This is a genomic window from Lyngbya aestuarii BL J (assembly GCF_000478195.2).
GTDB lineage: Bacteria > Cyanobacteriota > Cyanobacteriia > Cyanobacteriales > Microcoleaceae > Capilliphycus > Capilliphycus aestuarii.
In genome coordinates this window covers 115,344-173,014 of sequence record NZ_AUZM01000001.1, presented here as the reverse complement: position 1 = coordinate 173,014, position 57,671 = coordinate 115,344, and the positions used below count along the sequence as shown (strand labels likewise).

53 protein-coding genes and 2 pseudogenes (1 of these 55 only partly in view) are annotated in these 57,671 nt (G+C 39.9%); 29 read left to right on the top strand and 26 right to left on the bottom strand.

Annotated elements, in window-relative coordinates; translation table 11 throughout:
- Positions 1–187: 187 nt before the first annotated feature.
- On the bottom strand, positions 188–1,231 hold the full coding sequence (locus tag M595_RS00705) for a fatty acid desaturase (RefSeq protein ID WP_023063843.1): 1,044 nt from the start codon (positions 1,229–1,231) through the stop codon (positions 188–190).
- 297 nt (positions 1,232–1,528) lie between these two features.
- Positions 1,529–1,798 (bottom strand): hypothetical protein, encoded by a 270-nt coding sequence (locus M595_RS31495; RefSeq protein WP_023063961.1) that lies wholly within the window; start codon positions 1,796–1,798, stop codon positions 1,529–1,531.
- A 273-nt stretch (positions 1,799–2,071) separates the two neighbouring features.
- On the opposite strand from M595_RS31495, the gene thrC reads away from it, so the two are divergent.
- Positions 2,072–3,163 carry a threonine synthase gene (gene thrC, locus M595_RS00695; protein WP_023064010.1) on the top strand — a complete coding sequence of 364 codons (1,092 nt, stop codon included), beginning with the start codon at positions 2,072–2,074 and terminating at the stop codon, positions 3,161–3,163.
- A gap of 30 nt (positions 3,164–3,193) precedes the next feature.
- On the opposite strand, the gene M595_RS00690 is transcribed toward thrC, so the two are convergent.
- Positions 3,194–3,829, bottom strand: a complete 636-nt coding sequence (locus M595_RS00690) for a hypothetical protein (RefSeq protein ID WP_023064045.1) — start codon at positions 3,827–3,829, stop codon at positions 3,194–3,196.
- A gap of 66 nt (positions 3,830–3,895) precedes the next feature.
- Between M595_RS00690 and M595_RS00685 the strand changes: the two genes are divergently transcribed.
- Positions 3,896–5,155 (top strand): YihY/virulence factor BrkB family protein, encoded by a 1,260-nt coding sequence (locus M595_RS00685; protein WP_023064037.1) that lies wholly within the window; start codon positions 3,896–3,898, stop codon positions 5,153–5,155.
- Between the two features lie 4 nt (positions 5,156–5,159).
- Here M595_RS00685 and M595_RS00680 read toward each other — a convergent pair whose 3' ends face one another.
- A complete protein-coding gene (locus M595_RS00680) occupies positions 5,160–10,712 on the bottom strand; it encodes a trifunctional serine/threonine-protein kinase/ATP-binding protein/sensor histidine kinase (protein WP_023063846.1) in 5,553 nt (1,850 codons plus the stop codon).
- Positions 10,713–10,873: 161 nt separating this feature from the next.
- A pseudogene (locus M595_RS28905) lies at positions 10,874–11,102 on the bottom strand (ABC transporter ATP-binding protein); the annotation flags it as partial.
- A gap of 312 nt (positions 11,103–11,414) precedes the next feature.
- On the opposite strand from M595_RS28905, the gene M595_RS00675 reads away from it, so the two are divergent.
- Entirely contained in the window at positions 11,415–11,852 is a 438-nt protein-coding gene (locus M595_RS00675) for a GNAT family N-acetyltransferase (RefSeq protein WP_023064031.1), read from the top strand.
- Between the two features lie 173 nt (positions 11,853–12,025).
- On the opposite strand, the gene M595_RS00670 is transcribed toward M595_RS00675, so the two are convergent.
- On the bottom strand, positions 12,026–12,229 hold the full coding sequence (locus tag M595_RS00670) for a hypothetical protein (RefSeq protein ID WP_023063863.1): 204 nt from the start codon (positions 12,227–12,229) through the stop codon (positions 12,026–12,028).
- Between the two features lie 140 nt (positions 12,230–12,369).
- Here M595_RS00670 and M595_RS00665 point away from each other — a divergent pair, with 140 nt between their 5' ends.
- The 5 genes from M595_RS00665 (at position 12,370) to M595_RS00645 (ending at position 15,009) form a co-directional block, all read left to right on the top strand.
- Entirely contained in the window at positions 12,370–12,642 is a 273-nt protein-coding gene (locus M595_RS00665; RefSeq protein WP_238986998.1) for a helix-turn-helix domain-containing protein, read from the top strand.
- Positions 12,643–12,675: 33 nt separating this feature from the next.
- Positions 12,676–12,930 carry a helix-turn-helix transcriptional regulator gene (locus tag M595_RS00660; RefSeq protein ID WP_040483362.1) on the top strand — a complete coding sequence of 85 codons (255 nt, stop codon included), beginning with the start codon at positions 12,676–12,678 and terminating at the stop codon, positions 12,928–12,930.
- Positions 12,931–12,996: 66 nt separating this feature from the next.
- A complete protein-coding gene (locus M595_RS00655; protein ID WP_023063877.1) occupies positions 12,997–13,743 on the top strand; it encodes a hypothetical protein in 747 nt (248 codons plus the stop codon).
- Between the two features lie 3 nt (positions 13,744–13,746).
- On the top strand, positions 13,747–14,223 hold the full coding sequence (locus M595_RS00650) for a PIN domain-containing protein (protein ID WP_023063902.1): 477 nt from the start codon (positions 13,747–13,749) through the stop codon (positions 14,221–14,223).
- 441 nt (positions 14,224–14,664) lie between these two features.
- Positions 14,665–15,009 (top strand): hypothetical protein, encoded by a 345-nt coding sequence (locus tag M595_RS00645; RefSeq protein ID WP_152983519.1) that lies wholly within the window; start codon positions 14,665–14,667, stop codon positions 15,007–15,009.
- 109 nt (positions 15,010–15,118) lie between these two features.
- On the opposite strand, the gene M595_RS00640 is transcribed toward M595_RS00645, so the two are convergent.
- The 4 genes from M595_RS00640 to M595_RS00625 all read right to left on the bottom strand — a co-directional run bounded on the left by M595_RS00640 (position 15,119) and on the right by M595_RS00625 (position 19,031).
- Entirely contained in the window at positions 15,119–15,469 is a 351-nt protein-coding gene (locus M595_RS00640) for a type II toxin-antitoxin system PemK/MazF family toxin (protein ID WP_023064056.1), read from the bottom strand.
- A complete protein-coding gene (locus M595_RS00635; RefSeq protein ID WP_023063982.1) occupies positions 15,456–15,641 on the bottom strand; it encodes a hypothetical protein in 186 nt (61 codons plus the stop codon). The genes M595_RS00640 and M595_RS00635 overlap by 14 nt, the downstream gene beginning before the upstream one ends.
- Positions 15,642–15,696: 55 nt before the next feature.
- Complete coding sequence (gene alaS / locus M595_RS00630; protein WP_023063934.1) at positions 15,697–18,330, bottom strand: alanine--tRNA ligase; 2,634 nt, start codon at positions 18,328–18,330, stop codon at positions 15,697–15,699.
- A 140-nt stretch (positions 18,331–18,470) separates the two neighbouring features.
- Positions 18,471–19,031 (bottom strand): Uma2 family endonuclease, encoded by a 561-nt coding sequence (locus tag M595_RS00625; RefSeq protein ID WP_023064035.1) that lies wholly within the window; start codon positions 19,029–19,031, stop codon positions 18,471–18,473.
- A 219-nt stretch (positions 19,032–19,250) separates the two neighbouring features.
- Between M595_RS00625 and M595_RS00620 the strand changes: the two genes are divergently transcribed.
- From M595_RS00620 to pgsA, 4 genes are all read left to right on the top strand, one after another.
- Positions 19,251–20,684: a DUF3370 domain-containing protein gene (locus M595_RS00620; protein ID WP_023063988.1), complete on the top strand. Its 1,434-nt coding sequence runs from the start codon at positions 19,251–19,253 to the stop codon at positions 20,682–20,684.
- A 205-nt stretch (positions 20,685–20,889) separates the two neighbouring features.
- Positions 20,890–22,260 (top strand): alanine/glycine:cation symporter family protein, encoded by a 1,371-nt coding sequence (locus tag M595_RS00615; RefSeq protein ID WP_040483387.1) that lies wholly within the window; start codon positions 20,890–20,892, stop codon positions 22,258–22,260.
- 404 nt (positions 22,261–22,664) lie between these two features.
- A complete protein-coding gene (locus M595_RS00610) occupies positions 22,665–23,363 on the top strand; it encodes a sugar transferase (RefSeq protein ID WP_040483360.1) in 699 nt (232 codons plus the stop codon).
- A 171-nt stretch (positions 23,364–23,534) separates the two neighbouring features.
- Positions 23,535–24,053 carry a CDP-diacylglycerol--glycerol-3-phosphate 3-phosphatidyltransferase gene (gene pgsA / locus M595_RS00605; RefSeq protein ID WP_023063955.1) on the top strand — a complete coding sequence of 173 codons (519 nt, stop codon included), beginning with the start codon at positions 23,535–23,537 and terminating at the stop codon, positions 24,051–24,053.
- 12 nt (positions 24,054–24,065) lie between these two features.
- On the opposite strand, the gene M595_RS00600 is transcribed toward pgsA, so the two are convergent.
- From M595_RS00600 to M595_RS00590, 3 genes are all read right to left on the bottom strand, one after another.
- Positions 24,066–24,995 (bottom strand): ribonuclease D, encoded by a 930-nt coding sequence (locus M595_RS00600; protein WP_023063840.1) that lies wholly within the window; start codon positions 24,993–24,995, stop codon positions 24,066–24,068.
- Between the two features lie 21 nt (positions 24,996–25,016).
- Positions 25,017–26,039, bottom strand: a complete 1,023-nt coding sequence (locus tag M595_RS00595; RefSeq protein WP_023064012.1) for a pentapeptide repeat-containing protein — start codon at positions 26,037–26,039, stop codon at positions 25,017–25,019.
- Between the two features lie 85 nt (positions 26,040–26,124).
- Positions 26,125–26,958: a pentapeptide repeat-containing protein gene (locus tag M595_RS00590; RefSeq protein ID WP_023063892.1), complete on the bottom strand. Its 834-nt coding sequence runs from the start codon at positions 26,956–26,958 to the stop codon at positions 26,125–26,127.
- A 337-nt stretch (positions 26,959–27,295) separates the two neighbouring features.
- On the opposite strand from M595_RS00590, the gene ilvD reads away from it, so the two are divergent.
- Together ilvD and M595_RS00580 are read left to right on the top strand one after the other, a co-directional pair.
- Complete coding sequence (gene ilvD, locus M595_RS00585; RefSeq protein WP_023064030.1) at positions 27,296–28,978, top strand: dihydroxy-acid dehydratase; 1,683 nt, start codon at positions 27,296–27,298, stop codon at positions 28,976–28,978.
- 86 nt (positions 28,979–29,064) lie between these two features.
- Positions 29,065–29,934, top strand: coding sequence for a DNA-methyltransferase (locus tag M595_RS00580; RefSeq protein ID WP_023064009.1), 870 nt, complete (start codon positions 29,065–29,067; stop codon positions 29,932–29,934).
- Here M595_RS00580 and M595_RS00575 read toward each other — a convergent pair.
- Positions 29,918–30,511 (bottom strand): ScaI family restriction endonuclease, encoded by a 594-nt coding sequence (locus M595_RS00575; protein WP_023063887.1) that lies wholly within the window; start codon positions 30,509–30,511, stop codon positions 29,918–29,920. The genes M595_RS00580 and M595_RS00575 overlap by 17 nt on opposite strands.
- Positions 30,512–30,730, bottom strand: a complete 219-nt coding sequence (locus tag M595_RS00570) for a helix-turn-helix domain-containing protein (protein ID WP_071809841.1) — start codon at positions 30,728–30,730, stop codon at positions 30,512–30,514. It lies immediately after the preceding gene.
- A 180-nt stretch (positions 30,731–30,910) separates the two neighbouring features.
- Here M595_RS00570 and M595_RS00565 point away from each other — a divergent pair, with 180 nt between their 5' ends.
- The 4 genes from M595_RS00565 to M595_RS00550 all read left to right on the top strand — a co-directional run bounded on the left by M595_RS00565 (position 30,911) and on the right by M595_RS00550 (position 34,606).
- Positions 30,911–32,410 (top strand): type II CAAX endopeptidase family protein, encoded by a 1,500-nt coding sequence (locus tag M595_RS00565; protein WP_023064005.1) that lies wholly within the window; start codon positions 30,911–30,913, stop codon positions 32,408–32,410.
- A gap of 235 nt (positions 32,411–32,645) precedes the next feature.
- Positions 32,646–32,834, top strand: coding sequence for a hypothetical protein (locus tag M595_RS00560; RefSeq protein WP_040483359.1), 189 nt, complete (start codon positions 32,646–32,648; stop codon positions 32,832–32,834).
- 38 nt (positions 32,835–32,872) lie between these two features.
- Positions 32,873–33,670, top strand: a complete 798-nt coding sequence (menH, locus tag M595_RS00555) for a 2-succinyl-6-hydroxy-2,4-cyclohexadiene-1-carboxylate synthase (protein WP_083492751.1) — start codon at positions 32,873–32,875, stop codon at positions 33,668–33,670.
- Complete coding sequence (locus tag M595_RS00550; protein ID WP_023063941.1) at positions 33,671–34,606, top strand: o-succinylbenzoate synthase; 936 nt, start codon at positions 33,671–33,673, stop codon at positions 34,604–34,606.
- Between the two features lie 100 nt (positions 34,607–34,706).
- On the opposite strand, the gene M595_RS32825 is transcribed toward M595_RS00550, so the two are convergent.
- From M595_RS32825 to M595_RS00535, 5 genes and pseudogenes are all read right to left on the bottom strand, one after another.
- Complete coding sequence (locus tag M595_RS32825; RefSeq protein ID WP_161809798.1) at positions 34,707–35,567, bottom strand: tetratricopeptide repeat protein; 861 nt, start codon at positions 35,565–35,567, stop codon at positions 34,707–34,709.
- A gap of 324 nt (positions 35,568–35,891) precedes the next feature.
- Positions 35,892–37,340 (bottom strand): annotated as a pseudogene (locus M595_RS32820) (nSTAND1 domain-containing NTPase); the annotation flags it as partial.
- Positions 37,341–37,508: 168 nt separating this feature from the next.
- The gene (locus M595_RS30925) at positions 37,509–37,658 is read right to left on the bottom strand and encodes a hypothetical protein (RefSeq protein WP_023063862.1); all 150 of its coding nucleotides are present in this window, start codon (positions 37,656–37,658) and stop codon (positions 37,509–37,511) included.
- A gap of 96 nt (positions 37,659–37,754) precedes the next feature.
- Positions 37,755–37,904 (bottom strand): hypothetical protein, encoded by a 150-nt coding sequence (locus tag M595_RS30920; RefSeq protein ID WP_023064002.1) that lies wholly within the window; start codon positions 37,902–37,904, stop codon positions 37,755–37,757.
- Positions 37,905–37,916: 12 nt separating this feature from the next.
- Entirely contained in the window at positions 37,917–38,537 is a 621-nt protein-coding gene (locus M595_RS00535) for a CHAT domain-containing protein (RefSeq protein ID WP_023063998.1), read from the bottom strand.
- 359 nt (positions 38,538–38,896) lie between these two features.
- Here M595_RS00535 and M595_RS00530 point away from each other — a divergent pair, with 359 nt between their 5' ends.
- On the top strand, positions 38,897–40,309 hold the full coding sequence (locus M595_RS00530) for a 2-succinylbenzoate--CoA ligase (protein WP_040483384.1): 1,413 nt from the start codon (positions 38,897–38,899) through the stop codon (positions 40,307–40,309).
- Between the two features lie 10 nt (positions 40,310–40,319).
- Here M595_RS00530 and M595_RS00525 read toward each other — a convergent pair whose 3' ends face one another.
- From M595_RS00525 to M595_RS00510, 4 genes are all read right to left on the bottom strand, one after another.
- The gene (locus tag M595_RS00525) at positions 40,320–41,267 is read right to left on the bottom strand and encodes a putative 2-dehydropantoate 2-reductase (RefSeq protein ID WP_023063990.1); all 948 of its coding nucleotides are present in this window, start codon (positions 41,265–41,267) and stop codon (positions 40,320–40,322) included.
- Between the two features lie 37 nt (positions 41,268–41,304).
- Positions 41,305–42,354, bottom strand: coding sequence for a hemopexin repeat-containing protein (locus tag M595_RS32815; RefSeq protein WP_023063838.1), 1,050 nt, complete (start codon positions 42,352–42,354; stop codon positions 41,305–41,307).
- Between the two features lie 214 nt (positions 42,355–42,568).
- Positions 42,569–42,994, bottom strand: coding sequence for a tellurite resistance TerB family protein (locus M595_RS00515; RefSeq protein WP_023064043.1), 426 nt, complete (start codon positions 42,992–42,994; stop codon positions 42,569–42,571).
- Positions 42,995–43,148: 154 nt separating this feature from the next.
- Positions 43,149–44,492, bottom strand: a complete 1,344-nt coding sequence (locus M595_RS00510) for an ATP-binding protein (RefSeq protein ID WP_023063995.1) — start codon at positions 44,490–44,492, stop codon at positions 43,149–43,151.
- 247 nt (positions 44,493–44,739) lie between these two features.
- Between M595_RS00510 and M595_RS00505 the strand changes: the two genes are divergently transcribed.
- The 3 genes from M595_RS00505 to M595_RS00495 all read left to right on the top strand — a co-directional run bounded on the left by M595_RS00505 (position 44,740) and on the right by M595_RS00495 (position 46,701).
- Positions 44,740–45,066: a TMEM14 family protein gene (locus tag M595_RS00505; protein ID WP_023063856.1), complete on the top strand. Its 327-nt coding sequence runs from the start codon at positions 44,740–44,742 to the stop codon at positions 45,064–45,066.
- Positions 45,067–45,181: 115 nt separating this feature from the next.
- Positions 45,182–45,664: an ankyrin repeat domain-containing protein gene (locus tag M595_RS00500; protein WP_040483358.1), complete on the top strand. Its 483-nt coding sequence runs from the start codon at positions 45,182–45,184 to the stop codon at positions 45,662–45,664.
- 197 nt (positions 45,665–45,861) lie between these two features.
- Positions 45,862–46,701: a signal transduction histidine kinase gene (locus M595_RS00495; protein WP_023063978.1), complete on the top strand. Its 840-nt coding sequence runs from the start codon at positions 45,862–45,864 to the stop codon at positions 46,699–46,701.
- A gap of 76 nt (positions 46,702–46,777) precedes the next feature.
- Here the strand turns inward: M595_RS00495 and M595_RS00490 are convergent, their stop codons facing one another.
- The gene (locus M595_RS00490; RefSeq protein ID WP_009784569.1) at positions 46,778–46,963 is read right to left on the bottom strand and encodes a YqaE/Pmp3 family membrane protein; all 186 of its coding nucleotides are present in this window, start codon (positions 46,961–46,963) and stop codon (positions 46,778–46,780) included.
- Positions 46,964–47,202: 239 nt separating this feature from the next.
- On the opposite strand from M595_RS00490, the gene M595_RS00485 reads away from it, so the two are divergent.
- The 7 genes from M595_RS00485 to M595_RS00455 all read left to right on the top strand — a co-directional run bounded on the left by M595_RS00485 (position 47,203) and on the right by M595_RS00455 (position 56,910).
- Positions 47,203–47,574, top strand: a complete 372-nt coding sequence (locus M595_RS00485) for a phage holin family protein (RefSeq protein ID WP_023063997.1) — start codon at positions 47,203–47,205, stop codon at positions 47,572–47,574.
- Between the two features lie 225 nt (positions 47,575–47,799).
- Complete coding sequence (locus M595_RS00480) at positions 47,800–49,302, top strand: TrkH family potassium uptake protein (RefSeq protein WP_023063977.1); 1,503 nt, start codon at positions 47,800–47,802, stop codon at positions 49,300–49,302.
- 558 nt (positions 49,303–49,860) lie between these two features.
- Positions 49,861–52,953, top strand: coding sequence for an MFS transporter (locus M595_RS00475; protein ID WP_238986996.1), 3,093 nt, complete (start codon positions 49,861–49,863; stop codon positions 52,951–52,953).
- A gap of 162 nt (positions 52,954–53,115) precedes the next feature.
- Entirely contained in the window at positions 53,116–53,883 is a 768-nt protein-coding gene (locus M595_RS00470; protein ID WP_023063879.1) for an SH3 domain-containing protein, read from the top strand.
- Positions 53,884–53,942: 59 nt separating this feature from the next.
- The gene (locus tag M595_RS00465; protein ID WP_023063999.1) at positions 53,943–54,569 is read left to right on the top strand and encodes an HPF/RaiA family ribosome-associated protein; all 627 of its coding nucleotides are present in this window, start codon (positions 53,943–53,945) and stop codon (positions 54,567–54,569) included.
- 50 nt (positions 54,570–54,619) lie between these two features.
- On the top strand, positions 54,620–55,774 hold the full coding sequence (locus tag M595_RS00460; RefSeq protein ID WP_023063904.1) for a baeRF7 domain-containing protein: 1,155 nt from the start codon (positions 54,620–54,622) through the stop codon (positions 55,772–55,774).
- Between the two features lie 308 nt (positions 55,775–56,082).
- Entirely contained in the window at positions 56,083–56,910 is an 828-nt protein-coding gene (locus M595_RS00455) for a transglutaminase-like domain-containing protein (RefSeq protein ID WP_023063976.1), read from the top strand.
- A gap of 150 nt (positions 56,911–57,060) precedes the next feature.
- On the opposite strand, the gene M595_RS00450 is transcribed toward M595_RS00455, so the two are convergent.
- Positions 57,061–57,671 carry the 3' portion of an SHOCT domain-containing protein gene (locus M595_RS00450; RefSeq protein ID WP_023063910.1) on the bottom strand. It continues 259 nt past the right edge of the window, so 611 of the gene's 870 nt are visible here — the last part of the coding sequence; its start codon lies beyond the right edge, outside the window; the stop codon is at positions 57,061–57,063.

Sequence of the window (57,671 nt, the reverse complement as noted above, 5' to 3'; positions counted from 1 at the left end):
AAAGCCTCTCTAGAGGTTGAAGAAGGACGCTATGAACCGCAAGAATTAGAACAACTTGTTAATCAAGAAAAACTTTGAAATCAAGCGATGAAGTTTATTTACAGCGAGGAGGTCTAAGTCATAATTCCTCTAAATAAAAAAAGACGCTCTCGGAGAACGCCTCTACAATCAACTTGAAATCAAGGTTTTATCGATTATATTCCTTGAAAGATTTATAACAGTTTTCTTCGTCGTAGAAGTGACATTGATCGGTAATCTCCGTCATCAATTCCCAAGAAAAATTCTGTTCAGGATAGAGATATTCTCCCCAATTTTCCTTGATGCTGCTGTAGGCTTTTCGCAGGTTATAAGACGGAATTGCAGTGGAGACGTGGTGAGGAACATGAACGTTAATATCGTGACAGAGAAACTCTACCCAACCCGGATAATTGCAGTGAACACTTCCAGATAATTGGGCGGTTGCTTCGTGCCACTTTTCGGGAGTGCTAAACGGAATATCAGGAAAAGTGTGGTGAACTAAAGTAAAGGTACTCATCCAGAAATGGTAGACCAACCAAGGCACCAACCAAAACTTAACAAATCCCCAAATTCCGGTAGTTGCAATTATTGTGGGAAAGGCAATGGCAGCAAATCCAATCACCACTAACGCCGAAAACTTCACCTGTTCTCGTTGTTTGCCTTCAAATTCTGGCCAGTAAAAATGGACATTTCCCCAGTGTAAAATAGAAGCAATCCACCAGGCCCGTCCTCGACCTAAGTGATAGGCTACCTGAGTCACTCGGTCAAAGTTTTCATAAACTTCAGTCGTCCAGGGATGCCACGCATTATCCTCACTCATTTTATTGGTGTGTTTGTGGTGGTGATTGTGACCAATTCTCCACCCATGAAACGGATAAATTAGGGGTAACATGACCAGATGACCCACTAAGTCATTCACCCAGCGACGATTGGCAAAAGAACGATGACCGCAGTCGTGGCCAATCACAAAAAAACCGGTTAATGCAGTTCCGGTAAAAATCCAAGCTATAGGAAGTAGGTACCACGGAGAAAAGGCAATGGCAATGTAGCCTAAAATCACGAGACTGACATTGATAATGACTACACTCCAAGCTTTACGTTTGTTTTTGACGAAAACTTCACGAGGCAAAGTTTTTATAATATCTCTCAAACGCAAATCAGACTTGTTTTGAGTCGATTTTAGACTCTCTGGACTTTCGATAGATAGGGTCATGGATGATTTTTCTCAGTAGAATCACCACACCAAACAGTGGAGTTGGCGTGTTCTTAATACAGTTTTCAATGACCAGGAAAATTAACCCTGGAAAAGACTCTAACTCCCAGATAGGAATTAAAGGGTTGAGGTGAAAGCTCAAAATAATTGTAGAGCAATTTTCCTACTTTTGTCACCCGAGAAAGCAGGGATAAACCCAATTTAACCGACGATTAAGAATGAGGTTAAATCGATGATGCAATGTTACCCTCTCCCAGTTTACAAGAGCAATGACATTTGCTCAATCAAATTGTACTCTTACTGTTGGTGTTGGCCTGATACGGTGTCGAGATCTTCTGACATCGGAGTAATCAAGCGTTGCTGCTTGAGAGTTTGCAGTTGCAATAGCAGCGTGTCCACCTCAGCTTGCAGGTGAAGCAATTTTACTTGCTGATCAACATTGTATGGACACTTAATCAAGCCGAGTTGTAGGGGTCTAGAAGCAGATGAGTCTGCCGGACGGCTAGCCTGTTTAACCGTTTCATTCAAGTTCTCAGGCCGGGATAAAGTAGATGAATGTGTTGACATCAGCAGTTGACTAGGCATCTAAATATATTTACTTACGAGTGTTAACTATACCGTAACCTAAACGTAAACTCTGATTAAGAGCAGTGCAAAATCGTTTTGTTTTTCTAATCAGTTGTGATAAACACGGTAAACTGGGATTAAGAATCGCATTTTACCCTCTCCTCTGTCAACTGATTGAGCATCCTAACGGTGAAAACTTCAATGATTCGCCACACTGCACTTAATCTTTGATTTGTCAACCCCCTTAAAAAGTACATCAAACCCCAAACTGAGATGACGCTGACTCTATCGCCAAATCAAGTTCAACTCAAGAACTGGCCTGGTTTAATTGAAACATATCGCCCCTACCTGCCTGTCACCGAAGCAACACCCGTGATCACGTTGCAAGAAGGCAACACCCCCTTGCTTCCAGTCCCGACCATTGCCCAAATCATCGGAAAACAAGTCCAAGTCTACGTCAAATACGACGGACTCAACCCCACAGGCAGCTTCAAAGACCGAGGCATGACGATGGCCATTTCCAAAGCCAAGGAAGAAGGATGCTCTGCCGTCATCTGTGCCAGTACCGGAAACACCTCCGCCTCAGCGGCCGCCTATGCACGTCGAGCCGGATTAAAAGCCTTTGTGATCATTCCCGATGGCTATGTGGCGATGGGAAAACTCGCCCAAGCCTTGCTCTACGGCGCCGAAGTTTTAGCCATTGAAGGCAACTTTGACCAAGCCCTTAATATCGTCCGAGAAGTCGCGGATCATTATCCTGTCACCTTAGTCAATTCCGTCAATCCTTACCGCTTAGAAGGTCAAAAAACCGGAGCCTTTGAAATCGTCGATGCTTTAGGCAATGCTCCCGACTGGCTGTGTATCCCTGTGGGCAACGCCGGAAATATTTCCGCCTACTGGATGGGATTTTGTCAATATCACGCCGATAACCGTTGCGATCGCCTCCCGCAGATGATGGGATTTCAAGCCGCCGGAGCCGCCCCCATTGTCGAAGGTCATCCCATTGCCCAACCCGAAACCTTAGCTACCGCCATCCGCATCGGCAACCCCGCCAGTTGGAACCTAGCGATCGCCGCCCAACAAGCCAGTCAGGGAAGTTTCTCCGCTGTCACCGATGAGGAAATATTAGCCGCTTATCGACTACTGGCCTCAGAAGAAGGCATATTTTGTGAACCTGCCAGTGCTGCATCGGTAGCAGGTTTACTCAAAGTCAAAGATCAAGTCCCCACAGGAGCCACAATTGTCTGTGTCCTGACTGGAAATGGCTTAAAAGATCCTAGCACCGCTATCGAACACTGCAATAACCCCTTTAAACAAGGGATCGCCCCCAATATTGAAGAAGTGGCTAAAGTTATGGGCTTTTAAGTTGCCTCAACCCGCGCCGCACCCCACTGTCTAGTCTTCATCTTCAGACTCAGAGGTAGACTCATCCGTTGGCGGAAGCTGAGGTAAAGGCAGTTGAGTCCCTTCGGGAAGTTGAGCAAATTGAGAAGAACTTTCTTCCTCAAAAGCCTGCGGAGATAACAGTTCAATTTGGGGTTTCTTTTGATCCCGATGAGCCGATGAAGATTGACCTTGGGCTTTGGTTAACAAATCCACAGTATCTCCCAAAGCCGTCGTTAAACTATTGCGGGTTTGGAGATGATTCGCCTTTTCTTGTTCGAGGGACTCGCTTAAGTCACGAATTTGATCCCGAGCGCGATCGCGATCGAGCATCACTTCCACTAACTTCGCCTTCAACTCATCTATAGAGGCCAGTTGCTCAATCTCCCGGTTAATCGATACCTTCGATAAAATTTCAGACGTCGGAACCGAGAACTTTTGTTGCAACTGTTCAAGCTGCGATCGCAAAGTTGCGATCATCTCTTGGTTACGTTTGACTTCTTCACGTCGTTGTTGAGCTTCGGTACTATAAAGCTGACGCCACTGGTTAGCACTCTCTATCGCCGCATCGAGATCCCGTTGCACCTGCGTCAACTGCTGCTTTAACCGTTTAATCTCATCTAACCACTGCCGGACATCCTGAGACATATCAAAATTTTCTGGGGACTGTTTAATACTGACATTTTAAAATGAGGATAGTTTAGACTTCGGCAAGTGTTCAACCTGATCTCGATTCATCGGCTCGTCGAACGGTTGGCAGAGCTAGTCGCCAATCTCTTAGTCACTCTATTTTCCTGGGTTTGGGCTATTCTCAAAACCTTATTTGAACGAGTGGCTCGACTGTTTGGGATCTCACCTGAGTTTAACCGAACAAAATGGCAGACCCTCTCTCATTCCAAACTCAAGACTTCACTCGAAGATGCAGCGGAGACAACGGCCGATCTTTTGATTCGTCTGTACCGCTATCTCAAACGCATTTTCGGAAAAATCCCCCAGGTGATCTTTCGCTTTTTTGGCTTTTTTCTTTATATCAACTGGACAACGATCAAGCAAGTCGCGATTTGCACTGCTGAACAACGCCTGAATGGTCTTTCGGCAGAAATGGCTTATAACTCTATTTTAGGTCTGTTTCCGGCTTTATTGGCGATTATTGCGGCGATTAGTTTATCGGAGTCCTTGCAGAATACCCTTCAGGAATTGGCAACTCTCGTCGCCGTTATTGTTCCCCAAGAAGTACAAGTTCAGATCGCGACGGTTTGGGAACGAATGTTGCTCAACAGCAGCGGGGAGGTGTTTTCCTTTAGTTTGGTTGTTTCCATTTGGCTGTTTTCTGCGGTGATCGGTTCGGCGATGGTGGCCCTCAACCACATTCATCGAGTCCCTAGAGATCGGCTTCGACCGTTTTGGGAAGCCAAATTAATTGCGATCGCCCTGGCGTTGGGTAGTATTCTATTGCTGATTGTTGCTTGTGGGTTAGTCTTTATCAGCGATCTGGTCGTTGATATTATCGCCCGTCAAAGTTGTATTCTCGAAACCGTGGGAACTTGTCCCCTCGATCAAATTAAAGACTGTCTGGAACAACCCCCCGTACAGCAATGTTTGTTAGTCAAAACCTTACCCAATACCTGGAAACAGTTACGATGGCCGATTGCTTTGGGAATTGTGGCGACTAATTTTGCTTTAATTTATCGCTTTGGGCCGAGTAAACGACAACCCGAAACGCCTCTTGTTCCGGGGGCAATTTTAGCCGCGATTTCATGGGCTGTGATTTCTAATTTGTTTCGCCTATACGTTACCCATTTTGGCAATTATAACCTCACTTATGGCGCGATTGGTGCGTTTATTATTTTGCTTTTGTGGCTTTACATTAGTTCATTAGTGATGTTGATTGGCGCTCAAGTTAACGTGACTGTCGGCGAAGCCATGCGACTCCGAAAATCTATCCCCAGACTTCCTCCGGCAAATCTTCCATAAAAGATTAGGTTCTGCTCGTAGCAGACTGTCGGAGTGGGATTTCAATGATAAATTCTGTCCCTTCACCCACAGTTGAAACACAATGTAATTGACCTCGGTGACGTTCAACGATAATTTGATAGCTAATCGCCAAGCCTAGCCCGGTTCCTTTCCCCACAGGTTTAGTCGTGAAAAACGGATCAAAAATCTGTTTCTGCACCTGTTCACTCATACCGATGCCATTATCCGCGATGCGAATTCGTACCGTTTGATTGATTGTTTCTTCTGTGGTAATCGTAATAGTTGCCGGAGTGTCAGCTTTGGGTTGACCGGATTTTAGAGCATCAATTCCATTGACAATAATATTCATGAATACCTGATTTAGCTGGCCTGGATAACAGTCAATCTGTGATAAATTTCGATAGTTTTTGACAATTTTAATCTCAGGTGAATCCGCTTTTGCCTTGAGGTTATTATGCAAAATCATTAAAGTGGAGTCAATCCCCTGATGAACATTGACTAATTTGACTTCGGCTTCATCTAAACGAGAAAAGTTTCGCAAAGATTCAACAATTTCTTTGATCCGAGTTGCCCCAATTTTCATAGAATTTAACAGTTTAGGCAGATCTTCAATCAGAAACTCTAAATCAACTTGTTCAATTAAGTTTTGAATAAATGTATTGGGTTCAGGATAATATTGCTGATAAGCTGTAATCACTTTTAATAGATCTTCAGTATATTCTTGAGCCGGAACAAGATTACCATAGATAAAGTTAACTGGATTATTGATTTCGTGAGCAACTCCCGCTACTAACTGTCCTAAACTCGACATTTTTTCCGTTTGAATCAGTTGAGTTTGAGTCTGTTTTAATGCTTTGAGTGTCTCGACTAAATCTTGATTTTTGTCATGAAGTTCTTGGGTGCGTTGCTGCACTTTTTGTTCGAGAGTTTGGTTGACTGTTTCTAATTCGGCTTTAGCTGTTGTTAAATTGTTATAGAGTCGAGCATTTTCTAGAGAAATTGCAGCTTGAGTTGTAATTAACTCTAAAAGTTGTAACCGTTCGGGAGTAAAGGCGGCTGTAATTAAATTATTTTCTAAATACAAGATACCAATAATTTGATTTTGCTTGGCAATTGGACAACATAAAACCGACTTCGGTTGTTGCTGCTGTAAGTAGGGATCATTCATCCAAGTCGCCTGAGTTGCCGCATCTTCAAAGACTAAAGCATCTGAAGTTCGCCAAACATAATTAATCACAGCTTGAGGAATATTAATACAGGTTTCTACCGCCAGAGAAGGACGATCAAAAGATAGTCGTGAAAGGGGTTGATCTTTTGAAGTCTGATCAGGAGCATAAGCGATTGCTTCTAAGATTAACTGCTCATTTTTATATTCTATTAAAGCACATTTTTGCGCTCCTGCATTTTCGATAGCCAATTGCATTAAGGTAGAAAGCAAGTTATCGAGTTGAATCTCACTAGAAAGAGCTTGACACGCTTTAATGACGGTGCTGGAATCGAGTAAATTCTGCGTTTTATTGCTAGAACTATTTGAATATCCAGTTGATGAAATAGAGCTATAACTGAGTAAAGGATCATCTTCGCTCTCTCGAACTAAAATAGGAGTCAGTAAATCTGGATAATATTGTTCTAGGTGTTGAACTTTTGCAGTGGCACCCCAAGCTAGATAACTATAATATGCTTCGATTAGATAGGTTTGAGCAATTTTAGTTTTTCCCCAGTCTAAATAAAATTTAGCCGCTAGTTCATTCGCCAGTGCTTCTTCTTGACAATATTCGTTTTCTTTGGCTAAGGTAATCGCACGATCATATGCTTCAATTGCTTCTATTTTTTCTCCCTTCACTCGATGATATTCAGCCTCAACTAAATGATATTTATGTAAGTAATTCATCGGAGCATGATCTGCAAAAAATTTTATTTTTTCTTGCTTTTTAGTCACTTGCGTTAAGATTTTATCTTGATCATTTTGCTCGGTTTGAGAAGAAGTTGCAAGTTGTGAAAGGCTACTGTAGAAGTAGAAAACAGGAATATAAATCATTCCCGTGACTCCATCAAGATATTCTTCTGCTAAAACAGCATAGTGTTGAGATTGACTGAAGTTATAAAATAAAAAAGAAAGAACAAGTTGATGCAAATAAGTTTGAAATAATCCATAGCGATCATTATTCTTTTTATAAATTGGAATAAATTTTTGAGCGTCGTAGATAGAACCCGATAACAAAAGAGTGTCTACATCTTTAAATGGTTCAATCAAATTTATTGCAGATTGATGACAGATTTCATTATAGTAATAGTTGTTGTACTGTTTTAACTTGAGTAAAGAATTACTGTACTGAGAGATTTCTGTTTCTAGGCTCTTCAAATTGATTCCAGCCCAGAAAGAGTAATTACAATAATGGAGAATGCAGTAGCTTCCATATTCCAAATCTCCAGTGTCTAAACCCACTTTATAACCTTCTATAAAAGGATCTAATGTATTTCTAACCTTGTTCTTATAATGCTCAATTGTACAATAAACAACATTTATTACTTTTGCTTTGTTGTCTTTATTTTTAAACTTTTCTAACAGTTTACAAGCCAATCTTCCAAATTCATATCCGGCTTCTATATTTTGTTCTAAGCTACATAAAATTAAGCCATAAGTAGCAAAAGAAAAACTTGAATTTTCAGAAATACCTGCTTCTAAGTATAAACGAACTGGCTCACAAACGACTATAGGTAATAAATTCGGTTGACTGACAAATGTAATCGAAAACAAAGTTGATAATATTTTAATCCGGGCTAATTGTAATTCATCTTGAAGTAATGGTAAGTTATATAAATCTAGTATTTCTCTACCTGTGAGAGCCATTTGTGTTGCTTTTATGTATTCATAAATCTCTGATTTACAGGGATATTCTGGCAATGAAATTCCTAATATTTCTAGAACAGATAAAGCCGTTCGCAAAGCACTTCGAGTTTTGCCTTTAGCAATCTCAGCCTGAATTTTAATTTCATAAACTTTGATTTTATCTAAAATGTTATGGCTGTTTTCTAGAACGGTATCGATCAATAAACTCATGGGTTCAAACTCACCACTTAAATAGTTAGCTTCTGCTGCTTCTTCGTATAATGAAAGAGCAAGATTATACTGAGTTTTCCAACATAGAGAATCTAATAAATTAATACCTAAATCTAAATAATAACTTGATGTTTGATAGGCTATTGATGCTTTTGCTTTTTTTCCAGCTTGTAGATTTAGACGTGCTAATTCTTCTCGTTGTTCAGGCTGAGTTATAAGTTCAATACCGTAATTAAGGTGATTAACAATATCAAAAATTTTTTCTTCTTGTTTTTCCAAGGAAAGATTCTGTAACAAAATTCTACCAATCGTTAAGTGAGTTGAGGCTTTTTGATCTTCAGGAATCAATGAATAAGCCGCCTGTTGAACTCGATCATGTAAGAAATGATAACTGGGATTATTGAGTTCTTGAATGGTTAAAGGGAATCTTTCGTCACAGCCTTGTTGATAAAATTTGTAACTTTTATCCTCGGGTAAAATAAACCCTTCTTGTAATGAAAACCACAACCCTGAAGCTGTTTCTGGCCAAGTTTTTTCCCAAATCAGTGACAAGGTTGCTAAATCAAACTGATGACCAATACAAGCCGCTAGTTGTAATATTTCCTGAGTTTCTTGGGGTAACTTTTTGAGTTGACTCGCGATTAACTCGATAATATCTTGATTTTGAGCTAAAACTTTTATAGGGTTAAGTTTATATTGCCATTGATTGTATTTTAAATCGTAAAAAATCAATCCTTCTGCTTGGAGAGATTTGAGAAACTGAGCCGTAAAAAAGGGATTTCCTTGGGTTTTACATTCAACCTGTTGAGTCAGAGGTAATGCTTTCTCTAGAGGACAGTTTAAGCTATCAGCAACTAACTGATTTAATGCAGATTGAGAAAAAGGCTGTAATGTAATTTGATTCACCGCAACTCCCAATTTTTTAATATTGTCAATCACCCCCATTAAAGGATGGGAAGAACTTACCTCATTATCTCGATAGGAACCAATCAATAATAAATGACAGGATTCACTCACTTCTGTTAGCAACTGTATTAACTGCAATGAACCTAAATCAGACCATTGTAAATCATCTAAAAAGATGACTAAAGGATGTTCGACTTGAGCAAATACACTAATAAACTTTTGAAATAATAAATTAAAACGGTTTTGACTTGCCGAAAAAGAAAGTTCAGTCACAGGTGATTGTTGACCGATTAACAGTTCTAACTCGGGAATAACATCAACTAAAACCTGTCCTTCTTCTCCTAAAGCACGCTGTAATTTTGCAGTAATTACTTGAACTTTATTTTCAGGTTCGCTCAAAATCTGCTTAATCAAATCTCGTAACGCATTAATCCAAGCAGAGAAGGGAATATCTCGTTGATATTGGTCAAATTTACCGGAGATAAAATATCCTTTTTTTTCAACAATCGGTTTATGTATTTCGTTAACCAGTGCAGATTTACCAATCCCTGAAAATCCAGCAATGAGCATTAATTCTAGTTTGGACTGACCACTGTTTTGTTCACGATGACATCGGCAAGAAATTCGCTCAAAAGCAGCCAATAATATTTTAACTTCTTGCTCTCTACCATACAGTTTTTCAGAAATAAAAAATTGATTTTTTGTTTTGTTTTTAGCTAACTCAAACTTTTCAATTTTCCCTGTTTTTTGCAATAAAGACAAACATTTTTTTAAGTCTTTTTTAACTCCTAATGCACTTTGATATCGTGCTTCTGGCATTTTTTCCATCAACTTAAGTACAAAGTCATTGATGACTTTGGGAAGATTAGAATTGAGTTTAATAATGGGTTGAGGTTGACGAGCAATATGACCATGAATGATCTCCATAGGGTCATCAGAATAAAAGGGAAGTTCACCCGTTAACAATTGATAAAACGTCACCCCCAGGGAATAAAAATCACTGCGATAATCAATGCCTCGATTCATCCGTCCGGTTTGTTCTGGCGATAGATAAGCCAGCGTTCCTTCTAAACGATTAGGGCTGCAAATTTCGGCGGTTTCCTTGGGAAGTTGAGACGCACAACTAAAGTCTATCAGTTGAATTTTTTGAGTTTGAGGATTTATAATAATATTATGAGGTTTAATATCTTTGTGAATAATTTGATGGTGGTGTAACTGTTCTAAAATTTCGGCGAGTTGTAGCGCGATTTGCAGAAATTCTGTTAAACTATTCCTATCATTTCCCCAATGAATACCCCGTTGATTCAGGTATTGGCTCAAAGAAACTCCACCCATATCTTCCATCACCAACATTAAACGTTGCTCAACGGGTTCAAGAGCCAGCATTCTGACCACTCCGGGTACATCTAAATTGGCGACTAAGGCGTAGGCGTTGCGATATTGAGCAAGCTCACGAAAACTGGGATAGAGATGGCGACAGAGTTTGACAACAACAGGTTTTTGATCAGATTCTCGGAGGGCGCGATAAACTAATGTACGAGAGCTGACATAAACTTGGTCGTGGAACTGGTAGCCAATGACGGGTTTCATAAAGTGTTACTCACAAGAGTTAATATCATTATATTTTAATGAACCCTGGAAAGAACAGTCTCCGTCTTCTGTTGAACAATAAAAATCCAGGTAGAAAAGGTTAACTTCTCTCCTACCTGTAACTGATCTTCGGCTGACGAGTCAAAAAACTTTAACTTGATTTAAGCCGCATCATCATCGTGAGCAAACCGATTATAGAGGAAATCAAGCGCATAGTTGCGAAGATTATAATACTCTGGGTCCTCCATGATTTGTGTGCGATCGCTTCGTTCGTTCAAAGGGAATTTCTAACACTTCACCGATGGTTGCATGGGAGCCATTTGTCATCATTACCAATCGATTTGCAAGGAATAATGCTTCATCAATATCATGAGTAATCATCAACAATGAATTTTCAATCAGACTGATAAGCTATTACTTATAGGTGGGAAAAATGGATAACAAATTACTGATAAATCAAGTTAGAATGATTACAAATATTAGCTAAACTTATCGCTAGCTCTCATCTAGACCCGAATAATGGCGATCGCTGACTCTATACCTTATATATAGAGTTGGGTGCTGTAGGATGGGATGAGTGAGGATAGCATCACCCCGGCTACTAGGCTATTGTAGCGTTCTAGGTTGTGACTTCGATAGTTTCGGGAGTTGACGCTTTTCCCTGTTGAGGAGACAATCGATTCTGAGAGACTCCATTAATTTATGAATATAGAATTCATCAGTCAACTTAATCAATCCCAAGTTCAGGATTTAGTTCGACTCTATCAGTCTACTTGGTGGGGTCAAGGACGAACAACTGAAGATGTTAACAAGATGTTGCAGCATTCTGATTTGATTATAGGAATTAATCACCCAGATCATCAAAAGTTAATTGGGTTTGCGCGAGTCTTAACCGATTATGTGTATCGGGCTGTGATTTGGGATGTGATTGTTGATTCGACTTATCAAAAGCAAGGATTGGGACAGACTCTGATTCAGTCTCTTTTAGATCATCCTCAGCTACAATCGATAGAAGCTTTTCTTTTGGTTTGTTTACCCGAGACAATTCCTTTTTATGAAAAGTTAGGGTTTACCAGCGATGTCGGTGAATTGAAGTTAATGAAGCGGGTTAAACCAACATCATCTTATTATTCTCTGTGATTGCTTGAAATAAGTTTTTAACAAAAAATGGGATACTGGAAATATCCTATTCTCACCAGGTTGATTTAATGGATAATTAAAGATTTTTTGTTGTAAGCGATCGCTAAGTTTTGTGTTAGCAATATCCTACAGTTAAAATCGCATTTTTGCTAATATTAAACTTGTGAATGCACTCAATTTATTGAATCAACGGAAGAATTTTCATCGGAACAAACTTCAAATGTAATGGCAAATTTGACTTGAGGAAGCAACCGTTTTAGGATTTTGAGGTGTTCTTCGGCATGATTGCGACGGCGAAACCGAGCAACTATCAGGCGTTTCAGGTTGGGTAACAGGCGATAGATGACCCAAGGATAGAGTTGTTGTTGGTAATTCATGGTTTTGTTGCGATCAGTGACAAACAAAATGAGACACTAGAAAGTAGGGGCAGTTTTGCCCCGTCTTGACTCTTAGAAGTCGGAAAATTTATATGTGAGCTAACAGTGTCATTATGACGTGCTAATTTGGTTATGTCAATATGACGCATAAATTTGGCATGAAAAAAGATCGAAGACCCCAGGACAGTCCCTCACCAATAGAAACACTCAGACTTGAACGAACTCAACTGTCTCAAGCGGAATTTGCCGTGTTGTGTGGGATTCCCCTGCGAACCTATCAGCGTTGGATTTCTGGGGAAACCGAAGCCAAACCGACTCCCCGCCAGTGGAAAGCGATGATACGGATATTGAAAATTGAATCTTTAGAGGAAATTCCCGATGATTTTGGGCCTGTTGACTTGACGGACGATTAGGATTAACGTGTTTGGATTTTGTCATGTTGCGCTATGCCTCAACGAAGACCATCAAGAGAAGGAGTGGGGGAATCACCCCTGAAAAAGCTAAGAGATGAACTGGGAATGTCTCAAGAGGAGTTAGCCAGACAGTTGGGTATTTCTTCGCGAACCGTCAGCCGTTGGGAAGCGGGGGATAATGTACCGACGTTCACGGTTCCGCAAATTAAGGCTTTAGCACGTTTGCTGGAGTCGAAAGGAAAAACGATAGAAGATTTACCGGATCATTTTGGGCCATCGGATGATTAGATGTTGTACAGATATAATATGAACTAAAGTGAATAATAGCTAAGTAAAAATGGGAGAAATATAAAAATGGTTAATGGAACTTTGCTAGAAAAAGAACCAGATCGGTTATGTGAAAGTACAGCCGATGTTAATAGTATACAGTTGATTTTAAATAGCTATCTAAATCCACATTCATTCTCCGATGAAATTGATGAGTTTTTCCGAGAAATTGCTGCACTCAGAGGCGAAAGTGTTGAAAATACAATAGAGCAAATGAAGGAGGGAACTCGCAAATATCTAGAAGCTGTTGATACAAAGATAGATTTTGAAGATGACCTTCCCAGCGATATCAATCTGTATGTCGAGAAGCTTGAAAAGCTTGCGGTCGGGATAGAGTTATGTTGGGATCTTTTCTCAGATGAGAGCCGCCAATTTTTTATTAATTGGGCATATCAATTTACCCGTCAAGCAAATTCTAAGTTTCTCGGTTTTCAAGGATTTATGATTCAGCTTAAACTCCTTATTCCTTCTCTTAAGACACAAGAAAATTTATACAAAAAATACAAAGATTCTTTTTTGCTGATACCAAAAGCCGTAGATAGAGCCATTGAACTGAGAAAATCAAAATCGACTTCTCAACTCTGGATAACTGCTCAAACTTTGCTCAAGCAAGTCAAAACAATGAATGTCAAACAGCCCAGTAGTTTGTTACCTTATTTAAAACATTTAGGACGAACTCCAGAAGAACAACTTGAAAAAAATCAGGCGGCTATGGCTTGGGCAAAATCGAGACTTCAAGAAATAGAAGATAAGCGAAACGGGAACAAAATTTAACACATGATTGTTATATTAGATTCAGGAGTGCTTGGCTTACTTGCAACTCCTATTCGAGATACATCTGAAGCTGAAGACAGCGAAATATATCAATGTAGAGAATGGTTTTATTCACTCTTGGCAAAATCGGTTTATGTAGTCACCTCAGATATTTCTGACTATGAAGTGAGGCGGGAATTAATTCGGATTAAAAGTCAAGGTTTAGAAATTTTAGATAATCTGAGAAATACGATTGATTTTCTCCCTCTCACAACAGAAGTAATGATGAAAGCGGCTGAACTGTGGGCTGATGCTCGTCAGAATCATATCTCAACAGCAGATGACAAAAATATTGATGCAGATATGATTATTTCTGCTCAGTGGATGATTCTCAAAGAAACCTTTCCCGGTCGAGCGGTATTGATTGCTACTAAAAATTTAAGACACATGAAAATATTTGCTCAAGATAATGCTCTGGAATGGATGAATATTAGAGTATAAGATAGCGATCGCCAACTCCCCGTCAGTAGAAAGCGATGATACGGATATTGAAAATTGAATCTTTAGAGGAAATTCCCGATGATTTCGGGCTTGTTGACTTGACGGACAATTAAAGATTTTTTGTTAAATGCGATCGCAAAGTTTAGTGTTAACTGTGTCAAATTTATGAGGTTTTGAGTATTTAGGTATGCTGATGTACCTCTGACTAAAGAAATCAAGCCAAGATCATATCCTAGAGAGTTTATCCGTAAATACACGTAACTAATTAAATCTTTTAAAATCCGTGAACCTACGGAAGACGGAGAATAAAAAACTTGCAATACTAAAGTTAGTTAACCTGCAAATCAATTAACTTATAACAGGAGCAAACATCCAATGCTACGCAAGTTTACTGCAATAGTTGTCGCTTGTACAATTACTTTTATAAGTTTTATAGGAAATGTGCAACCAGTTCATGCTGCTCCGAGTATGAACTTTCTAGATACCTCAGCACTGTTTGATACATCTGCTCAGACTGTTTCTGACATTGGTGGCTTCGTTACACGCTGTCTATTTAGCACTCCAGAAAATGGATTAGAGGAGATAAGTTGTAATGTTGCTAAACAAGTAGCAGAAGCAGGTATAATTGTTGGAACTTGCTATATAGTTAATGCAGGTGGATCTACTGTCTTTCCTCCTCTAGCTGCAATGGCACCGATGTGCAACTTAGGAGCAACAGGCCCCGTACTAGATACAGATTGGATAACTTGGATCAAGAAATTACCACTCCAGAAATTAGCATGGTAAATTTCGCTTCAACGATCAATTTAATTGTCTAAACAAGATTCTTAAAAGTGGGCAAATAGCCCATTTTTTTATTAACTTAAATTCCTCCAAAAAACCGAATTTAAAAAGATTAATTGGAAATATTGAGAGCTTTTTTTAATGCTTCTTGTACCGAAACGAAAAGATCATCAGGTAAAGTTCCAATTTTTTTCTGAAAAACCGAGGTGCTAACAGTTGCAATTTTTTCTGCTCTAATCAGCGATCTCTTTTTTAACCCTGTATCGGAAAAACTTGGGTAATCTTCTTCCACAACTACCCAAGTTTCGCGTAAAATTTCGAGAGAAACTTTTGAGAATATTCCTAGAATAATTAACTCCTCTCGATGAACAGCAATAATTAGTGCTGGTCTAACTTTAGTAGAAGTTAAATCGCTAAATGGAAACCGAACCAACCAAATTTCTTGTGCTTTAGGATTCGACATTGTAAATATCTTCCTCTGGTTCATTCCATTCTTGAAAACCCGTTTCTGCTAGATTCATCATAACTACGGTTTCCAGTCTTTCTTCTAAGTCTTCAAACAAAATAATTTGCTCGGTAATGGGTAACTTGAGAATTAACTCTTGAACTTGTTTTAAAGTTGGGTTGGATGTCATAACCTATACTCCCTTAATTTTAATTTTAAGGTGGGCAATGCCCACCAAACACGAACTACTTCAACCCCTCAACTAACTGAGTTTTTGCACTCTCTAACGCCTCTGATAACTTGCTGGCATCCCGTCCCCCGGCTTGGGCAAAATTCGGACGTCCGCCGCCGCCGCCGCCGCAAATTTTGGCGATATTTCCGATGAACTTTCCGGCTTGTAATTTCTTCTCTTTGTGAACTTTTGAACTAAACGCCGCAACCAAACTCACCTTTCCTTCTTCCGGCGAAGAACCCAACACAACCGCACTTTCTCCTAACTTTTGTTGCAACCGTTCCGCAGCCGTTTTTAACGAGTCCGCATCGACGCCGGGAAGTTCCGCCACCAGTATTTTAACCTCACCAACTGTTTCTGCTGTTGCTAACAATTGATCGGATTTTGCGATCGCCAATTCCCCTTTTGCGGCTTCCAATTGTTTCTGAGTCGCCTTCAACTCATTTTGCAAATTTGTAATCCGTTCCGGCAATTCTTCCGGCTTGGCTTTAAAGCGATCGCCCAACTCTTTCACCACATTATCCCGCACTTTTAGATAATCCAAAACCGACTGTCCCGCCACCGCTTCAATGCGACGAATACCCGAAGAAATACCCGTCTCACTGACAATTTTAAACAGCCCAATTTCGGCGGTATTATTAACGTGAGTTCCGCCGCACAATTCCATCGAAACACCCGTATAGTCAACTACCCGCACGACATCAGCATATTTCTCGCCAAACATTGCGGTTGCACCCTTCTTTTTCGCTTCTTCTAATGGCATTTCTGCAACCACAGCCGGATGCGCCTCCGCTATCCAAGTATTCACCTGATCTTCGACTTGTTGAACCTCTTCCGGTGTTAACTGACGGGGACAGTTAAAATCAAACCGCAGGCGATCAAACGATACCAAAGAACCCGCCTGAGAAATAGTCGGATCGACGATTAATTTTAACGCCGCTTGTAATAGGTGAGTTGCGGTATGATTGGCTTGGGCGCGACGTCGGCAAGCCCGATCAATTTGGGCGTTTACGGTCATCCCAACGGTTAATATTCCCCGTTCAACTTTGCCCAAATGAATGAAGATATTCGACTCTTTTTGTACATCTTCGACTCGCACCACAGTCTCCCCAAAACTGAGAAAACCGCGATCGCCAATTTGTCCGCCCGACTCTGCATAAAAAGGCGTTTGATCGAGAACAATTTGCACCTTTGTTCCCGCCTCTGCGGACTCTACAGATTTTCCTTCGACTAATATTGCTTTAACCAACGCTTCCGAAATCGGTTCCGAGTAGCCTAAAAATGCCGTTGGATGAATGTTTTCTGCCAATTTATCCAAACTGCCCTGAACCGTTAAATCAATCGTTTCGTGGGCATTTTGAGAGCGTCGGCGCTGTTCTTCCATCTCCGCTTCAAACCCTTCAACATCCACCGTTAACCCATTTTCTTCGGCAATTTCTTGGGTTAATTCTAAGGGGAAACCGTAAGTATCATATAAAACAAACGCATCTTTACCGGAGATTTTTTTCGGTTTCTTATCCAGAACTTCTGCCAACAGTTTTTCGCCCCGTTCTAAGGTTTCCAAAAACCGTTCTTCTTCCCGCTGCAATTCTGTTTTAATTAACGTTTCTCGTTCCCGAGTTTGAGGATAAGCTTCTTCGGACAAACGAATCGCCGTTTCCGCAACTTTGGTGGTAAATTCCCCCTCAATTCCAATTAACCGCCCGTGACGAACCACCCGACGAATTAACCGTCTAAGAATATAACCCCGACCAATATTAGATGCTGTTACCCCATCAGTAATTAAATGAACCACAGCCCGAACATGATCGCCAATTACTTTCAGCGAAACTTTGGTTTTATCATCGCTTTTTTTGTAGTCTATTCCCGCAATATCCGCCGCCGTTTTAATAATGGGAAAAATTAAGTCGGTTTCGTAATTATTGGGAACGCTTTGGAGAATTTGCGCCATTCGTTCTAACCCCATTCCCGTGTCAATATTCTTGTTTTGTAATGGGGTTAAATTTCCATCTGCATCCCGGTTATACTGCATGAAAACCAAGTTATAAAACTCGATAAACCGGGTATCATCTTCTAAATCAATGTTATCATCACCAAGTTCGGGATGAAAATCATAGTAAATTTCCGAACAAGGGCCACAGGGACCAGTCGGGCCAGACTTCCAAAAGTTGTCGTCTTCTCCCATGCGTTGGATGCGATAGCCGGGAATGCCTATTTTGTCGCGCCAAATTTCAAAGGCTTCGTCATCATCTTCAAACACACTCACCACCAAACGTTCGGGAGGTAAACCAAAAACTTTTGTTGACAATTCCCAACCCCAGGCGATCGCTTGTGGTTTAAAATAATCACCAAAGCTAAAATTGCCTAACATCTCAAAAAAGGTGTGATGGCGGGCGGTGCGTCCCACATTTTCGATGTCGTTGGTACGGATACATTTTTGCGAGGTGGTGGCGCGAGGAACTTCTGGAGGGCGTTGTCCGAGGAAAATGGGTTTAAAAGGCAACATTCCGGCGATGGTTAAAAGTACCGTCGGATCTTCTGGAACTAACGAAGCACTAGGGAGAATTTTATGACTGTGTTCGGCATAAAAGTTAAGGAATTTTTGCCGAATTTCTGAACCGCTAAGAGACTGTGGAGAAAAAGACATAATCGCTAAAGGTCAATACAGTACAATAATATCGGGTAAAAAAATTTTAATACCCGTAAATCGTGTAATCTCTATTGTAGTCCTGTAACTGACCTTTGGTGAGTCTGGTTTTGATGAATTTAAAATTTTTCTCAATTGAATTATAAAATCATCTGATCAACTCGAAAGTTATTTTCTGGAAAGGCGAGAGAAGATAGGCTGTTTTCGGGTTGAAATTGTTGAATGATCTGATAGTTGTTAGGTGTCGGTTGTTGATAAACTTGTAAAATATTTTGATTCAAATCTATTAACCAAACTTCTGTTATTCCACTCGCACTATAAAGGGGGATTTTGACTTCTTGATCGTAGTTGATGCTACTATCGGCGACTTCAACAATCAGAAAGATATCCGAGGCTTGAGGATGTCCTGACGCATAAAAATCACTTCGAGGTTGGAGTAAAGCGATATCGGGTTGGGGTTCGGATAAATTATTCAGTAATATTGGATTTTGAACACTGATTAAAATGCGATCACCTAAGCTTTGAGAAAATAACTGATTTAACCGATTGACACAAGCTGCATGACGTTTTCCAATGGGCGACATTTCGATAATTTCTCCGTTAATGAGTTCAACGCGATCGCTTGGTGTTAAAATTCCAACTTCTGCCATTTGATGATATTCAGAAATAGTAAACCGTCGTTTTAATTGTTGAACTGACATAATAAACTTGTTTATATTAGGGGTCAAATTAATCTTATTTTATCACGAATTTTTAGTTGGGATTGATCAAGTTTAATCGTTAATAAGATAACCCCGGATTAATTTGTGATTTCCACAACCGAAAAGGCTCAAAAATTATCCGGCAAACGTCAATCATAGGATGAAAGCATATTTTACAAAAAAGCGATGCTTTTCCCATCTCCCAACGGTTTAAAACCTATGAAAAATCCTGTTGTTTCTATTCTGGTTGCGGCGTTAACATTGTGTGGTGGTTGTGGTATTTTTCTAAAAATGGAACCGCAGCCGTATCCCTTACAAGCGGCGACACCAGAAGTCATTATTCAGCCAGGTGAAGTGCGTTCGTTACCGGGAAAACTGGATAGTATTGCGATGTTTAATAGTAATAGTCCGGAATGGGTAAAAAAAGAAGGAATTTTACTTTCGACCTTTCCAAGGGACGGGAAAGCCTTTCCCGAAGCACATTTAAACTATTCTTTTAACAGCAAATTTGAACTGTTTGCCCATCATTTTGTTCACACGCCACCGGAGTCAAAAACATTATATTTGGGAATAATTGTTAATAATCCCGGAACAGAAAAAGTAACACTCGATATTTTAGCAGCGGCGAGTTATCTAATGGAACCGGATGCACCATTTAAACAGAAACCACCTCTGAGTGAAAACCCGAAAGGAGAGGTTTATTCTGGCCCGGGTATTCGGGCTGTAGATACTGTTTTACGAGGGGTTCGACAAGCGGGTTTTCCTGAAAAGTTGGTAATTCCGCCTGGGGAAAGTCGAATGTTACTCAATCATCCCATTCCGGTTAAGGGCTTAGAACGTCCTGTCAATGGTCGTTCTACCTTTATGAAATTAAATAGCCGGGGCGATACACCCAATTCCCCTGCTGGGGTTTATGTTGCCAGTTTGGCTATGTATGCGAAGCAGCACCCGGACGGTAGAGAGATTGCCCCGACTTTAGTTGAGTGGCAACAATTACTCAACAGAGAAACTTTAGCACAACCTCGTGATAAAATGCCAACTCCTCCCGATCAAATTGGGGGTGAGTTAATTTATAGTCGAGTAGCGGGAGTTCAGCAGGGTTCTCGGTGGGTGGCGAATTTAGTCGATGCGGGTCAAGAGAGTTTAATAATTCCTGAAGTTGGAAAAAGATTTTCTTATGTAATTAGTACAGTTCGGGCGGGAACGTTGGGAACGAAACAAGTTCAAGCGGCAAAATTATTAGTTCGATATCCCGATACAGCCTATGAGTCTCATGGAAATTATGGGTTACATTATGATTTGAAATTACCGTTATTGAACCCCACGAATACATCACAAACGGTGACGGTAACGTTAGCAACACCCAATAAAGAAGAACGTCTTTCGCAAGGGGGCTTAATGTTTCGTCAACCGTCTTGGGATTTTCCCTATTTTCGGGGAACAGTACGGTTACGTTATCGAAATGAACAGAATAAAAGCAGAACTCGTTATGTTCATTTGTGGCAACGTCGAGGTCAACAGGTTGAACCGTTGTTAACCGTTACGTTAAAACCCCAAGAAAAACGAACCGTTAGAGTTGATTTTCGTTATCCTCCCGATGCAACTCCACCGCAAGTTTTAACCGTTGAAACTGATCCTCAAACCTCTAAATAATTCAACTTGTAGGGGCGCAAGCAAGAGCGCCCTAATTTGTTTTACCAACCCGCATAGATCTTTTCAGAACCTAGAAAATTTTTCGCGCCATTTACTGTTATATTATTGATTGGTATTTTGGCGAATTATTTTGCTCACTTATTTTATGTTAACGGTAACAACAATTAACCCTCAAACTAACTTCAACTTTATCGAACACCTTTCAATGACTATTTCCCAACTTCTCAAACTGATTAATGATATCATCTTTTTGGAAATTGGGGGAATGCCCTTAATTGTTATTTGGTTAATTTCTGGCGGGGCTATTTTTACCGTTTGGATGCGGTTTATTAATATTCGGGCATTTAAACACGCCATAGATATTGTTCGAGGAAAATATGATAACCCCGATGAAGTGGGGGAAGTTTCCCATTTTCAAGCATTGGCAACGGCTTTATCTGCAACCGTTGGACTGGGGAATATTGCCGGAGTTGCAATTGCCATTCGTTTAGGAGGGCCTGGGGCTTGTTTTTGGTTAACTTTGGCGGGTTTTTTGGGAATGACCACTAAATTTGTTGAGTGTACTTTAGGTCAAAAATATCGCTTAGTTAAGCCGGATGGAACCGTTGCCGGAGGGCCGATGTATTATCTTTCTGAGGGGTTATCCAAACTCGGCTTACCGTTTTTTGGCAAAATTTTATCTATTTTATTTGCTATTTTAGCGATTTGCGGGGCGTTAGGAAGTTCGAGTATTTATCAATCAAATCAGTCTAAAGTTGGCGTTGCCCAGGTTATTCCAATTATAGCAGAACGGGGCTGGATTTATGGAATTTTAATGGTATTTTTAGTGGGGTTAGTAATTTTGGGAGGGATTCGTCGGATTGCTTCTGTGGCGGCGACAATTGTACCATTTATGTGTGGGATATATATTTTGGGCGCAGCTTATGTCATCTTAACTCATTTTACCGCAATTCCGGCTGCAATCACCACAATTTTAACGAGCGCCTTTAGTTTTAAAGCGGCAACAGGAGGAACATTAGGGGCAATTATTCAAGGGTTTAGACGTTCGGCTTTTTCTAACGAAGCCGGGTTGGGAATTGCAGCAATCGCCCATTCGGCAGCTAAAACGGATGAACCTGTGCGGGAGGGGATTGTTGCGGTTTTAGAACCTTTTATTGATACGATTCTTGTTTGTAACTTGACGGCTTTGGTGATTATTCTCACGGGTGCTTATAATAATCCAGAATTTTCTAATTTAGGCGGTTCAGAATTAACCTCTGCGGCATTTTCTACGGTTATTCCGGGCTTTCCCTATATTTTGGCTTTGGCCGTGTTTTTGTTTGCCTTTTCGACGATGATTTCCTGGGGCTATTATGGTCAACTTTGTTGGGAGTATTTATTAGGAAGTCGCACAGCTATTATTTATAAACTTCTGTTTTTACTGGCGATTTTCATGGGGTCTGTTGCTAATCCCAATTCTGTGATTCAATTTAGTGATGCGATGTATTTGACAATGGCATTACCAAACTTGTTAGGGATGTATTTTCTTGCGAGTCAAGTTTCTCAAGATTTAAAGGATTATTTTTCTCGTTTTTAATCATAATATCCTCAAATCTCCGTTTAAACTCCAGTCTTGTTGATGGGAATGGATTCTTTACTTCTTACCGATGCGTAGCAAAATACATATTAATAACCAATAAACTGTATTTTAAGTTACATTTTTTGGTTTAATTTGATTTTGGTATAAAAGGTTGGAGTCCGTCCCGTTGCTTATTTCCGCCTGCTTTATCCTCTTTTCTGTCCTGTTCACCAATCTATCTCTAAATATTAACCACTAAATATTTACAAACATGAGGTATTTGTGAAAAAACGAATCAAATTTTTAAAGCTTTCGTAAAAATTTAGTCAAACCTCAATACAAAACTTTCATTAAATAACAATTCTATTTAGAATGAAAATGGAGTACAACTCACACTTGATAAATAACCGGGGTTAAGTGTTATGACTGGTATTTTTAAGTCCTCTATCCATGCAGCAGACAAATATTTAATGAAAGGATACCATTCAAATCCTTTCTCTTTTGGGAAAAGAATACATCCTTCAGTTCGTTCAAAATTCAAACGTATTCTTGATATTTTTGTTGCATTAATTGGATTAACAATTACTATTATTGTGGCTATTCCGATTAAAATAATCATGTGTTTTGATGATCCAGGGCCGCTTTTATACAGTCAAGTTCGCTGTGGTTTTAGAGGGAAACCCTTTCGGATGTGGAAATTTCGATCAATGGTTGTGAACGCCGATCAAATGAAACATTTGGTAGAAAACCAAGCTAAAGGTCATATTTTCAAGAATGATTGCGATCCCCGTATTACTCATTTAGGTCAATTTTTAAGAAAGACAAGCCTCGATGAGTTTCCGCAATTTTGGAATGTTTTGCAGGGAGAAATGAGCATCGTTGGAACTCGTCCTCCGACTCCAGATGAAGTTGAGAAATACGAAGATCATCACTGGCGACGATTAGATGTTAAACCCGGAATTACCGGAGAATGGCAAGCAAATGGTCGTTCAAGTATTGATGATTTTGAAGAAATTGTGATGATGGATATTAACTATCAACGCAAGTGGTCTAGATTCTATGATATCGTGCTGATCATCAAAACAATTACAGCCGTTCTCAATAAAAATGGAGCTTATTAATCACCCTTCACTACTCCATCAGTTGTCCTAGAACCCCTTAAATCTGTGATCACCCCAAGTCTAGCTGAGGAACTCCTGGCTAGATTTTAATTTTGCAAAAGTTATATACTCATAGATACGGTCTGAGAAAATTGGTTTTCTGGTTGTTGAATAGAAGGCGAGGAGTTAGAGATGAATTTACCCACCTGGATCACGTTCTCTCGTTTATTGGGTGTTCCCATACTGCTTTATGGGCTACATGAACCGACGTTAGAAAGTCGGTGGATTTGTTTTGCGGTTTTTGTTGTGGCGGCTTCTACAGACTGGCTAGATGGCTATCTCGCCCGGAAACTCAACCAAGTAACTGATCTCGGGAAATTTCTTGATCCGTTGGTGGATAAATTGCTGGTGTTGGCGCCACTTTTGGCGTTGGTTGAACTTGGACAAGTTCCAGCTTGGGGTGTATTTTTGATTTTAGCGCGAGAATTGGCGATCGCAGGTTGGCGAGTCAATAAAACTAAAATTTCAGGGGCGAATATTTGGGGAAAACTCAAAACGGTTGTGCAGATTATTGCGATTTGTTTGTTAATTGCACCTTTACCTTCTGAGTGGGAAATTGCAAGTATAGTCGGGTTTTGGGCGGCGGTGGCTTTAACGTTAATTTCAGGAATAATTTATCTGTTACCCGCTAAACCTGAGACAGAAACTTAGGACAGAAGAAGATCAGAATGGGGGAAACTCGGACTCAGAATTGTGATCTTTTGCTTTGGGAATGAGACGCCAGACGGTTGTATTTTCTTCTTGGGTAGGAAGTTGTTGAATTGTTTCTCCGAGTTGTTTTTGTAAGGCTTGAGTTAAGGTTAGGGGGAAATCAAGCTCTAGGTTTTGAGTCTGTACAAATTCTGAGAGTTGAGCAAAGGTGGTTTTTAGGGTTTTGCGTTGGGAACTGGATAATTTAAAGCTATCTGTCTGATCAACGTGTTGAGTTTTCATCGCTTGTTTGAGACGATCTTGAATGTGAGTTATTTCTGAGTCTAGTTGTTTCCATTGATGGGCAATTTCCTGATAACGAGTGGCGAGTTTGTTGAGATCTTCTGTTGTGGGATCGGGTGCGGCGAGGGGTTGGAGTTTGAGCAAACATTGATGAATCTGAGCTAAATAGACTACATCCATTTGAGCATATTCAAGCTGTTTTTCGGTAAGTGGGCGTTGTCCCCAATCGCTACTTTGTTCTTGTTTATCAATATTGGTAAAGTCACCGAGTTGAGTAGCTAATGTCTTGAGTTGATAGTTGGGAACGGGAAGCAAATAATAGGGGATTTTTTTTGCCATTACCAAAGTACAGGTGACATTTTTAGACTGTTTTTTTCCTAAGAACTTTAAGTCATAGTTGGCATTATGAAAGACTTTTTCAATGGCAGGATTTGCCATGATGTTCTCAATAAACAGAGTCGTTAATTCTGGTTGATCTAAAACATCAAAGAGGTAGAGATGATCGCTCTTGATCTCGTTGGGTGTTGTCAACACTTGAATCAAAGATAACCGAGGTTTGTTTTTGTAATCTGCAACTTCGGTATCGAGCCATAATGTTTGAGCCGAAGACAGTTGATAAATAACAGCTTTGATGGATTCAGGTGCGGTTAAATAAGACATAAATTTTGAGCAGATTTGAAGCTAAAATGAGGAACACAGACTTAAATTCGCGACATCATGATAAGTCGAACCATCTGGCATAATAGTATCGGTTAAATTGGCTCCTGTGAGATTAGCGCCTTCTAGATTTGCACTGCGTAAACTTGCACCTTGTAACTGAGCGCCTTCTAGATTTGCACCGCGTAAATCAGCTTTCCACAAATAAGTGTGTTGAAGTTTTGCGTTTGTGAAGTTTGTCCCTGCAAGGGTTGACAGATTGAGGTTTGCCCCACTTAAATTGGCGTTGGTTAAATTGGCGTCTGTTAAATCCGCTCGAAGTAAAACAGCTTCGGTGAGATTACTGTGTTTTAAAATAGCTTCAGTTAAGTTTGCTCCATTGAGAGTGGCTTTTGTGAGGTTCACTTGTGTCATTTGGGCGAGATGGAAGTTAGCGGCGGTGAGATCCGTCTTTTGTAAGTTAGCTTTTTTGAGGTTTGCTTCGGAGAAATCAACCCCGTTTAAATCCATTTCTGAGAAGTCTACTTCCACCAAATGAGCATGATTCAAAATCACCCCCGTCAGACGAGTTTCATCAAGTGTGACACCATTTAAACGAGCATAGCTGAGATTTGCCCAACAGAGGTTAGCCCCGGTGAGATTTGCTGAACGTAAGTTAACCCCGCTGAGATTTGCCCCACATAAGTTTACCCCGGTGAGGTTCGCTGAACGCAAATTAACCCCGCGCAAAATAGCCCCACTGAGTTTGACTCCCTGTAAGTTTGATTTCACCAAAAATGCGCCTTCGAGGTTGGCTTTGGTGAGATCAGCGGCGACGAGTTGTCCTTTACCCAGTTGAATATAATGAAGATTACTCGCGTAGAGGAAAGCATTATTGAGATTACTTTCGTTGAGTTTAGTGCGGGTGAGGTTCGCCCCCGCCAGGGAAGCTGACTCAAAGTTAACCCCTTGTAGATTAGCGTGAATAAGACGCGCCCCAATCAGATTAATTTTTCTAAAATCTCGTTCTCCAGTAGCATAACGCTGTAGAAGTTCTTTAATCTCCATTAATTAGGGTCTCCAAGTTCTCCTTCAATTGTGGCACGCCTCACTAGGGAAGTTACTCAGATTTGTTACGATTTGACACAGTTATTTATTCCCGTCGATCAGGTAATATTGCGCCTCGGATGTCTACATCTCTCATATTGGCGTGATCTAAGCGAGTATCAAGCAGTACCGCTTCAATCAGATTAGCACCGCTGAGGTTTGACCAACTCAGTTTAGTGCGGTAGAGTCGCGCCCGACTGAGATTAGCCCCGCGTAGGGTTGTCCAACTGACATTCGCCGCACGTAGGTTGACTCCACTCAAGTTGGCATCGCTCAAATCAGCTCCAATCATGGTAACGCGACTCATATCAGCGTCGGTGAAGTTGGCACTAATTAATAATGCACCACTGAGCGTCGCATTAATTAAATTCGCTCCTTCTAAGAGAGATTCTCTGAGAATAACGTTGGTGAGATTTGCCCCTTCGAGAACCGCCCCCGTCAGGTTTGCTTTCATTAAGTTAGTCCGAATTAGGGTCGCATTGGTGAGATTTGCCCCGACAAAATTGGCTTCGGCGAGATTGGCTTCGGTGAGGTTCGCATCGGTGAGATTGGCTTGGGTGAGACTAACCAACTTAGAGGAAGATCCCCGCAGATTTGATCCGGTGAGATCACAGCGATCAAATTTAGCATTGGTGAGGTTAGCGCCGATCAGATTGGCTTCCATTAAGTTCGCATCACTGAGATCAACCCCCATCAATTTGGCTTCGCGGAAATTCACTTGAGTTAGGTTGGCATTAATAAAGCTTGTATCTTGTAAGTTTGCTCGGACTAGAATGGCTTCGCTTAAGTCTACACCTCTTAAATCTACTCCAATTAAGTTAACGGCTCGAAACATCCGTTCGCCTGCTTTATATCGTTCCAAAAGTTCATCAACTTGCATAGAATTTACCTCTATTGATTCTTTTTAAGAGTTCGAGTTTATACTTCTCGTTCTGCTATCGTTTTCCGATACTCCCATCTTCCCAGAGGATTGAGGATAAAATACTGCCATCTTAACTGTGAGATTGGCATCGTCACTCATTTGCACTCTAACAACCTCAACTTGGTTGAAAAGAAATCTCCACACTCTGCGACAATAGAAATATAGAGAAAGGAAACGGGGTAACAATTGAGTTTAACCCGATTGGTAGATCATCGCGTACCACCGATAGATGGGAGAATCGCGCCCCACTTGCAACAGACCACAATACCATTAAACCTGGAGACAGGAGAGACTCATGTCAGATAACTTTAGAAGTCAAGCCGTCACCCAAGGAAAGAAACGCACACCGAACCGGGCGATGCTCCGAGCGGTAGGGTTTGGGGATGAGGACTTTAATAAGCCTATTGTCGGCATTGCTAATGGTTACAGTACCATTACTCCCTGCAACATTGGATTGAACGATTTGGCGCATCGTGCAGAAACGGCATTAAAACAAGCCGACGCGATGCCTCAAATGTTTGGGACGATTACCGTTAGTGATGGCATTGCCATGGGAACCGAGGGGATGAAATATTCTCTGGTTTCCCGAGAGGTGATCGCCGATGCGATTGAAACCGCTTGTAATGGGCAGAGTATGGATGGCGTTTTAGCGATTGGCGGTTGTGATAAAAATATGCCGGGGGCGATGATTGCGATCGCGAGGATGAATATTCCGGCAATTTTTGTGTATGGCGGTACGATTAAACCGGGGAATTTAAACGGTTGTGATTTAACCGTTGTCAGTGCGTTTGAGGCAGTCGGCGAACACAGCGCCGGGAAACTTGATGATGATCGTTTACTCGATATTGAACGCCAAGCTTGTCCGGGTTCGGGGTCTTGTGGGGGAATGTTTACGGCAAATACTATGTCTTCTGCGTTTGAAGCGATGGGGATGAGTTTAATGTATTCCTCGACGATGGCTTCTGAAGATGCGGAAAAGGCTGATAGTACCGAAAAGTCTGCGTTTGTATTGCGCGAGGCGATTCGTCAACGGATTTTACCTCGGCAAATTCTCACCCGCAAGGCGTTTGAAAATGCGATCGCTGTGATTATGGCGGTAGGGGGTTCGACAAACTCGGTATTACACTTGTTGGCGATTGCTTATGCAGCAGGTGTGGAACTGACGATTGACGATTTTGAAACGATTCGGGGACGGGTTCCGGTCTTATGTGATCTTAAACCCAGTGGGCGATTTGTCACAACGGATTTTCACAAAGCGGGTGGAGTTCCCCTGATTATGAAGATGCTTCTCGAACAGGGTTTGATTCATGGTGATGCTTTAACGATTACCGGGAAAACGGTTGCCGAACAGTTGGCTGATATTCCCTCTCAACCCTCTGCGGATCAAGAGGTGATTCGCCCCTGGAATAATCCGATGTACCAGCAAGGTCATTTAGCGATTTTAAAGGGAAATCTCGCCACAGAAGGCAGTGTTGCTAAAATTACGGGCGTGAAAAAACCCCAAATGACGGGTCCCGCACGGGTATTTGAGTCGGAAGAACTGTGTTTAGAGGCGATTTTAGCGGGTAAAATTCAAGCCGGAGATGTTTTGGTGGTTCGTTATGAAGGCCCCAAAGGTGGCCCCGGAATGCGAGAAATGTTGGCACCAACTTCCGCAATTATTGGGGCAGGCTTAGGGGATTCTGTGGGCTTGATTACCGATGGACGGTTTTCGGGGGGAACTTATGGCTTGGTTGTCGGTCATGTTGCCCCAGAAGCTGCCGTTGGTGGTAATATTGCGTTGGTTCAAGAGGGCGATAGTATTACGATTGATGCCTCACAACGGTTATTGCAGGTGAATATTTCCGATCAGGAATTAGAACAACGCCGTCAAAATTGGCAACCGCCTCAACCTCGTTATACAAAAGGGGTGTTAGCTAAATATGCGAAGTTAGTGTCTTCGAGTAGTGTGGGGGCGGTGACGGATTTAGACTGTTAATTGATTCAATGTAGGGTGCTTGCAAACTTGATCTTGCACCCGACTTGAACTGATATTATCTTGATTTGATGAGTGAAACATGACGCATGGAGTTATGTGAATTTAAGTCTTTTTTAGGAAATCCTGCTTATGAAGATCAGGATGTATTAATCTATCCGGGTGATTGTTTAAAGTTAATGAATCAATTGCCTGAAGGATGTTTTTGTTTGACGGTAACTTCTCCTCCTTATAACATTGGAAAAGAATATGAATCGGTGTTATCTGTAGAGGATTATATTGCCTGGATGACTGAATGGATTGCTCAAGTTTATTATTGCACATCAACAAATGGAGCTTTTTGGTTAAATCTGGGATATCTATCCCTTCCAAATCAAGCTAAAGCTATTCCGATTCCTTATTTGATTTGGGATAAAGTTCCTTTTTATTTAATTCAAGAAATTGTTTGGAATTATAGTGCAGGTGTGGCAGGGAAATTATTTTTTTCTCCGCGAAATGAGAAGTTTTTGTGGTACATTAAAGATGCCAATAATTATACATTTAATTTGGATGATGTGCGCGATCCAAATGTTAAATATCCCCATCAAAAGAAAAACGGTAAGCTCAAATGTAATACAAAAGGTAAAAATCCTACCGATGTTTGGCAAATTCCCAAAGTGACATCGGGAAAAAATCGCAGTTCAAAAGAAAGAACTCCTCATCCTGCTCAATTTCCAATTCAGCTTGTTAGCCGGATTATTCTAGCCAGTAGTAATTTAGGAGATATTGTTTTTGATCCTTTTTTGGGTTCGGGTTCAACCGCAGAAGCCGCTATCCGAAATGGTCGCAAGATAATAGGTTTTGAGATTAATGATTTATATATTGATATGGCAATCAAGCGAATTAAAGCATTTCGTGATGAACAATCAAATGGAGTTGAACAAAAAAGTTTATTTGAGTTACTTACTGACTACTCTTGATTGTAACTAACTTCAAACCAGCGATTTTACTGGCGATAGATGCTTGTTGTCCTGTTGGTTTATTTTGACCAACCCAATCTTGATCATCAATCCAACCAAAACGTATTTTCCATATTTTTCGTTCTAAATTATCTTCTTTGGGGAGTTTGTAGTTAATAATTAGATAATACCCTGTTCTGGACTTCAAGCGATTATCTGAACGATAACCTGTACTTCTATTTCCATAAAAGCTATTTTTACTCGAAGATGTTTTAATTTCAAAGGAATAACGATCATTAAAAGTACAAACGATATCTTTTTCTGATTTTGTTTGACCACCTCTCCAGCCCGAGTTTTGATGAGCCAGACGAACGGCGATCAAACGCTCTAAAATAACTCCAATGGCTTGAGCGGGTAAAAAGATATCTCGACCAATTTGTAATCTAAAATCCCCAAAACTCGAAGAATAAAGATCTTTCCATGCTTCCTCAACCGTAGAAATTATAACTTCACTAGAAAGTGGAAATTCATCGATCAGTTGTGTTGTGATTGCCGACCATTCACGTTCTGGATAGCCTGTATAGGGAGAGGTGAGCAACTAATCAACTCCTTCTAAAAGTTGACTGGCGGGGACATCCAGAGCATGAGCTATAGCGACAATATTATCCAAACTAACATTTCGCTCACCTCGTTCAATTGCACCAATATAAGTTCGATGTAGATCTGCTTTTTCTGCTAGTTTTTCCTGTGAAAGTCCTTGTTCCATACGAAGTTGTCTAATATTGCTCCCTAACTTTTTTCTTGGCTCATGCTTCATTCAGCAATGATGTTATCTCTGATGATCCTCTGTCTACAGACTATAAGTAGCAATTCACACAAGGATTCAATTAAGAGAAGTTTAGATGTCGATTCGAGGGCTAATATAGCTTATAATAAAGAAGCATAAAATTTGTTATAATAAATGTCTTTGTGAACTTGAAGATTCTTGGGAGACTCAATGACACCGAAGCGAATTATTTTAGGGATTCTGACATTACTGACGATTATACTGGTGGGGAGTTCATTAATTGATAGTATTACTCAACCGCAAATTCAAAGCCGTCTAGAACTCTATCAAACCAATCTTATTCTTCACGCAACAGAATGGCAATCTGATCCAGAGTTTAAACAAGATTTTAACACGCTGAAAACTAATTTAATTGGTGAAAATGCTCCCAAATCTGCATTAAAACAATATGAAAATTTACAAGAAGCGGCGCAAGATAATCTCGAACGAATTCAAACCTTAGAACCGGATTCTACATCCATTAATCAGTTAGAAAAATTACAGGATGAGTTAGAAATACGCATTGGAATTTTACAAGTTGAACAAGGAAAAACAGAAAAAGCATTAAACACTTGGCAGACTTTTATTGAATCGAATCAATCTTCTAAGACTCAACAACAGATTAAAATTGCTCAAGTTTTACGGGGAATTTGGAGCGATCCAGCGAAGATTTTACCGGAGGCTGAATCCACTCTAGAAAACAACTTAGAAGGCTGGTTTAGTTATCAAGCGTTGTCTCGGCTTTATGAACTTCAAGAACGGCAAGAAGATTTACAAGCACTGCAAGCAAAAGAACAACAAATTGCTGAACAAGCATTAATTAAACTTATAATTATCAGTGCAATTCCAGGAATTGGATTGCTTACGGGTGTGATTTTGTTGGTGGTTTTAGGGATTCAATTGCTATTGAAGGGAAAAGAATCTATTCTGGCTAAAAATACTGATGTCACTTGGTTAACGCCTTGGGATGCAGAAACAATGATTCAGGTATTTGTTGTGGGATTTTTCTTAGTTGGACAATTAGTTGTCCCCCTAACATTAGGTTTAATCTTTAACTTCTTAAATCTCAGTCCGGCGAGTTTTGATGTTCGCAGCAAAGCCTTTTATGTCTGGGCAAATTATGGGTTTTTGATGGCGGGTGGATTCTCGGTTTTATTTTTCTCTTTGAAACCTTTTTTCCCATTACCTGAAGGATGGTTTAATGTTGATTGGAAGAAAAACTGGTTTTTTTGGGGGTTAGGCGGTTATGTTTCTGCACTTCCTTTGGTGATTTTAGTCTCTTTAATTAACCAACAATTATGGAATGGACAGGGGGGAAGTAATCCGCTTTTACCGATTGCTTTGGAAAATCGAGATCCGGTTGCTTTGATCATCTTTTTTGTAACGGCTTCTATTGCGGCACCTGTGTTTGAGGAGATTATGTTTCGCGGGTTTTTACTCCCGTCTCTGACTCGATATATGTCGATGGGGAGTGCAATTTTACTGAGTAGTTTATTTTTTGCTGTCGCCCACATGAATATTTCTGAAATCATTCCGTTAATGACTTTAGGAATTGTTTTGGGGTTTGTCTATACGCGATCGCGAAATTTGTTATCATCTATGTTGTTGCATTGTTTGTGGAATAGCGGCACATTATTGAGTTTATATATTCTCGGAAGTGGTTCTGCTTAATAGAAACCTTAAATAAAGGAGAACAGGCATTTCTCCTAAATCTCCGGTTATTCGATAGACAAAGGTGTGATACAAACTTTTGTAAAAAAATTATAATAGTTTAATATTATTCACCTTTTGTAGCATCATTTTTTTTGAAATTTCGTTACAATAGAAAATGAAACGTCTCAAGTCAGTGGGAAAAATTAAAGCTGAATTGAAAACGTTTTCAGACAAGTTTGTGGTGATCTAACTTATGGCATATTACTTCACAGCTTTCACGGTTATTTTCTTTCTCGTCTGCTATGGTTATAGCTATCTGATCGTTAAATTGGCAAAAGAACGAGGCGAAGAATTTTTCTTATTTGGGATGTTAGGAGGTTTATTTGTTTTTATGGCATTTTGTGCGGCGGCTGTTCCTTTTTTGCACTGGATTTATGATTGATTTCTGTGGAGTTTCAGCTTCATAAATACTCGGTGTAGATGATACAAACTTATAACTTTCACTATTTTCGCACGGAAAACACCAGCTTACCAATTCTCTTGTTTTTACATGGATTTATGGGAAATGGCAAGGATTTTAACGCGGTCATTTCCCTTTTATCAGAAAAATTTAATTGTTTGGCGGTTGATTTACCGGGACACGGAAACACCCAAGTTAACGGAACTGATGAATTTTACAGCCTAGAAAATACGGCTAACGGTTTAATTTGCTGGCTGGAAGAATTGAACATTAAACGGTGTTTTCTCGTTGGTTATTCGATGGGGGGACGGTTGGCGCTTTATTTGGCTTTAAATTATTCCCAATATTTTCAAAAAGTTATTTTAGAATCTGCTTCTCCGGGATTAAAAACCGAGAAAGAACGAACTGAACGTTATCTATCCGATCTTCAACTCGCTGAAGAACTGGAAGAATTAAACTTAGAAGAATTTTTAACCTGTTGGTACGACAAGCCGTTATTTAAAACGTTTAAAACTCATCCCAACTTTAATACTATTTTAGCACGACGCCTGCAAAATAATTCAACCGAATTAGCGAAATCTTTGCGATGGATGGGAACGGGAAATCAGCCCCCGCTTTGGGATAAACTATCAACGTCGGAAATACCGCTTTTATTGTTGGCGGGGGAGTTGGACGAAAAGTTTATCAAAATTAATCGCGAAATGGCTAATATTTGTTCGACTGCAACGCTTGAAATTGTTCCCGGTTGCGGTCATAATATTCATGTAGAAAATCCCCAACGGTGGGTGGAAGTTGTGCAAGGGTTTTTGTTAAGTTAAATGGTTTATCGGTTTCAATTTTCTCCCTATTCTCGTCCGTTCAAACAACCGTTGAAAACCCATCACGGAATTTGGGAGAAACGGGAGGGAATTATTCTTCAGCTTACCGACAAACAAGGAAAAAAAGGTGATGGTGAAATTGCACCGTTGAGTTGGTTTGGTTCGGAAACGTTGGGACAGGCGTTGGAGTTTTGTCAGCAACTTCCCCAAACGTTAACGTTAGAAGATATTATCGAAATTCCTGATAACTTTCCGGCTTGTCAGTTTGGGTTTGAGTCGGCTTTGGAAGAAAACAGCGAGTTTTTAAGCAAACTTAAATTTAGCGGACTTTTACCGTCTGGAAACGCGGCGTTACCAGTTTTTCCAACGCTATTTCAGCAAGGGTTTAGAACGTTTAAATGGAAAATCGCGGTTCATCCAATTTCTGAAGAACTACAACTTTTTCAACAGTTAACCGAACTGATATTAACCACAATTAACTCGGAAACGGATAAGACAGAATGGGTTAATTTGCGGTTGGATGCGAACGGGGGACTCAGTTGGGAGGAGGCGAACAAATGGTTATCGGTTTGCGATGAAATAAAATCTGATATTCTCAAAATTGAATATCTAGAACAACCTTTATCCATCGAACAGTTTGATGAAATGTTGGCGTTGAGTCGGCAGTATTTGACTTCTATCGCGTTGGATGAATCTGTTGCAACTTTATCCCAAATTCGAGACTGTTATCAACGGGGTTGGCGGGGTATTTTTGTGATAAAACCCGCTATTGTGGGTTCTCCGCGAAAACTGCGAAAGTTGTGCCGTGAAAATCAAATTGATGCGGTATTTTCATCGGTGTTTGAAACGGCGGTGGGTAGACGTGCGGCTTTGAATTTGGCTGCTGAACTTTCTCATCCCAAACGTGCGGTTGGTTTTGGCGTCGAACATTGGTAATTTTACCCCCACCAACCTCCCCCTAAAAGGAGGAGGCGACTTTTGAACTCCCCTCGCCTTCTACTCCCCTCGCCTCGTAGGAGAGGGGTTGGGGGAGAGGTCAACGCAACCCTTCCAATATCTCATCGGTAAACGGATTTTCATTCTTTTTCAGAGACTCTATCCAACCGTTTCGCAGTGCTTTTTCCTCCTCATTTCCCCCCAACTGAACGAACATTTCAAAGTCCTCAACAGCGCCATTAAAATCACCCGTTAACGCCCTAGCTAAACCCCGACTACTATAAATCCATCCATTCTCAGGGGCGAGTTCAACGGCTTTATTACAAGCAAACATCACCTTCTCAGCTTGTTTATTAACGCTTCCTTGCCAACACAGTTTATTCCAATCTGAAGCTGTAATTTCAATATTAGAATCAAATTCTTGAGCTTGATTAAAAGCTGCAATTGCTTCATCAAATTTATAAACTCTTACTAACAAATTTCCACTTCTAACAAAACTCGCTGCTGCCCAATCTAAACTATACTTGGGGTCAAGTTTAACCGCTTCTTTAAACTGAGAAACCGCTTCATCAATTTTACCCTGTGCGGCTTGATGTTCACCCTGCAAAAACAAAGCGGTTGCCGAAGCTTCCACTTCACAAAAGCGACGTTCATCTTCGGTGACATTCGGGTTATTTTTCAGGTAGTCACTCATCCAACTGCAAGCGTGTTTGAGGAGTTCATCTCGGTTAAAGTTCCACAGTTTCACCGTCTTGTCATCACTCCCAGAGGCGATCATATCCCCGTCTCTGCTGAATGCCACACTGTTGACAGGACTCTCATGCCCTTTGAGGCTGTTGATTTCTTTATGTCCCGACCAGTCAACGATTTGTCGCAGCAAGTCTGCACCTTGTATCTCGATATCTGATGTTGTTGCTATTGCCCGTTGCTGCAATTTTTGATTGAGTTTGATAACATCCATCTGCACAGCCAAGCTAGAATTTAAGCGAGGTTCTAAGGTTGCTATTTCGGCTCTGAAATTAGCATTGTTTTCCCCAATAAGTGCGTTTTCCTTGCTGATATTTGCTTCTCGCCACTGCCATACTGCTACTGCTGCTACTCCAGAAATGGTTACAAAACTTGCGGTCAAAAAGCCGATAGTGCGTTGATGTTGACGTTGTTTATATTTCTGACTTTTTTGAATAAATTTTCGTTCGTTTTGAGACAGTTCATCACCCCGTTTTTTGAGTTGTTCGGAAGCCAGAAGCAGCGCCGCCCCCCGCAACAATAACCCATTATCTCGGTTCATTTCTTCCCACTGACGTTCGGACTCCCGCAGTCGTTCTTGCCAGGTTCTAAATTCTCGGTCGGTTTCCATCCATTGTCTGAGTTGACCCCAGTTTTTTATTAACGCTTCGTGGACGACTTCGACGGTTTCCTGTTCTTTGATATTGTCCGGTTGGGGTTGGGAATTTTCTGTTGTTTCACGGGCGATAACCGTGCGACTGGTAACAACTAACCGCTCATCTGCTAATTTTTTTACCAAATTCCAATTTGGCTCGTTTACATCTGCTTTTGTTGCCACTCGTCGGGTGTCTTCGGTTCCCGCACCGGGTTGTACTAACTGCACAAAGATTCGCCGAACTTGTTCTTTTTCTTCTACTTTTAGTTTACTAAATTTATCGTCAGCGTAGCGAGTTAATGCGCCGTCAACTTCCCCAATTTCTTCATAAGCTTTATGAGTTAATTGTTTGCCGTTTCGTTTTTTCCAAAGTTCGGTTAGGGCAAATTCTAATAGGGGTAAATTTCCTGGATTTTTATCCACATCTTTGAGAATGCGTTCAACCAGTCCGCCTTCAAAACTCACCCCCAATTTTTGCGCGGGTTTTTCAACAATATCTCGCAGTTCATTTTCATTCATCGGCCCTAACATAATATTACCTTGTTGCAATACATCAGCTAAAGGTCGATAAGACAGCGCATTTCCAAGAAAATCCGCCCGCATCGTGGCAACTAAGACAGTAGATAAAGAAGATTGTTCGGCAAGAGTTTTAAAAGTATTTAAGAGTAAATCTAGAAAATTTCGTCGGATTTTTTCGTCGTTACAAAGGGTGTAAACTTCCTCAAATTGGTCGGCAATTAATAAAGTACGATTTTGATGATTATTCTGTTGAATAGTTGAAAAAACATCCGATCAAGGAACTGTATTATCTTGAAAATATCCTGATAATTTACGAGCTTGTGCAATGAGTTCTGTTTTCTCAAGGTTGGGTTCATAGAGCGGAACTAATGCTTGTGCGAGGGCAAGAAATGGCTCGTTTCCCGGTCGAAAATGGGTAAATTGCCAGCGTCCGGCTTCGACTAATTTCGGCACCAATCCCGCTAAAATGACCGAAGATTTACCGCTCCCAGACGCACCCAACACCGGAATAAAATTGCGGGTTTCGGTATATTGATAGAGTTCTTCAACAAAGACCTCTCGCCCAAAGAAATATTCAGAATTTTCTGGATTAAAATGATACAAGCCTTGATAGGGACAGATTAAGTTATCATCGAGATCATCTTCGGTGGATGTGGTAACGGTGCGTTTTTCATAAAAATAGTTGTAGATAATAGTCCGAGATTGATTAATACTTGTGGTTCCCTCCGTTGTATTCACGAAGTTCACAAGCGGATCTTCATTGCCTGAAATTGTTACATCTCCTGCACTCTGACTTTTATTTAAGAGCGGTTTATCGTTTGTTTCTTCACTCATCATTTACTCCAGATATACAGTTTATTGTTAAACCTAAATCCTCGCCCCCTAAATCCCCCAATAATGGGGGACTTTGAGTTAATACTCCCAATTCTGATACTATTTGCGAATTCGTAAAACTTTTATAGTGCTGTATTTTACTCCCCCAGAATTGGGGGCTGGGGGGCGTTAAATCCAAACCCCTGCTAAAATTGCCGCCACTTTCATCACAGGTTCAGCCAGGGTTTCAACACCTTCTAATCCTTTTTTAAGTGCCTCAACTGCTTCATCTATTAAACCTTTGTCGGGTTGCGGTTTCTTGAGTTCTGTTTCTATCATTTCAACAGGTAACTCTGCTTGTTTTTTCTGAATAGAGTTGAGTGCATTTGTTGCAGAAATTTCCTGTTTCAGCTTTTGCAGTTCATTTAATGCTGTTTATAACTTAGAACTTTCTCCGACGGTTTGGGTATAGCTTTGATCAAGATTAACCTCAGAATCTACCGTATTGATTGCTTGAAAACCTTGATTATGGGTTCCACTATTTCCACTAATGGTTATGTTACCAAAAGATTGAGATTTGTTCATAGTAGCAGGATTTTATTGAGGAGATGGTATCGCTTTGTTAGATTCCTGATTAGAACTCATGGCTAAATTTTGCGTTCTGTCTCGATATTTAATTTGAGGTTTATCAACTTCAGAAATAGCGTTTAAATCAATTAAAGTTTGACCCGATTCAAAACAATTATCATAGGGTTCTCCCGCCCCCAACGCCCGATAAAAACCGACTGCAAATTTAATCGCGGCTTCGTCTCCTATCGCTTGATTCATCCCGATAACACAATCAATATGTTGATGAATGGCTTTGGCTTGAATTTCACTATAACAAGCGTTTAACAAAACACATTCAACTTTTGTTTGAAACCCTTTAAATAATCGGGCTAGTGCTTTCTCACTCACCAATACGCTTCGACCCGAATTGTCTTCTAAAATTAACCTATTATTTCCCGAACCATGACCCGAAAAGTGTACAATGGTGGGATGATGATCATAGAGTGTTTGTTGTAAATCATCAATCCGAACCGCTCCCATTGGAATCACAGTAAATTCGTCTCTGTGATGTGATTGTCTGAGAGTTTGTTGAATTTCCCTGACTTCTGTATCCAAACGTAAACGGCTTGTATCTGCGGGATTAGCCGAGAGAATTAAGATAGTTTTCATAGGTTAGATGCACAGAGTTAAATAGAGGGCTTGGGATAGACGTTGCTGAGTATTGGTAATCTAACTCGATTTTTCCTCCAATATTAAGGGATGTCTAATGAGTTCAAGACGAATCTCATTAACTCTTTATGTTTAGATGTCTGCCCATCTCCAAAATAGATGCAATAACAGCCCCGAAGCAAGCGACTGTGTTCAACTGCTGAAAATACCTTTTTATCTTGATTTGGCGATTTTATAGGGTCGTTCAACTTGGGGGAATTCCCCGAACTTTTTTATCGTTTTTCTGATAAAGTTATCTGATAAAGTTACAGACAGGAAGATTAGAGTTAAAAATTAGCGTGGTATCTTTTCAAGTGAAAATCAGTTGCCCATCTACTGATGTTAAAAATTATATCAATTTGAGAACCGATGATTGGTTGATCGGATATAATAGCTTTGAGTTTAATAAAATCTATCAACAGCGTCTTCAAGACCTGACCGAATTTATTAACGCTCAGGGAGTTCGTCCGAAAATTATCCTCGCCGAACCCGAACCCATTGCTTTTTTAGCGACGTTTCTAGCCGCAGTTGTCGCCAAATGTCCGGTTTTTTTGTGTAACCCCAACTGGGTGAAAGCGGAATGGAAACAGGTTTTTAAAATCGTTCATCCCGATGTTATTTTCGGCAATTTAGAGGAATTTAACCCGTCCTACATTCAGACTAATTCTGTTATTCCGACGCCTGCCAACTCAATTATGATTCCCACTGGCGGTTCGTCAGGAAATCTCCGGTTTGTGATTCATACTTGGGAAACATTAACGGCTTCGGTGCAAGGATTTCAACAGTATTTTAACTTAAAAAAAGTCAATTCTTTTTGTACATTACCATTATATCATGTCAGTGGATTAATGCAATTTATGCGTTCTTTTACGACGGGAGGACGGTTAGCAATTTTTCCGTTTAAAGCGGTAGAAACCGGAGAATTGATTGAGTTTAATCCTTCAGAATTTTTCATTTCTCTTGTTCCAACTCAACTCCAACGTCTTCTCAATCGCTCTCAAACTCCTGGTTGGCTGTCGCAGTTTAAAACCGTTTTGTTAGGGGGAGCGCCTGCTTGGTTAGAATTATTACAACAGGCTAGATTGCATCAAATTCGACTGGCTCCTACCTATGGAATGACAGAAACAGCCGCTCAAATTGCCACTTTAAAACCTGATGAGTTTTTAGCAGGAAATAACAGTTATGGTCAAGTTTTACCCCATGCTAAAATCAAAATCTACACTGAAAATAATCAAGAATTGGGTATCAATCAACTGGGAATTATCTCGATAGAAGCAGACTCTCTAACGTTAGGATATTATGGTCAAACATACAATCCCAAATGTAGAATGCAAACGCTCAAATCTGATGATTTGGGTTATCTCGATGAACAGGGATATTTAACAATTGTAGGGCGAAATAGCTATAAAATTCTAACTGGGGGTGAAAATGTGTATCCGGTGGAAGTAGAAGGGGCGATTCGTTCAACGGGTTTGGTGGCGGATGTAGGAGTAATTGGTTTATGTGATTCTCATTGGGGACAGGTGATTACTGCGGTTTATGTTCCTACTTTTCCCGATGTTTCTATCTCCAGTTTGCAAACCGCGTTGCAAGACAAACTCAGTAAGTTTAAACAGCCTAAATATTGGGTAGCTGTAGAGTCTTTACCTCGGAATGTTCAAGGAAAACTCAACTTGAAACAGTTAGAAGAACTGGCTGAAAAGTTTCTCAATCGTGCGACTGATTCTCGCTAATTTCATCAATTTAGGAGTCAGGTGATCGATTTTTAAAATCAAGAAACTTGAGTTGTCGGTATAGCATAGCAATATGAGGCAAATCAACACCTTTTTCTGTCGCCATTCGCAAAGGATTTCCGATAATTGCTTCAATTTCTAAAGGGCGTTTTCTATCATAATCAAGTTTCATACTGGTAAGATAAGGTGTCATTTTCTCCGTATGATTCAGCATTTTTTGGATAAATTGTTCGGGAATGATGCAATCACATCCTTTGGCTGCGTTGACCACTTCTCGCATAATTTCTTCAACTAAAATTCGACTATCTGGAGAGTTCATCAATTCATCTGTTTTTGCATTGAGAACTACAGACAGTCCATTATAGGGAATATTCCAAACCAACTTTTTCCAACGAGCAAGAAGTAAATTTTCACTTAATTCTGTAGGGATTCCGGCATGATTAAAGTCTTCTGCAATTTTTTGAATTCGGGGCGTAATTTTTATCGGTTGATAATTTTCCTGATATTCTCCTATGGTAATCATCCCATAATCTAAGTGACGAATATGACCTTTTCCGACTTTATTAGAACAGATAAAACACATTCCCCCAATGATTCGTTTAGAGTTCACAATTTCAGCAACTTGGGGTTCTATTCCTAATCCATTTTGTAAGACGATCACGACACCATCTTCTTTGAGAACGGGCGGTAAAAGTTGGGGTAAAAGATGATTTTGGGTTGTTTTTAACGCGATGATCACAACATCACAAGCAGGCATTTTTTGAGGATCATGATAAGCTTGAACGGGAAAGAGAGTAAAACTTCCCGTCGGAGATTCTATCAATAAACCCTGACGACAAACCTGTTCATAGTCACTATTTAAGAGGAAATGTACATCGAGTCCAAGCTGTTGTAGTTTTGCACCGTAAAATCCTCCAATTGCTCCTGTTCCTAAAATAGCATAGCTGCGAGTTGACATGGATCTAGATTAATCTAAACTTAGACGTTCAATTTTTCTATAAGAGTTGACACCAAAAACTTAACCAGTTGTCCTTGATTTTTTTAGGATAACCTGGATCGGTGCAATTTCGATTAACATCATAACAAATATATTCATCATCTCGAAAGAAATAAGCTTTACCATTTTTCCAGACGGCTGCGGCATCAATACGACGAGTAAATTGTTTTGGCCATCCCTGCCAATGAGTATCTGCTATTTTTTTAGGATAGCCTAATTCAGTGACTTCTCGATACAAATCATAGCAAATATATTCATCTCCTTTGAAAAAATAAGCTTTGCCATTTTTCCACAATGCGGCTGTATCAATACCACTATAAAAATGTTTTGGCCATCCCACCCAAAGTCCACTATTAAGTTTTTGAGGATAACCTGCTTCTACCTGATCTTTATACAAATCATAGCAAACATATTCATCTCCTTTAAAAAAGTAAGCTTTGCCATTATTCCACACTAATCCGGCATCAATTCCTTGAGTAAAACGGGCGGGAAAACTTGCCCATCTTCCCTGACTAATTTTCTGAGGATAACCGTAATCAATACAGTTCCAATTTAGATCATAACTGAGATATTCATCGTCTTTAAAAAAGTAGGCTTTGCCATTATTCCAAACAACAACTGCATCAACACTATTCAAGATGCGTTCAATTGTTTCTACATTTAACCAATGCAAAATTTCATCGGGAAGTTGCTGTCTGATCCGGCTATTTGGATGAATACAAACGTGCTTGGTAATGGCTTTAGCAACCCATTTTTCGGAATCATGTAGAAGTATATTGTAGTTAATTTCAAATGTGTTTTCTGTAATCTGTTGAGGCATTAAGTGAATCAGGAGGCGATCGCCACAAAAAAGCGGTTGAAAGAAATCAACACTTGTATGAACAATGGGAATCGCAAAGTCGGGGTTACAAAAAAATGTTTTGAGATTAATTTTAGCTGCTGCTAAGGAAGCTTCATAAGCTTCGTGACAAATCGTTAAAATATTGGCAAAGTACACCACTCCAGCAGCATCCGTATCTTGAAAGCGAACTGTTCGGATGTAAGCCATAACCTTTTAAAATTACACATTAGAGAAGGCAGAATTTTAGATAAAAATCTAATTATAGATTAATTAAACTCAGAAAACCAGGAGAATATTACCCTAATTTCAGAAATTAAGAAAGTTAAAACGGTCAATAATGCTTTTGGCTAAAGTATTTGAATAAAGCCCTGGATCAACCAGGGACAAACAAGTTAATTTTTGACACCAAAATTGGGTGAAATTACCCCTTGTTTTTGATCAACATGACATCTATGATCTTTGTTGCTATGTCTTCTGATATCCCTAAAGCATTATAAAGAGCATTTAACAACTCCTCTTCTTCATCGGCAAGATCTCCATCTGAGAGAATAATATCAGTCGCCACAGCAAACGCTGTATCTTTGAGATTTGCAGGTAATTTGGTGATCGCAGACTGCATCAGAGACTCATAGCCGTGGTTTTCAATCTGTTCCAACAATCGCTGGATCATTTGAGTTTTATTTTCTGCGGTGTACTCACCAAATAAATCCATCCGGGCTAAGGTACTTTTGATAATTTGCGATTCACTATCGGTAATAATACCATCAGCAGCAACGGCGGTTAATGCGATCGCAGCAAAAGCTTCAGCAGGAGTGAGTTCGATAGTATTGGTCATGCTAGAAGACATAAATTTATCCCTACTTGCTACTATTTTTTAGCTTAGAGTATTTCCTCACGATAATAGATGTTGAGCAAGGATGGCGATTTTTTCCAATAGAGTTAAGAAACGCGCATCGGGGAAGCCAGAGGAAGCAGTGTAGGGATAATTCTATTCATGATCTCTACGATTCATGATCTCTACGATGACTGGTGACTGAAAATAGGGCGAGTTCAGCCGTGAGGAAGTCTACAAACTGACGGGCGCTGCGTCCAGAACGGCCATTGTGACGAGTGGCCCATTGGAGGGCGCGAAATTCTAATTCTTGAGTTTCCAGACGAATACCCGCTAAAGCCGCTAGATGATCAACCATTTTCAGGTATGTTTGTTGATCGGGCGGTTCAAAGGTTAAGGTCAAACCAAAGCGATCGCTAAAAGACAGCTTTTCTTGGACGGTATCCCAAGCTTGAACTTCATCTACCTCTCGGGGTTGGGGGCGGTCTGCAAAATATTCTCGCACTAAATGACGACGATTGGAGGTGGCATAAACCACCACATTTTGAGGACGAGCGGTAATATTACCTTCGAGTACGACTTTCAAGGCTTTAAATGTATCATCATCTTCCTCAAAGGAGAGGTCATCGACAAAAATAATAAATTTGTGAGGACTTCCCCGCAACTGTTCGATCACGATCGGTAAATCTTGAAGATCGGACTTCGCGACTTCAATTAAACGTAAACCGCGATCGCCATATTGATGTAATAATGCCTTAATTAAAGACGACTTTCCTGAACCCCGACTCCCATATAATAACACATTTTGCGCGGCATATCCCGCTAACAAAAACTCAGTATTTTGTAATAAAATTTGCCGTTGAGACTCATAACCTATTAATTGACTGAAATGAACCGGATCAGGATGAAAAATACCGAGCAATTCTCTATTCTGCCAACGAAATGCTTGAGACTTTGCAAATAAACCGATGCCAAACTGTCGATAGTGAGCCGCTAATTCTTCTATTATATCCCCCCAATTTTCCAACTTAGCGAATTGAGATTTTAGGGGCAATTCTTCTATTTTTTCAACGCGATCCGGTTCTGGTTGCCAAACCACCGGGGCAACAGATAACGGAATCAACTGTTGTATCCATTGACTCAGTTGTTCACCACTACATTGATAGAGACTTTGTAAACAGTGTAAATCTGACTTTGCGGCTGCCACTAAAGACGAAGGCAAATTCTTTAAATCTGTTTGTTGAGCTTGTTGGGTAAAAGGGTTATCCGCCCGGAGAATTTGAGCAATTAAATAGTCTTGCCAACATTGTTGATTAGCCGCTTGTTCTTGGAAGAAAATTCCATAAGCTTGTAGACAATCTAAAGCATTACTTTCCTGTTCTAAAGCAACAAGTAAGTTAATAAATGCTTGTCCTATTGCATCAGTTAGCAGCGATTGATAGAGAAGTAAAGAGGCAGCCTGACGTTGTAGAAAACGCACCTGAGCAATGAGTTGAGGATTAAGAGAAGACATTCGATTAATTTTAAATTTAATTGAAAGTTAAAAAGAAAAAAGCTGTTTAAGTGATTGAAAAGTTGATGCTACTGTATTGTATCGGATCGTGGATCGGATAACGGAGCTTCTCAACTGAATTTACAATTTTGATAAGTTTTGTGTCAGTTTGGTGTCAAGATTTGATAAATTCTGGAAAAATACAGAGTGTTTGACAACATCGGTTGTATAACTGAAGTTCGAGATGACCAGTCAGAGACAGTAGCAGATGAATATTGGCATTGTAGCAGCGATCGCCTATGGGTTATTAGCTCTAGTCGGCGGGGTTTTGGGATATACCAAAGGAAACAGTAAAATTTCCTTGATTTCTGGCGGAATTTGTGGGTTTTTGCTGATCGCAGGCGGAGTCTTGCAGTGGCAGGGTATCCCTTGGGGATTAATTTTAGCAACGGCCATTTCTATTTTATTAGTCGTTGTGTTTATTGTTCGTCTGATTAAAACTCGTAAGTTAATGCCAGCTTTATTAATGATTATTGGAGGTTTAGCCGCAGCAGTTGCGATGATTTATCAACTGCAATTATCGATCCCGGCTTAACTTTATTCTGGTAATTTTAACCTGACTTTTGTTGACCAAAGGTTTTCTTAGGTCAGCTTAACTGTGGTCGATGAAAAGAATAAAAGTATCGGATAAAAAAACCGGAGAAGTAAGCATGACGGAGTTAGTTAAAGCGGTAAAAACAGGTAATTTGGCTGAAGTTCAAGCCCAATTAAAAGCTAATCCAGAAGTTAACGCCCCGGATGAGGAAGGGACAACCCCGCTGATTGCCGCCGCTGGAACTGGAAAAACGGATCTGGTGGCTGCATTGCTTGATTCAGGTGCCGAGGTCAATGGTTGTGATCCCGATGGTTGGACAGCTTTGATGGAAGCGACCGCCGCCGGACGAAGAAAAGTGACTCAACAGTTACTCAATGCGGGGGCTAATGTTAACGCTACCAGTCAGTTTGGAATAACGGCTTTAATGACGGCGGCGGCGAAAGGTTATCGAGAGATTGTACAGATTTTACTGGATCATAATGCGGACTTAACGTTGAAAGATAATAATACTTGGACTGCTTTAATTTGGGCTTCCTCAGAGGGACATTCAGAAGTTGTAGAATTGCTCAAACAAGCGCGCGATCGCACTAAAAAATAAAAATTGATTTTCAAGTATTCAGGCTGAACGCATAAAGTGATGGAATCAAACCATCTTCGCTGCTCAGTCCTCTCTCTAAAGACATAAATTTGAAGAAGTAAGCGGTTATTCTATCTTTAGGATGACCGAGTTGAACTTAGATTTTGTCAAAATAGGAATAGACCTTGGATTGAGTTTGATTTGGGGAATCATTAACTATGTCGGAATCTGAAAACGTTAAACAGAAAATTACAACCAATTTACAGAAAGCGAAAACAGAAGGCCAAGTTCGCTCAGAAAAAATTAGAGAAATTGTCCAAGACGCCATTTTTCAAAGTATATCAGAAGTCAAAGCAGGTTCGAGTGAAATTCGTTCTGTTGTTAAAGATGCTATTTCTGCGGTGGTTGAAAGTTTAGGTGATAAAGGCGGAGAACTCAAGGAAGAAGTTACCGCTTCGATTGAGGGGGCGATTGAAGCGATTAGTCGTACCCGACGCCAAGCTATTTCTAAAACACAAGTTGAAGTTAAACAGCTTCAACAAAAGATTGACAGCGAAGAAGATAAATTACAAGCAGAAATTGACAGCACCTTAAGCGATCTTGCCGAGTCTAGTCAAGATAAATCTGAGCAAGTTAAAACCTCTATTAATTCGGCTGTTGAAACCGTTCAAAATAGTGAAGAAGTGGCTTTGATGAAAAAGCGATATGCTCAACTTCAAGCTCAACTCGCGATTGTTCAAGCCAATTTATCAGCTCGTTATGGAGAACAATACGAGCAAGTTAAGGATTATCTAGACGACGCTAAAACTTGGTATGAAAAAGCCCAAGAAGATCCAGATATTGTTAATGATAAAGTCGCCGCAACTCGCACAAACTTTGAACAAAAACTGGGTGAAACCGGAAGTGCGATCGCCAAAAAAGAACGGCAAGTTAAACTCCGTCTTCAAGAGTTATGGGACTCTCTATCTGAGTCCTTTAACCGTAAGTCTGACGGGAGTTCCAAATCTTTAGAAGGAGAAAATCCTAAAGTTTTAGAGGGAAAAAATAAATCCGTCTAACTGATAAAAATAACAACCCGGTTTTTCTCAAAGAACCGGGCTTTAAAAACTTTATTAAACTCACTCTAATCTAAGATTAGTATGCTCTTTCATCTGCTCTTTCGGCGTGTTTTGTGATCACCCAAACTGCATGGATCGAACCCGGAAGCCAACCCAGAAGGGTGAGTAAAATATTAATGATTAGAGCCGAACTCGCTCCAACGGTGAGGAAAACGCCCAAGGGAGGAACTAAAATACCCAAAAGAATTCTTAAAAGTCTCATTTTTTCTTAAATCCTATACTTTAATGTTTTCACTAATTTATATTATCTCTAATTAAACGGATTTCTACCTCTATCTTTAGCTATATTGTTTGAGATAATCTTTTCTTTCTGTTAAAAAAGATTAAGTATAAAAATCTATCGAAGTGAGGAAGTCATTTGGAACGAGTTTAACTTATTATAAGTAAGAGTCATAAAGATTGAAGTTTTTTGAAAAATTTAACAGGGAGATCAAAATAATTATGATGATTTTGAAGACACTTTTGCCCCTACTAGCAACAGCTTTAAGTTTGCTGGTTGTTGATATTATCTTTCCGGGTGTAAATTTAGCAACTTTTCCGGCTGCGTTAATCGCTGCGGCTTCTATCGGAATTGTTAACGGGGCTGTTAAACCCGTTGTGCAAGTTCTATCCCTACCTGTCAATATTGTCACCTTGGGAGGCTTTTCATTGATTGTAAACGGACTGTGCTTTTGGTTGTCTTCCATTGCGGTTCCTGGGTTTCAAGTAACTGGTATTCTGTCTTTTCTTTTAGGGCCAGTAATTTTGTCTTTCGTTAATACTCTGTTAACGAACTACTTTGTAGAAAGATATCCAGAAGCTAACCTGGAATAATATTCTAATTTAATTCAAGTCTGATTTGAATTAGATTTCCGACGGTATTAACTCGTTTTCTGTGGACGGTTAAGTTGCAGAATAAAGTTTAAGATAGATAGATAAATGTTGTGCATTTTTTGTCTCACCGTCGGATTCATCTATTTAATCACTAAATTTTATTATTGAGAATTTATAGTCGATCAAAAATTTGAGACAAAGAAGTTAGTTAAGTATTCAAAAGGAATGATCAAAGCTGAAACGCAAACTGTTATTCGTAATACGGGTTTATTGGTTCATATTCCTGGAGGAATGGCACTTTTATCTTTACCCATCTGTCTAATCTTTCAAGAGTTCTATTGTATTTTACCTTTTATTGTAACCGCTATTATTTCAGTGGGTTTGGGTCAACTATTCTATCGTTTGTTTCGGAAAAAAGCAGAAACTCATCTGCGAGAAGCGATGCTGACAGTAGCGTTAAGTTGGGGATTAATTCCCTTGATAGGAGCTACTCCTTTTTTATTAACTGTCTCTCAATCTTCTCCTGATATTTCATTAACAGTCTTAGGATTTAATAATCCTTGGAATGCTTTTTTTGAAGCATTTTCAGGCTTTACCAGTACAGGCTTATCGATGGCTGTTTCCCCCAGTAAACTTCCTCATAGTTTGCAATGGTGGCGTTCTTTTATGGAGTGGATTGGGGGTGTAGGAGTAATTGTATTAATTCTCTCGATACTCGAACCTAGTCTAAGTAATTATAAACTTTATTCCGCCGAAGGACGCAACACAAATCTGGCTGACTCAGTAACGGATACCGTACGATGGATTTGGAAAATCTATTTACTTTATACGATTATTAGCATTATCTTATTGCGAGTTGCTGGAATGCCTTGGTGGGATGCGATTAATCATGGGATGACAGGCATTTCTACAGGGGGTTTTTCGATAAAAGATAACAGTATTGGGAGTTATGATCCAATTATTCAAATTGCCACGATTATGATTATGACGGCGGGAGCTATTAGTTTTTATATTCATTCAAAGCTGATCAAAGAACGGCGGATTTCAGTGCTTTGGAGTGACTCCCAACATCGCTTATTCTGGTTAATCTTGTTTTTTGGAATACTCGTTTTAGCTTGGGAAAATAGACAATTTGAAGGAAGAATTTTAATATTAGATACAATATTTCAATGGGTTTCTGCTTTGGGAACTTGTGGCTTTAATACCGTAAAGATTCAAGACTGGAGTGCTGCCGCAAAATTAATCCTGAGTATAGGATTATTTACAGGTGCCGCCGCAGGTTCTACCGCAGGAGGACTAAAACTCAGCCGGGTTGTTTCCCTCGGAAAAGGAATTCTTTGGCGAGTTCAACACATTCTCAAGCAACCTGATGGTATACCTCACTATGAAATTGATGGTCAAAAATTAACAGAAGAAGAAGCTAATAATCGTGTTCAAGGGGCTGCCGTTTTAGCTGTATTTTGGATTAGTTTAATTGTTGTAGGAACCATTATTTTAGTTCATTTTGCTAAACCTATTTACAGTCTCAGTGATGTCATTTTTGAAGTCACTTCTGCGTTAGGTGGAGTGGGTTTGTCAACAGGAATTACTGACCCCTTGCTTCATTGGGCCGGAAAATTGGTTTTAATGATGTTCATGTGGATGGGCCGACTAGAGGTCATTCCTGTGGTTATCTTACTCACTTCTCTATTCGCTTGGGTGAGAGTGCGATTTGAGAAAATCTTTTAGTTTGATCTCTATCTGTGGATAGATGAAGTTTTCACAGAGAAGCAGTATATTAGAGAAAAACATATACTCAGCTTCCAAACAAAAAGTTGTAGTTTTAAGTTTAGGGGGCTATTATATAGATGCCCATGTATTTTAGCTCAAGTTCAGACCTAAAAGCCGTGGCTAGATAAGGGAAAAAATAGTAGCAATTGGTTGAGAAAACAAGCCACTTTTTAGTTTCTCTCCAATTCCTATTATAGCACCCTTATATGAATAATGTATAGAAAGAAAATAAAAGCTGTTATAAAAAGTAAATAAAGCATTCGTTCTAGAACCACTAAGCGTCTAGATACTGAGTCTTTCTTCTACTCCCGAAGATAGAGAGATAAAAGCAGACAAACCCGCAAAGTTCCCACTCCAGACAGACGATCTTTGGCTGGTAATCCGAGATAATACTTTCATCTTGATAAGATTTGCTAGATATATTCACAGCAGCAATCTTGTACTCATTACTTTTACACCTACTCATTCACTTAGAAAAACAAAATGAATCTAGGAGAACTTACTACACTCAAGCTAATGTCTCATCTGAGTTGGCTAGCTCAAGTTATCGTCGAACCTCAACCTGAAGCTGTAGAAGATGCAGCAGCGGTCTTTAGTGGACCCCAATTTTTCACCGCTCTGATCGCGGGGATTGTCTTAGCGTTTGCCTTCCAGATGTTACTGACTAATTTGGGAGTTGCAACAGGTATTTCGGTACTGGCTAGCTCATCATCCTCAAATCACCATCATGATCACGATCATTCTAATTCCCATTCTAAATCACCGGGAAAAACAATTAAAAAAATCGGTTTAGCATTAGGTTTGGGTACCCTTATTAGCGTCACAATCTCCCTATTTTTTGCCTGTTTATTTGCCGTAAAACTGAGTCTAATTATCTCTGCTGCTTCTGGAGCGATAGTCGGATTAGTCATCTGGGGAGCCTATTTTTCGCTCTTAGTTTGGGTGAGTTCAACCACCGCAGGAACCTTAATTGGATCAGTTGTTAATAGTGCAACTTCTGGATTTCAAGCGTTATTTGGAACAGCCGTTGCCGCGTTTGGATCTAAAGCGGCATCTCAACAAGTTGTCGCTACCGCTGAAGCCACTGCTGCTGCTGTTCGTCGAGAATTAACAGATGGACTTGATCCGGTTTACTTACGAGAAAAAGTAGAAGACTATTTCGATGCGTTACGTCCTCCCCAACTTGACCTAAAAAATATTCGTTCTGACTTTGAAGATCTTCTGCGTGATCCGCAACTCCAAGAAGCTTTAGCAAGCGGCGACTTACCGAATGTAAACCGTCAAACATTTGTTGATCTCGTTAGTAGTCGTACCGATTTATCCGAACAAGAAGTTGATCGTATTGCTCGACAATTAGAAACAGCTTGGCATAAAACATCTTCTCAGTTACCCAGTCAAAATAACTTTTCTAAATTTGTTGATTATCTCAAATCTGCGCCTCGAAAATCATTACTAGGCGAAGATTTTTCGGATAAGTTAGATTCCGTCATTGAAGAAATGCGGAAACGCCGCCGCGCTCAAAGCACAAATCCTTTAACTCATGGGTTAACAATGGGATTTCATAGTCTGACGGGTATGGTAATGGGACGGACAGATTTATCCGATATCGATGCCGAAAAAATAATCGGACAACTGCAACAACTCAAAGAATATGTGAGCGATCAACCGGGGAAAGTTAAGGCTCAATTGGTTGGAAGTCGCCCAACTTACAACCCCTTACGAGCAGATATTGAAAATTATCTCTCTAACGCTCATGTGTGGCAACTCAAATCCACCAATTTACATCGAGAGTTTCGCGACTTGCTTTATGATACGGAAGCCGATCCGGGTCAAGTCGCTGAACAATTAGAACAAATTAATCGCACCGACTTTGTAGACTATCTTGAAGAGAAAGGACTGCTCACTCAGGATGAAATTGAGCATATTTCTCATACCTTAAATGGAATTCGTTTAGAGGTGTTAAATACTGCTGTAGCTGCCAAAGAACGGGAAGAAGCGATTGCTTTATTAGCAGAAGTTGAACGATACTTACTCTCAACACCCAAAGAAGAATTAACTCCGGAGAAAATTAATCTCAATTTCCGACCTATTCTCAAAGATCCGGATACCGATTATGAGCATCTTAATAACCGTTTAGCTCAATTAGACCGCTTAACTTTTGAACGAATTCTATTACATCGCCCCGAGTTAACCCCTGTAGAAGTTGCGGCGATTGCAAACGAGTTAGAAATTGCTCGTGATCAGGTTCTTAAAGAAGCTCATGAAGTCGATGCAGCCGCTCAAGCTAAAGCCGAAAAACAATGGCTCAAATTTCAGTCTCATCTGCGAGATACAGGTCGATCTGAACTCAATCCTCAAGCGATTGAACGAGAACTAAAGCTATTACTTGATGATCCCCAGGCAGGAATGTCGGCTTTAAGAGCGCGAGCTTCTCGATTTGATCGGGATACTCTAGTACAATTACTGGGTCAACGTAATGATTTAAGTCAAGAACAAGTTGATAAAATTTTAGATCGAGTTGAACGAAATTGGACTCGCATACGCTATAAGCCGCAGCAACTTAGCGCTCAAGCTCAACAACAGTACGAACAAGCAAAATCTGCGATCGCAGACTATTTGTACAGTACAGGTAAACCTGAATTAAATCCCGATGGAATTCAACGAGATTTGACTCAATTACTTGAAGATCCAGCCGTCGGAAGTCGATCTATTAAGAGACGTTTAGCGGAGATGGATCGGGATACTTTAGTGCAGTTATTAGCGCAACGAGATGACTTGAGTGAACAACAAGTTAATCAAGTTATTGACGAAGTACAAAACACGCTGAAAACAATTGCTAAATCACCCCGTCGTCTGGCTCGTCGTACCCAGCAAAAAGTGCAAGATTTTCAAGGTGCGATGGCCGATTATTTACGATCTACTGAAAAATCAGAGCTGAATCCTGATGGTATTCAACGGGATCTGAAATTATTACTTGATGATCCGCGTCTAGGAATGGAAAGCTTGCAGGATCGCTTATCCCAATTTGACCGTTCAACGTTGGTTTCACTATTATCTCAGCGAGATGATATTTCCGAACACGAGGCTAATCAGATTGTTGATAATATTTTAAGCGTGCGTGATCGCTTCTTTGAGCAGTTACACACGATTAATACTCAAGTTCAATTAGTGCTTGATCGCATCTTTGCCAAAATTCGAGCTTATCTTAATAGCTTAGAACGACCCGAACTAAACTATGAAGGAGTGCGTGATGATTTCCGCACATTGTTTGATGATCCCCAAGCCGGTTTTGATGCTTTACGAGAGCGTTTGTCTCAGTTTGACCGGAATACTTTAGTTGCATTAATGAGTTCTCGCAAAGATATTTCTGAAGCGGATGCTAATCGGATTATTGATCAGGTTGAACTGACTCGTAACCGAGTTTTACAAAAAGCAGAGCGTGTTCAAAAAGAAGCTGAATTACGACTTGAACAAGTTAAACATCAAACTCAGAAACAAGTTGAAGAAACTCAAAAAGCCGCAGCCGCAGCCGCTTGGTGGTTGTTTCTAACTGCGTTAATTTCAGCCTTAGCTTCTGCTGGAGCCGGAGCATTAGGTGTGACAGCATAAGAATATCGAGTTTATTCTGTTGAAATTTCCCCGATTTTTAGGGGATTTTTTTTATCCACAAATCTAGAGTTAAAATTTTTCCAACTTCAGATAGATGAATTTTTGCAATAAAAAAATCATAATATAAATATAGAAATGAATATTTGAAGATAAAAAGGTTAAATGATGAAAGCTTACAACTTAGACTTAAACTCTTTAAAAAGAACACTGGGATTAACTGCACTAGGAGCATTAGTAGCAACCTTGATTATGCCTGTAAAAAGTGCAAAAGCTCAGACTTCTACAGTTCCCGGAAGTAACTGTCGGGAAGCAAAAATCTCTAATTTAATTATTAGAGATCAACCCGGAGGAAATGAAATCGGTCGATTACAAGAAGGAGAAAATATCTATATTGCCAACGAAGGAAGAAACGGTTGGGCACCGATAGAAAATCCTGCTAGTGGTTATGTTAATGCAGAAAATCTCCGTTCTTGTACCGGAGCTGATAGTATTTCAGAAGTTCCCGATGGAGAGGCTTTCTTGACTCCACCTGTGAATGGTTGTCGTGAAGTTAATGCTTCATTAGTAACGCTCAGAGATCGACCTCAAGGTAAAATTATTAGTACCTTAGAGCGAGATGAAAAGGTTTATATCGAAGACGAAGGCGAGAATGGTTGGGTTCAAGTTCAATATCCTGTCGAAGGTTATGTAACCTCAGCAAACCTGGCTTATTGCGATACAGTAGGCTCTACTTTTCCCACAAGTAGCTGTCGGGAAGTTAATGTCAATACGCGGTTAAATGTTCGCTCGCAACCCGGAGGAGAAATTATTGGAAGTCTAGAAGCTGGACAAGACATTTCTATTAAAAATAGAGGTAAAAATGGCTGGGTTCCTGTTTTTGCTCCGATTGAGGGATATGTCGCCGCTAACTTTCTTGAATTTTGTCCATAGAATTTAATTTAATTCAGGGGTAAATACAATAGACACAACGTAAATTTAGGAGAATAAGCATGAAAATTCCAACAGAAATTACTTATCATCATCTCGAAAAAACTGAAGCGATTGATTCTTTAGTTCGAGAAAAAATTGCCAAACTTGAGCAATTCTGTGACTACATGAATAGCTGTAGAGTGGTGATTGAGAAAACCCACGATCACCCCAAAATGGGTTCTCCCTATCGTGTACGGCTAGATATTACTGTTCCTCCAGGTCACGAATTAGCAGTAGATCGCAGTCCCGACGAAGGGATTCAATACGAAGCGTTAGAAACGGTTATTCGAGAAGCTTTTGATGCAGCACGCCGTCAACTTGTGGAGTTAGTTGAACGTCAACGACAATGGGATAGAAACTCTCCTTCCCAACAACAAATGGTTGCAATTGTTACTCAACTGTTTACTGAAGAAGGATATGGTTTCTTGCGAACTATTGACGTAGATCGTGAGATTTATTTCCATAAAAATAGTGTTCTAAACAATGACTTTGAGCGATTAACAGTCGGTACTGGTGTACGATATGTTGAAGAACAAGGTGAAAACGGCCCACAAGCAACAACAGTAAAAATTGTAAATAAACCGGGAGTAAGTGCTGAGAAAGCTTCTCAAACTGAGATGGAAACTCCCTTAGGATGGAACTCCTAAAAGGGGTTAAATTTCCTCAAGTAAATAATTGTAAATTGGAGATGTAAAGTATGAGTATTTTATCGACAAACGAAATTAAAGACTTAATGGAACATCGGGATAAAAATTGTATTTCGATTTTTATGCCTACACATTCTGCTGGGCCAGAGATTCGCCAAGATCCAATTCGCTTTAAGAATGTTCTGAGTTTAGCTGAGAAAAAATTAGTGCAGGCGGGTTGGCGAGATACTGACGCTCAACAACTTTTAGAACAAGCTCACAAACTTGACCAGGGTGAGTTTTGGCGAAATCAAAATGAAGGACTAGCTTTATTTATTTCTCCAAATGAGTTTCGTTATTATCGTCTTCCGCTGAATTTTAATGAAGATGTGATCATTAGTAATCGCTTTCATCTTAAACCCCTAATGCCTTTGTTAATGCACGATGGACAATTTTATATATTAGCTTTGAGTCAAAATAAGGTGCGTTTATTTCAGGGAAGTCATTATCAAATCAGTGAAGTTTCTCTCCAAGAAATGCCTTTGAGTTTAGAAGAAGCACTGAAATATGATGACCCAGAAGAACAGCTTCAGATGCACACCGGAAATCCTTCAACGGCAGGTGGTCAATCTTTAATGTATCATGGTCAAGGCGTAGGAACAACGGATAATAAAGATCAAATTCGCCGTTTTTTACAGAAGGTTGATCGCGGTTTACATGATATTCTAAAAGGTGAACAAGCTCCGATGATCTTAGCTGGAGTAGAATTTTTGATGACCATGTATAAAGAGATTACAGTTTATCCGAATGTTGTAGAAGAAGGGATTGCTGGAAATCCAGAAAATACGAGTCCCAAAGAATTACATGAACAGGCTTGGAAAATCATTCGGTCTTATTTCCAAGAGTCTCAAGAAAAAGCAGCGACTGAGTATCAAGAATTGATGGGAAACAACCCCAAAAAAGCTTCTCGTGATCTCAAAGAAATTATGAAAGCAGCTTACGATCAACGTATTGATTCTTTATTTGTGGCAATAGATGAGCAGCAATGGGGTCAGTTTAATCCTAAAACTCATGAAATTACATTGCAACGAGAAGATCAACCTGAAAATGAGGATCTATTAGATTTTGCAACGATTCATACTTTCCTTAATGGTGGTGCAGTTTATGCAGATGTTCCTGAAAAACTTCCGGATCATGCTTTAATTGCTGCAACATTTCGTTACTAAAAATTGAGAGTAATTGTATAATAATTCAGAGTTAAGACAGGAGTTAATCTTCTTCTTAACTCTTGATTTTTTAGCTTTTTTATATCGGAATAAATTTCATTTTATGATGTAGAGAGAGAAGAATATTTTAAGATAAACCCGACTAACTCTCTTAATATAAGTAGAGGGTGAATGAAGATGGGTTTAAAAATAACAATAATTATGCTATAGTTAAATGTTAATCACAAAACTACATTCAATTCTTCTAAAATTAAGTTCAAATCAATTGCTTTTTTTTAAGATCACATCAATTCAAGGAAATCACAAGTATGAAGTTTCAAGTGGGATGTCAATTAAAATACGATCTGACAACCGATAGCACATTTATTTTTAATATTAGTGCTGTTAATAATGGTTCCCAACAAGTATTAGAAGAACATCTTCAGATTGAACCTGCAATAAACTCCGAAGAATATGTGTCATCAACGCTGAAAAATCGAATCTTGAGATTAACCGCTCCACCCGGAAAATTGCAAGTATCTTATCAAGCGACTGTGGCTCTTTGTTTAGGAGAAGATAACCCTAATCTAATTCCCGAAATCCCACCCAAAAAACTCCCCTTAAGAGTCTTAAATTATGTCTATCCTTCGCGATACTGTGAGTCCGATCAATTATTCAATTTAGCAAACAATGAATTCGGTCATCTTTTGCCAGACTATTCTAGAGTGACTGCAATTTGTAATTGGATTTATGATAACGTTACTTACTTATCTGGAAGTACAGATGCTCATACTTCCGCGTATGAAATCGTCACTCAACGTTCTGGTGTTTGCCGTGATTTTGCTCATTTAGGTATAGCATTTTGTCGTGCTTTAAATATTCCTGCTCGCTTTGTCAGTGGCTATGCTTATGGTTTAGAACCACCAGATTTTCATGCGGTTTTTGAAGCTTATTTAGGCTCTCGCTGGTATTTATTTGATGCAACTCGTTTAATTCCTCGTAAAGGATTTGTGCGAATTGGTACTGGACGAGACGCGGCTGATATGTCATTTGCTACAATTTTTGGAACAGCTCAACTTGAAGGTCTCAACGTTTCAGTAGACTGTTTAACTGAAGAACCTCCGCAAGCAACATTAGGGGCGATTACCTGTGTTTAGGCTGTTCGTCATTGAAACGAGATGACTAACAATTACGAAATCAATCATATTAAACGTTTCTAAAAACCTGGTAACTTCGGCGAAACCAGGTTTCTCTCCAGTTCTCTCGACGATGCGTACAAGCGAAGCGAAGCTTGGTTTCGGGAGAAATCACAGAAGTGCTAGTTTTTGAGCATATTCATCCTGTGTCAAAATCCCATTGTCTAGAGCGGCTCTTAGTTTTATCATAACTTCCTCTTTTTCTTGTTCAAGCCGTTGATCAATCACCTGATGTCTCAGTTCTTCTTCAACTTGGTGAACTTTAGCCTCAAATTCATCTGCTGTTAAAATCCCATCTGTAAACGCTTCCTGAAACCGAATCAACTTTTCTTCAATTATAAACTCAATTTCGTATTCATCGATTTGATTCTCTACATATTGCTTTTTAGCGGCAAATTCTTCTTCGGTTAGAATATTAGTGGCTAAGGCTGCTTTGAGTTTTTTTAAGTCTTGATCTGCTTTTAATATTGCTTTTTGACGAGCAGAATTATTTTGAGCTTTATAATGATTCTCTTTTTTGGACGAATGAATTGAGATTCCTAGAGGTTCAAGCTCAGATGAATTCATAGATTTTTGAATCTTTTTAAACTTCAATTCTTCTTCAATGTAGGTGATAATTTCATTTTCTACGACTAAAGCCCAACCCGCTCCAGCTAAACCTGTCAAGACAGTCAATCCTCCGAAAAACATCGCAGTTACTCCGGCTCCAGCAATATTTTGTA

Excerpts from the sequence above, each read along its gene's own strand:
- M595_RS00705 (WP_023063843.1), bottom strand. The coding sequence starts at position 1,231 with ATGACCCTATCTATCGAAAGTCCAGAGAGTCTAAAATCGACTCAAAAC.
- M595_RS31495 (WP_023063961.1), bottom strand. The coding sequence starts at position 1,798 with ATGTCAACACATTCATCTACTTTATCCCGGCCTGAGAACTTGAATGAA.
- thrC (WP_023064010.1), top strand. The coding sequence starts at position 2,072 with ATGACGCTGACTCTATCGCCAAATCAAGTTCAACTCAAGAACTGGCCT.
- M595_RS00690 (WP_023064045.1), bottom strand. The coding sequence starts at position 3,829 with ATGTCTCAGGATGTCCGGCAGTGGTTAGATGAGATTAAACGGTTAAAG.
- M595_RS00680 (WP_023063846.1), bottom strand. The coding sequence starts at position 10,712 with ATGAAACCCGTCATTGGCTACCAGTTCCACGACCAAGTTTATGTCAGC.
- M595_RS00675 (WP_023064031.1), top strand. The coding sequence starts at position 11,415 with ATGAATATAGAATTCATCAGTCAACTTAATCAATCCCAAGTTCAGGAT.
- M595_RS00670 (WP_023063863.1), bottom strand. The coding sequence starts at position 12,229 with ATGAATTACCAACAACAACTCTATCCTTGGGTCATCTATCGCCTGTTA.
- M595_RS00665 (WP_238986998.1), top strand. The coding sequence starts at position 12,370 with ATGACGCATAAATTTGGCATGAAAAAAGATCGAAGACCCCAGGACAGT.
- M595_RS00660 (WP_040483362.1), top strand. The coding sequence starts at position 12,676 with ATGCCTCAACGAAGACCATCAAGAGAAGGAGTGGGGGAATCACCCCTG.
- M595_RS00655 (WP_023063877.1), top strand. The coding sequence starts at position 12,997 with ATGGTTAATGGAACTTTGCTAGAAAAAGAACCAGATCGGTTATGTGAA.
- M595_RS00650 (WP_023063902.1), top strand. The coding sequence starts at position 13,747 with ATGATTGTTATATTAGATTCAGGAGTGCTTGGCTTACTTGCAACTCCT.
- M595_RS00640 (WP_023064056.1), bottom strand. The coding sequence starts at position 15,469 with ATGTCGAATCCTAAAGCACAAGAAATTTGGTTGGTTCGGTTTCCATTT.
- M595_RS00635 (WP_023063982.1), bottom strand. The coding sequence starts at position 15,641 with ATGACATCCAACCCAACTTTAAAACAAGTTCAAGAGTTAATTCTCAAG.
- alaS (WP_023063934.1), bottom strand. The coding sequence starts at position 18,330 with ATGTCTTTTTCTCCACAGTCTCTTAGCGGTTCAGAAATTCGGCAAAAA.
- M595_RS00625 (WP_023064035.1), bottom strand. The coding sequence starts at position 19,031 with ATGTCAGTTCAACAATTAAAACGACGGTTTACTATTTCTGAATATCAT.
- M595_RS00620 (WP_023063988.1), top strand. The coding sequence starts at position 19,251 with ATGAAAAATCCTGTTGTTTCTATTCTGGTTGCGGCGTTAACATTGTGT.
- M595_RS00615 (WP_040483387.1), top strand. The coding sequence starts at position 20,890 with ATGACTATTTCCCAACTTCTCAAACTGATTAATGATATCATCTTTTTG.
- M595_RS00610 (WP_040483360.1), top strand. The coding sequence starts at position 22,665 with ATGACTGGTATTTTTAAGTCCTCTATCCATGCAGCAGACAAATATTTA.
- pgsA (WP_023063955.1), top strand. The coding sequence starts at position 23,535 with ATGAATTTACCCACCTGGATCACGTTCTCTCGTTTATTGGGTGTTCCC.
- M595_RS00600 (WP_023063840.1), bottom strand. The coding sequence starts at position 24,995 with ATGTCTTATTTAACCGCACCTGAATCCATCAAAGCTGTTATTTATCAA.
- M595_RS00595 (WP_023064012.1), bottom strand. The coding sequence starts at position 26,039 with ATGGAGATTAAAGAACTTCTACAGCGTTATGCTACTGGAGAACGAGAT.
- M595_RS00590 (WP_023063892.1), bottom strand. The coding sequence starts at position 26,958 with ATGCAAGTTGATGAACTTTTGGAACGATATAAAGCAGGCGAACGGATG.
- ilvD (WP_023064030.1), top strand. The coding sequence starts at position 27,296 with ATGTCAGATAACTTTAGAAGTCAAGCCGTCACCCAAGGAAAGAAACGC.
- M595_RS00580 (WP_023064009.1), top strand. The coding sequence starts at position 29,065 with ATGGAGTTATGTGAATTTAAGTCTTTTTTAGGAAATCCTGCTTATGAA.
- M595_RS00570 (WP_071809841.1), bottom strand. The coding sequence starts at position 30,730 with ATGAAGCATGAGCCAAGAAAAAAGTTAGGGAGCAATATTAGACAACTT.
- M595_RS00565 (WP_023064005.1), top strand. The coding sequence starts at position 30,911 with ATGACACCGAAGCGAATTATTTTAGGGATTCTGACATTACTGACGATT.
- M595_RS00560 (WP_040483359.1), top strand. The coding sequence starts at position 32,646 with ATGGCATATTACTTCACAGCTTTCACGGTTATTTTCTTTCTCGTCTGC.
- menH (WP_083492751.1), top strand. The coding sequence starts at position 32,873 with ATGATACAAACTTATAACTTTCACTATTTTCGCACGGAAAACACCAGC.
- M595_RS00550 (WP_023063941.1), top strand. The coding sequence starts at position 33,671 with ATGGTTTATCGGTTTCAATTTTCTCCCTATTCTCGTCCGTTCAAACAA.
- M595_RS32825 (WP_161809798.1), bottom strand. The coding sequence starts at position 35,567 with ATGGATGTTATCAAACTCAATCAAAAATTGCAGCAACGGGCAATAGCA.
- M595_RS30925 (WP_023063862.1), bottom strand. The coding sequence starts at position 37,658 with ATGATAGAAACAGAACTCAAGAAACCGCAACCCGACAAAGGTTTAATA.
- M595_RS30920 (WP_023064002.1), bottom strand. The coding sequence starts at position 37,904 with ATGAACAAATCTCAATCTTTTGGTAACATAACCATTAGTGGAAATAGT.
- M595_RS00535 (WP_023063998.1), bottom strand. The coding sequence starts at position 38,537 with ATGAAAACTATCTTAATTCTCTCGGCTAATCCCGCAGATACAAGCCGT.
- M595_RS00525 (WP_023063990.1), bottom strand. The coding sequence starts at position 41,267 with ATGTCAACTCGCAGCTATGCTATTTTAGGAACAGGAGCAATTGGAGGA.
- M595_RS32815 (WP_023063838.1), bottom strand. The coding sequence starts at position 42,354 with ATGGCTTACATCCGAACAGTTCGCTTTCAAGATACGGATGCTGCTGGA.
- M595_RS00515 (WP_023064043.1), bottom strand. The coding sequence starts at position 42,994 with ATGTCTTCTAGCATGACCAATACTATCGAACTCACTCCTGCTGAAGCT.
- M595_RS00510 (WP_023063995.1), bottom strand. The coding sequence starts at position 44,492 with ATGTCTTCTCTTAATCCTCAACTCATTGCTCAGGTGCGTTTTCTACAA.
- M595_RS00505 (WP_023063856.1), top strand. The coding sequence starts at position 44,740 with ATGAATATTGGCATTGTAGCAGCGATCGCCTATGGGTTATTAGCTCTA.
- M595_RS00500 (WP_040483358.1), top strand. The coding sequence starts at position 45,182 with ATGACGGAGTTAGTTAAAGCGGTAAAAACAGGTAATTTGGCTGAAGTT.
- M595_RS00495 (WP_023063978.1), top strand. The coding sequence starts at position 45,862 with ATGTCGGAATCTGAAAACGTTAAACAGAAAATTACAACCAATTTACAG.
- M595_RS00490 (WP_009784569.1), bottom strand. The coding sequence starts at position 46,963 with ATGAGACTTTTAAGAATTCTTTTGGGTATTTTAGTTCCTCCCTTGGGC.
- M595_RS00485 (WP_023063997.1), top strand. The coding sequence starts at position 47,203 with ATGATGATTTTGAAGACACTTTTGCCCCTACTAGCAACAGCTTTAAGT.
- M595_RS00480 (WP_023063977.1), top strand. The coding sequence starts at position 47,800 with ATGATCAAAGCTGAAACGCAAACTGTTATTCGTAATACGGGTTTATTG.
- M595_RS00475 (WP_238986996.1), top strand. The coding sequence starts at position 49,861 with ATGTCTCATCTGAGTTGGCTAGCTCAAGTTATCGTCGAACCTCAACCT.
- M595_RS00470 (WP_023063879.1), top strand. The coding sequence starts at position 53,116 with ATGATGAAAGCTTACAACTTAGACTTAAACTCTTTAAAAAGAACACTG.
- M595_RS00465 (WP_023063999.1), top strand. The coding sequence starts at position 53,943 with ATGAAAATTCCAACAGAAATTACTTATCATCATCTCGAAAAAACTGAA.
- M595_RS00460 (WP_023063904.1), top strand. The coding sequence starts at position 54,620 with ATGAGTATTTTATCGACAAACGAAATTAAAGACTTAATGGAACATCGG.
- M595_RS00455 (WP_023063976.1), top strand. The coding sequence starts at position 56,083 with ATGAAGTTTCAAGTGGGATGTCAATTAAAATACGATCTGACAACCGAT.